Source organism: Paenibacillus terrigena DSM 21567, assembly GCF_000374845.1.
Lineage (GTDB): Bacteria > Bacillota > Bacilli > Paenibacillales > Paenibacillaceae > Paenibacillus_K > Paenibacillus_K terrigena.
In genome coordinates this window covers 1-57,671 of the sequence record NZ_KB895418.1, presented here as the reverse complement: position 1 = coordinate 57,671, position 57,671 = coordinate 1, and the positions used below count along the sequence as shown (strand labels likewise).

General features: G+C 42.4%; 66 protein-coding genes and 2 pseudogenes (1 of these 68 running past the window's edge). 7 read left to right on the top strand and 61 right to left on the bottom strand.

What is annotated here, in order from left to right:
- The 12 genes and pseudogenes from ftsY to C558_RS0118430 all read right to left on the bottom strand — a co-directional run.
- Window positions 1-7 carry the 5' end (the start) of a signal recognition particle-docking protein FtsY gene (gene ftsY / locus C558_RS0118485; RefSeq protein ID WP_018757774.1) on the bottom strand. It extends 1,007 nt beyond the left edge of the window, so 7 of the gene's 1,014 nt are visible here — the first part of the coding sequence; its start codon is at window positions 5-7; its stop codon lies off the left edge, out of view.
- A gap of 51 nt (window positions 8-58) precedes the next feature.
- Window positions 59-3,628 (bottom strand): chromosome segregation protein SMC, encoded by a 3,570-nt coding sequence (smc, locus tag C558_RS0118480; RefSeq protein WP_018757773.1) that lies wholly within the window; start codon window positions 3,626-3,628, stop codon window positions 59-61.
- A gap of 131 nt (window positions 3,629-3,759) precedes the next feature.
- Window positions 3,760-4,458, bottom strand: a complete 699-nt coding sequence (gene rnc / locus C558_RS0118475; RefSeq protein ID WP_018757772.1) for a ribonuclease III — start codon at window positions 4,456-4,458, stop codon at window positions 3,760-3,762.
- A gap of 12 nt (window positions 4,459-4,470) precedes the next feature.
- Window positions 4,471-5,709 carry a beta-ketoacyl-ACP synthase II gene (gene fabF, locus C558_RS0118470; protein WP_018757771.1) on the bottom strand — a complete coding sequence of 413 codons (1,239 nt, stop codon included), beginning with the start codon at window positions 5,707-5,709 and terminating at the stop codon, window positions 4,471-4,473.
- A gap of 134 nt (window positions 5,710-5,843) precedes the next feature.
- A complete protein-coding gene (locus C558_RS0118465; RefSeq protein WP_018757770.1) occupies window positions 5,844-6,077 on the bottom strand; it encodes an acyl carrier protein in 234 nt (77 codons plus the stop codon).
- A 106-nt stretch (window positions 6,078-6,183) separates the two neighbouring features.
- Window positions 6,184-6,933 carry a 3-oxoacyl-[acyl-carrier-protein] reductase gene (gene fabG / locus C558_RS0118460; RefSeq protein WP_018757769.1) on the bottom strand — a complete coding sequence of 250 codons (750 nt, stop codon included), beginning with the start codon at window positions 6,931-6,933 and terminating at the stop codon, window positions 6,184-6,186.
- 63 nt (window positions 6,934-6,996) lie between these two features.
- Window positions 6,997-7,926, bottom strand: a complete 930-nt coding sequence (gene fabD / locus C558_RS0118455; protein WP_018757768.1) for an ACP S-malonyltransferase — start codon at window positions 7,924-7,926, stop codon at window positions 6,997-6,999.
- 46 nt (window positions 7,927-7,972) lie between these two features.
- Window positions 7,973-8,959: a beta-ketoacyl-ACP synthase III gene (locus tag C558_RS0118450; RefSeq protein WP_018757767.1), complete on the bottom strand. Its 987-nt coding sequence runs from the start codon at window positions 8,957-8,959 to the stop codon at window positions 7,973-7,975.
- An 11-nt stretch (window positions 8,960-8,970) separates the two neighbouring features.
- Entirely contained in the window at window positions 8,971-9,957 is a 987-nt protein-coding gene (gene plsX, locus C558_RS0118445) for a phosphate acyltransferase PlsX (RefSeq protein ID WP_018757766.1), read from the bottom strand.
- A pseudogene (gene fapR / locus C558_RS0118440) lies at window positions 9,941-10,514 on the bottom strand (transcription factor FapR). The gene plsX and the pseudogene fapR overlap by 17 nt, the downstream one beginning before the upstream one ends.
- Before the next feature lie 183 nt (window positions 10,515-10,697).
- On the bottom strand, window positions 10,698-10,871 hold the full coding sequence (gene rpmF / locus C558_RS33255; RefSeq protein WP_026263995.1) for a 50S ribosomal protein L32: 174 nt from the start codon (window positions 10,869-10,871) through the stop codon (window positions 10,698-10,700).
- 65 nt (window positions 10,872-10,936) lie between these two features.
- Window positions 10,937-11,449 carry a YceD family protein gene (locus C558_RS0118430; RefSeq protein ID WP_018757763.1) on the bottom strand — a complete coding sequence of 171 codons (513 nt, stop codon included), beginning with the start codon at window positions 11,447-11,449 and terminating at the stop codon, window positions 10,937-10,939.
- A 179-nt stretch (window positions 11,450-11,628) separates the two neighbouring features.
- On the opposite strand from C558_RS0118430, the gene C558_RS0118425 reads away from it, so the two are divergent.
- On the top strand, window positions 11,629-12,924 hold the full coding sequence (locus C558_RS0118425) for a nucleotidyltransferase (protein WP_018757762.1): 1,296 nt from the start codon (window positions 11,629-11,631) through the stop codon (window positions 12,922-12,924).
- Between the two features lie 30 nt (window positions 12,925-12,954).
- On the opposite strand, the gene C558_RS0118420 is transcribed toward C558_RS0118425, so the two are convergent.
- Entirely contained in the window at window positions 12,955-13,998 is a 1,044-nt protein-coding gene (locus C558_RS0118420) for a YlbL family protein (RefSeq protein WP_018757761.1), read from the bottom strand.
- A gap of 124 nt (window positions 13,999-14,122) precedes the next feature.
- Between C558_RS0118420 and C558_RS0118415 the strand changes: the two genes are divergently transcribed.
- On the top strand, window positions 14,123-15,427 hold the full coding sequence (locus C558_RS0118415; RefSeq protein WP_018757760.1) for a nucleoside recognition domain-containing protein: 1,305 nt from the start codon (window positions 14,123-14,125) through the stop codon (window positions 15,425-15,427).
- Between the two features lie 15 nt (window positions 15,428-15,442).
- Here the strand turns inward: C558_RS0118415 and coaD are convergent, their stop codons facing one another.
- The 16 genes from coaD to C558_RS0118320 form a co-directional block, all read right to left on the bottom strand.
- Window positions 15,443-15,949 (bottom strand): pantetheine-phosphate adenylyltransferase, encoded by a 507-nt coding sequence (gene coaD / locus C558_RS0118410; protein WP_018757759.1) that lies wholly within the window; start codon window positions 15,947-15,949, stop codon window positions 15,443-15,445.
- Complete coding sequence (gene rsmD / locus C558_RS0118405; protein WP_026263994.1) at window positions 15,946-16,512, bottom strand: 16S rRNA (guanine(966)-N(2))-methyltransferase RsmD; 567 nt, start codon at window positions 16,510-16,512, stop codon at window positions 15,946-15,948. The genes coaD and rsmD overlap by 4 nt, the downstream gene beginning before the upstream one ends.
- 363 nt (window positions 16,513-16,875) lie before the next feature.
- Window positions 16,876-17,109, bottom strand: coding sequence for a hypothetical protein (locus C558_RS0118400; RefSeq protein ID WP_018757756.1), 234 nt, complete (start codon window positions 17,107-17,109; stop codon window positions 16,876-16,878).
- Window positions 17,110-17,204: 95 nt separating this feature from the next.
- Window positions 17,205-18,155 (bottom strand): 3'-5' exoribonuclease YhaM family protein, encoded by a 951-nt coding sequence (locus C558_RS0118395; protein WP_018757755.1) that lies wholly within the window; start codon window positions 18,153-18,155, stop codon window positions 17,205-17,207.
- Window positions 18,156-18,334: 179 nt separating this feature from the next.
- Window positions 18,335-18,763, bottom strand: a complete 429-nt coding sequence (locus tag C558_RS0118390; RefSeq protein WP_245583832.1) for an MmcQ/YjbR family DNA-binding protein — start codon at window positions 18,761-18,763, stop codon at window positions 18,335-18,337.
- Between the two features lie 62 nt (window positions 18,764-18,825).
- Window positions 18,826-19,521, bottom strand: a complete 696-nt coding sequence (locus C558_RS0118385; RefSeq protein WP_018757753.1) for a hypothetical protein — start codon at window positions 19,519-19,521, stop codon at window positions 18,826-18,828.
- Window positions 19,522-19,590: 69 nt separating this feature from the next.
- Window positions 19,591-20,433: an aminoglycoside phosphotransferase family protein gene (locus tag C558_RS0118380; RefSeq protein WP_018757752.1), complete on the bottom strand. Its 843-nt coding sequence runs from the start codon at window positions 20,431-20,433 to the stop codon at window positions 19,591-19,593.
- A gap of 427 nt (window positions 20,434-20,860) precedes the next feature.
- On the bottom strand, window positions 20,861-21,934 hold the full coding sequence (locus C558_RS0118370; RefSeq protein ID WP_018757750.1) for an undecaprenyldiphospho-muramoylpentapeptide beta-N-acetylglucosaminyltransferase: 1,074 nt from the start codon (window positions 21,932-21,934) through the stop codon (window positions 20,861-20,863).
- 160 nt (window positions 21,935-22,094) lie between these two features.
- On the bottom strand, window positions 22,095-22,601 hold the full coding sequence (locus C558_RS0118360) for a hypothetical protein (protein WP_040675410.1): 507 nt from the start codon (window positions 22,599-22,601) through the stop codon (window positions 22,095-22,097).
- Between the two features lie 74 nt (window positions 22,602-22,675).
- Window positions 22,676-23,650 (bottom strand): S66 family peptidase, encoded by a 975-nt coding sequence (locus C558_RS0118355; RefSeq protein ID WP_018757748.1) that lies wholly within the window; start codon window positions 23,648-23,650, stop codon window positions 22,676-22,678.
- A gap of 71 nt (window positions 23,651-23,721) precedes the next feature.
- Window positions 23,722-24,273, bottom strand: coding sequence for a hypothetical protein (locus C558_RS0118350; protein ID WP_018757747.1), 552 nt, complete (start codon window positions 24,271-24,273; stop codon window positions 23,722-23,724).
- Window positions 24,274-24,514: 241 nt separating this feature from the next.
- Complete coding sequence (locus tag C558_RS34480) at window positions 24,515-24,700, bottom strand: hypothetical protein (protein ID WP_211220782.1); 186 nt, start codon at window positions 24,698-24,700, stop codon at window positions 24,515-24,517.
- Window positions 24,701-24,726: 26 nt separating this feature from the next.
- The gene (locus C558_RS0118335) at window positions 24,727-25,170 is read right to left on the bottom strand and encodes a VOC family protein (RefSeq protein WP_018757744.1); all 444 of its coding nucleotides are present in this window, start codon (window positions 25,168-25,170) and stop codon (window positions 24,727-24,729) included.
- A gap of 21 nt (window positions 25,171-25,191) precedes the next feature.
- Entirely contained in the window at window positions 25,192-26,016 is an 825-nt protein-coding gene (gene pheA / locus C558_RS0118330) for a prephenate dehydratase (protein WP_018757743.1), read from the bottom strand.
- Window positions 26,017-26,036: 20 nt separating this feature from the next.
- The gene (locus C558_RS0118325) at window positions 26,037-26,423 is read right to left on the bottom strand and encodes a hypothetical protein (RefSeq protein ID WP_018757742.1); all 387 of its coding nucleotides are present in this window, start codon (window positions 26,421-26,423) and stop codon (window positions 26,037-26,039) included.
- Window positions 26,424-26,632: 209 nt separating this feature from the next.
- The gene (locus C558_RS0118320) at window positions 26,633-27,124 is read right to left on the bottom strand and encodes an ATP-binding protein (protein ID WP_018757741.1); all 492 of its coding nucleotides are present in this window, start codon (window positions 27,122-27,124) and stop codon (window positions 26,633-26,635) included.
- 92 nt (window positions 27,125-27,216) lie between these two features.
- Here C558_RS0118320 and C558_RS33250 point away from each other — a divergent pair.
- A pseudogene (locus tag C558_RS33250) lies at window positions 27,217-27,447 on the top strand (transposase); the annotation flags it as partial.
- Window positions 27,448-27,903: 456 nt separating this feature from the next.
- Here C558_RS33250 and C558_RS0118310 read toward each other — a convergent pair.
- The 19 genes from C558_RS0118310 to C558_RS31355 all read right to left on the bottom strand — a co-directional run bounded on the left by C558_RS0118310 (window position 27,904) and on the right by C558_RS31355 (window position 44,734).
- Complete coding sequence (locus C558_RS0118310; RefSeq protein ID WP_018757739.1) at window positions 27,904-28,746, bottom strand: tyrosine-type recombinase/integrase; 843 nt, start codon at window positions 28,744-28,746, stop codon at window positions 27,904-27,906.
- A gap of 410 nt (window positions 28,747-29,156) precedes the next feature.
- The gene (locus C558_RS0118305; RefSeq protein WP_245583843.1) at window positions 29,157-31,148 is read right to left on the bottom strand and encodes a TniQ family protein; all 1,992 of its coding nucleotides are present in this window, start codon (window positions 31,146-31,148) and stop codon (window positions 29,157-29,159) included.
- 310 nt (window positions 31,149-31,458) lie between these two features.
- Window positions 31,459-31,944: a hypothetical protein gene (locus tag C558_RS0118300; RefSeq protein ID WP_018757737.1), complete on the bottom strand. Its 486-nt coding sequence runs from the start codon at window positions 31,942-31,944 to the stop codon at window positions 31,459-31,461.
- A gap of 169 nt (window positions 31,945-32,113) precedes the next feature.
- On the bottom strand, window positions 32,114-32,545 hold the full coding sequence (locus C558_RS0118295) for a hypothetical protein (protein ID WP_018757736.1): 432 nt from the start codon (window positions 32,543-32,545) through the stop codon (window positions 32,114-32,116).
- A 155-nt stretch (window positions 32,546-32,700) separates the two neighbouring features.
- Window positions 32,701-33,156, bottom strand: coding sequence for a hypothetical protein (locus C558_RS0118290; protein WP_018757735.1), 456 nt, complete (start codon window positions 33,154-33,156; stop codon window positions 32,701-32,703).
- A gap of 351 nt (window positions 33,157-33,507) precedes the next feature.
- Complete coding sequence (locus tag C558_RS0118285; protein WP_018757734.1) at window positions 33,508-35,232, bottom strand: ABC transporter ATP-binding protein; 1,725 nt, start codon at window positions 35,230-35,232, stop codon at window positions 33,508-33,510.
- A 553-nt stretch (window positions 35,233-35,785) separates the two neighbouring features.
- Window positions 35,786-36,571, bottom strand: coding sequence for a recombinase family protein (locus C558_RS0118280; RefSeq protein ID WP_018757733.1), 786 nt, complete (start codon window positions 36,569-36,571; stop codon window positions 35,786-35,788).
- An 805-nt stretch (window positions 36,572-37,376) separates the two neighbouring features.
- On the bottom strand, window positions 37,377-38,066 hold the full coding sequence (locus C558_RS0118270) for a helix-turn-helix domain-containing protein (protein WP_018757731.1): 690 nt from the start codon (window positions 38,064-38,066) through the stop codon (window positions 37,377-37,379).
- Window positions 38,067-38,212: 146 nt separating this feature from the next.
- Window positions 38,213-38,404, bottom strand: a complete 192-nt coding sequence (locus C558_RS0118265; RefSeq protein ID WP_018757730.1) for a hypothetical protein — start codon at window positions 38,402-38,404, stop codon at window positions 38,213-38,215.
- A gap of 2 nt (window positions 38,405-38,406) precedes the next feature.
- The gene (locus C558_RS0118260; protein ID WP_018757729.1) at window positions 38,407-38,670 is read right to left on the bottom strand and encodes a hypothetical protein; all 264 of its coding nucleotides are present in this window, start codon (window positions 38,668-38,670) and stop codon (window positions 38,407-38,409) included.
- 383 nt (window positions 38,671-39,053) lie between these two features.
- Window positions 39,054-39,440: a hypothetical protein gene (locus C558_RS33890; protein WP_156826188.1), complete on the bottom strand. Its 387-nt coding sequence runs from the start codon at window positions 39,438-39,440 to the stop codon at window positions 39,054-39,056.
- Between the two features lie 15 nt (window positions 39,441-39,455).
- Complete coding sequence (locus C558_RS33885; RefSeq protein WP_156826187.1) at window positions 39,456-39,674, bottom strand: hypothetical protein; 219 nt, start codon at window positions 39,672-39,674, stop codon at window positions 39,456-39,458.
- A gap of 36 nt (window positions 39,675-39,710) precedes the next feature.
- A complete protein-coding gene (locus C558_RS31360) occupies window positions 39,711-40,304 on the bottom strand; it encodes an aminoglycoside phosphotransferase/kinase family protein (protein WP_211220781.1) in 594 nt (197 codons plus the stop codon).
- Window positions 40,305-40,497: 193 nt separating this feature from the next.
- Window positions 40,498-40,890 (bottom strand): VOC family protein, encoded by a 393-nt coding sequence (locus C558_RS0118240; RefSeq protein WP_018757725.1) that lies wholly within the window; start codon window positions 40,888-40,890, stop codon window positions 40,498-40,500.
- 162 nt (window positions 40,891-41,052) lie between these two features.
- Window positions 41,053-41,280, bottom strand: a complete 228-nt coding sequence (locus tag C558_RS0118235) for a hypothetical protein (RefSeq protein WP_018757724.1) — start codon at window positions 41,278-41,280, stop codon at window positions 41,053-41,055.
- 97 nt (window positions 41,281-41,377) lie between these two features.
- On the bottom strand, window positions 41,378-42,181 hold the full coding sequence (locus C558_RS0118230) for a copper amine oxidase N-terminal domain-containing protein (RefSeq protein WP_018757723.1): 804 nt from the start codon (window positions 42,179-42,181) through the stop codon (window positions 41,378-41,380).
- A 359-nt stretch (window positions 42,182-42,540) separates the two neighbouring features.
- Window positions 42,541-43,455, bottom strand: coding sequence for a phosphotransferase (locus C558_RS0118225; protein ID WP_018757722.1), 915 nt, complete (start codon window positions 43,453-43,455; stop codon window positions 42,541-42,543).
- Window positions 43,456-43,606: 151 nt separating this feature from the next.
- Window positions 43,607-43,747: a DUF6262 family protein gene (locus C558_RS34755; protein ID WP_245583842.1), complete on the bottom strand. Its 141-nt coding sequence runs from the start codon at window positions 43,745-43,747 to the stop codon at window positions 43,607-43,609.
- A 498-nt stretch (window positions 43,748-44,245) separates the two neighbouring features.
- Window positions 44,246-44,734 carry a hypothetical protein gene (locus tag C558_RS31355; protein ID WP_018757721.1) on the bottom strand — a complete coding sequence of 163 codons (489 nt, stop codon included), beginning with the start codon at window positions 44,732-44,734 and terminating at the stop codon, window positions 44,246-44,248.
- Between the two features lie 414 nt (window positions 44,735-45,148).
- On the opposite strand from C558_RS31355, the gene C558_RS0118215 reads away from it, so the two are divergent.
- Window positions 45,149-45,721 (top strand): hypothetical protein, encoded by a 573-nt coding sequence (locus tag C558_RS0118215; RefSeq protein ID WP_018757720.1) that lies wholly within the window; start codon window positions 45,149-45,151, stop codon window positions 45,719-45,721.
- A 204-nt stretch (window positions 45,722-45,925) separates the two neighbouring features.
- Here the strand turns inward: C558_RS0118215 and C558_RS33245 are convergent, their stop codons facing one another.
- Window positions 45,926-46,651, bottom strand: coding sequence for an Imm51 family immunity protein (locus C558_RS33245; protein ID WP_018757719.1), 726 nt, complete (start codon window positions 46,649-46,651; stop codon window positions 45,926-45,928).
- A gap of 66 nt (window positions 46,652-46,717) precedes the next feature.
- Window positions 46,718-47,044, bottom strand: a complete 327-nt coding sequence (locus C558_RS0118205) for a DUF5713 family protein (protein ID WP_018757718.1) — start codon at window positions 47,042-47,044, stop codon at window positions 46,718-46,720.
- Window positions 47,045-47,132: 88 nt separating this feature from the next.
- Here C558_RS0118205 and C558_RS0118200 point away from each other — a divergent pair, with 88 nt between their 5' ends.
- Window positions 47,133-47,474: a hypothetical protein gene (locus C558_RS0118200; protein WP_156826186.1), complete on the top strand. Its 342-nt coding sequence runs from the start codon at window positions 47,133-47,135 to the stop codon at window positions 47,472-47,474.
- 151 nt (window positions 47,475-47,625) lie between these two features.
- On the opposite strand, the gene C558_RS31345 is transcribed toward C558_RS0118200, so the two are convergent.
- The 3 genes from C558_RS31345 to C558_RS0118185 all read right to left on the bottom strand — a co-directional run bounded on the left by C558_RS31345 (window position 47,626) and on the right by C558_RS0118185 (window position 50,150).
- Window positions 47,626-48,066, bottom strand: a complete 441-nt coding sequence (locus tag C558_RS31345) for a GyrI-like domain-containing protein (protein ID WP_018757716.1) — start codon at window positions 48,064-48,066, stop codon at window positions 47,626-47,628.
- Between the two features lie 230 nt (window positions 48,067-48,296).
- On the bottom strand, window positions 48,297-49,331 hold the full coding sequence (locus tag C558_RS0118190) for a serine hydrolase domain-containing protein (protein WP_018757715.1): 1,035 nt from the start codon (window positions 49,329-49,331) through the stop codon (window positions 48,297-48,299).
- A 117-nt stretch (window positions 49,332-49,448) separates the two neighbouring features.
- A complete protein-coding gene (locus tag C558_RS0118185; RefSeq protein WP_018757714.1) occupies window positions 49,449-50,150 on the bottom strand; it encodes a class I SAM-dependent methyltransferase in 702 nt (233 codons plus the stop codon).
- 428 nt (window positions 50,151-50,578) lie between these two features.
- On the opposite strand from C558_RS0118185, the gene C558_RS0118180 reads away from it, so the two are divergent.
- Window positions 50,579-51,208 carry a cysteine hydrolase family protein gene (locus C558_RS0118180; protein WP_018757713.1) on the top strand — a complete coding sequence of 210 codons (630 nt, stop codon included), beginning with the start codon at window positions 50,579-50,581 and terminating at the stop codon, window positions 51,206-51,208.
- A 291-nt stretch (window positions 51,209-51,499) separates the two neighbouring features.
- Here the strand turns inward: C558_RS0118180 and C558_RS0118175 are convergent, their stop codons facing one another.
- Window positions 51,500-51,973: a hypothetical protein gene (locus C558_RS0118175; RefSeq protein ID WP_211220780.1), complete on the bottom strand. Its 474-nt coding sequence runs from the start codon at window positions 51,971-51,973 to the stop codon at window positions 51,500-51,502.
- A 397-nt stretch (window positions 51,974-52,370) separates the two neighbouring features.
- Between C558_RS0118175 and C558_RS35215 the strand changes: the two genes are divergently transcribed.
- Window positions 52,371-52,550 (top strand): tyrosine-type recombinase/integrase, encoded by a 180-nt coding sequence (locus C558_RS35215; protein WP_083927212.1) that lies wholly within the window; start codon window positions 52,371-52,373, stop codon window positions 52,548-52,550.
- A 242-nt stretch (window positions 52,551-52,792) separates the two neighbouring features.
- On the opposite strand, the gene C558_RS0118165 is transcribed toward C558_RS35215, so the two are convergent.
- From C558_RS0118165 to C558_RS0118135, 7 genes are all read right to left on the bottom strand, one after another.
- Window positions 52,793-52,978 carry a hypothetical protein gene (locus tag C558_RS0118165; protein WP_018757710.1) on the bottom strand — a complete coding sequence of 62 codons (186 nt, stop codon included), beginning with the start codon at window positions 52,976-52,978 and terminating at the stop codon, window positions 52,793-52,795.
- A 97-nt stretch (window positions 52,979-53,075) separates the two neighbouring features.
- Window positions 53,076-53,414, bottom strand: a complete 339-nt coding sequence (locus C558_RS0118160) for a P-loop NTPase family protein (protein WP_018757709.1) — start codon at window positions 53,412-53,414, stop codon at window positions 53,076-53,078.
- Window positions 53,415-53,631: 217 nt separating this feature from the next.
- Entirely contained in the window at window positions 53,632-53,985 is a 354-nt protein-coding gene (locus C558_RS32650) for a hypothetical protein (RefSeq protein ID WP_018757708.1), read from the bottom strand.
- 153 nt (window positions 53,986-54,138) lie between these two features.
- A complete protein-coding gene (locus C558_RS0118150; protein WP_018757707.1) occupies window positions 54,139-54,492 on the bottom strand; it encodes a hypothetical protein in 354 nt (117 codons plus the stop codon).
- A gap of 805 nt (window positions 54,493-55,297) precedes the next feature.
- Window positions 55,298-56,149, bottom strand: a complete 852-nt coding sequence (locus C558_RS0118145; protein WP_156826184.1) for a hypothetical protein — start codon at window positions 56,147-56,149, stop codon at window positions 55,298-55,300.
- 115 nt (window positions 56,150-56,264) lie between these two features.
- On the bottom strand, window positions 56,265-56,843 hold the full coding sequence (locus C558_RS0118140) for a sigma-70 family RNA polymerase sigma factor (RefSeq protein ID WP_018757705.1): 579 nt from the start codon (window positions 56,841-56,843) through the stop codon (window positions 56,265-56,267).
- Window positions 56,844-57,210: 367 nt separating this feature from the next.
- The gene (locus C558_RS0118135) at window positions 57,211-57,618 is read right to left on the bottom strand and encodes a hypothetical protein (protein WP_018757704.1); all 408 of its coding nucleotides are present in this window, start codon (window positions 57,616-57,618) and stop codon (window positions 57,211-57,213) included.
- Window positions 57,619-57,671: the final 53 nt, after the last annotated feature.

The window sequence follows — 57,671 nt, the reverse complement described above, 5'->3', positions numbered from 1 at the left end:
AGCTCATGGTACCCCTCCATACGAATTAACAAGTTGCTAATTAGGCGGTTAGATTCAACTAAGCGATGACCGCATCGTCATCTTCCAATTTAACCGATACAAGCTTCGATACGCCGCCTTCTTCCATTGTAACACCATATAATACATCCGCCTCTTCCATCGTTCCTTTTCGATGGGTTACAACAATAAATTGTGTCTGTTCTGAGAACTCACGTAAATATTGTGCAAAACGCGTTACATTCGCTTCGTCGAGTGCCGCTTCAACCTCATCGAGCACGCAGAATGGAACAGGTTTGACCTGCAAGATCGCGAACAATAAGGCCATTGCCGTTAATGCCCGCTCACCACCTGATAGCAGCTGCAAGTTCTGAAGCTTCTTCCCAGGAGGCTGTGCTATGATATCGATCCCTGTGTCCAAGATGCGGTCTGGATCGATCAAGACAAGATCTGCACGACCGCCGCCGAATAACTTCGAGAACACGATAACGAATTCCTTGCGAATCGCATCGAAGGTTGCTCGGAACCGTCTGCCCATTTCATCATCCATCTCACGGATAACCTCGTAGAGTGTTGTCTTCGCTTCGATCAAGTCATCCTTCTGCTCATTCAAGAACGTAAACCGCTCATTCACACGCTCGAATTCCTCGATCGCACCGAGATTGACGTCTCCCAGCGCCGAAATCTGACGTTTCAGATCGCGTACCTCTTGCTGTGTTCCGAGCACGTCCTCAGGTACCGGATACCGATGTTTCGCCAGCTCGAAGCTAAGTTCATATTCCTCACTTAACTTCTTAAGAATATTATCGAGCTCCACATCCAGACGATTCACTTGAATCTCCGTATGACGCAGTTGCTCTTCTACGTTTCGAAGGGCTGTACGCTGCTCCTTGGTCTCACTCTCTTCAAGCTCTAGCTTCCGAACCCATTCTGCGCGATCTGCGCGTTTGAAGTCAATCTGCTCAGCAGTCTTTTCCTTCTGGATCTTGTAGTGGTTCAAATCTTCAACTTGCTTCACGCGTTCACGATCATAGACTTCATAATCCTTCTGGATCTGCTCGAGAGATTTCTTCGCCCCTGCCAGATCACGAACATACGTCGCTTTCTCTTCACGAACACGTCTTAACTGCTCTTGCAAGGAGAATTTCTCCTGATCCCACTTCCCGGCTTGAACCTTTAGATCTGTTAGCTGGGATTGCAATTCTTCCTTCGCCGATTCGTTCATCTTCCGCATCGACTCTGCTGCTTGAATCTCCTGTTGGATGCGCGCTTCATCGACTTGATAAGCTTCGAGCTTACGAACAGCAACCTCGCGCCCGCTCACAAATTCATTCGATTCCTTCGCATAGCCGTCGCCTTCTTGCGTAATCAGCGAAAGCTGCTCATTCACATGACGTGATTCATGTTCAAGCTGCTTCTGTTCGGCCTGAAGACGCTGCTCTTCCATTCTCTTGCTGTCGCGCTGTTCACGCAGTTTCTCCAGTCTCTGCTGCAAAGCATTGCTCTCTTGTTTCATATCCTTGACGCCCGCCTGCAACTTCGTAAGCTGTGCTTCGGTCTGCTTAATATCTGCTTCTAATTGTTCAATCTGACGATTTCGACTCAAGAGGCTTGTATTCTTCTTGTGCACACTACCCCCGGTCATGGAACCGCCGGCATTCACAACATCCCCTTCTAGGGTAACGACGCGGAATCGATATTGGCATTTCGCCGCAATCTTATTCGCCTGTTCGAGGGTCTCTGAGATCACGACGTTCCCAAGAAGACTCCCGATCATATCGCTATATTTGCGGTCGAACTGTACCAGATCGACCCCAATGCCGACGAAGCCCTCGGCACTACTAAGCAGCTTGCGATCATTGTCCGATAATGTGCGCGGCCGAATGACATTGATCGGCAAGAACGTAGCCCGTCCCAATTGACGGCGTTTCAAAAAGCTAATTGCTTCCCGAGCCAACGCTTCATTCTCCATGACGATGTGCTGCATCGATGCCCCAAGTGCGGTCTCCATGGCAGTCTCCACCTTCTCAGGGACGGTGATTAGCTCTGCAATAGCGCCATGAACCCCATGCAAAGATCCATTTCGGGAAGCCTTCAGCACTTCTCTTACCCCGATCATGAACCCGTCATAATCGTCCTGAAGCTCCTTCATCGTGTCACGGCGCGATACAAGGGCATCCAGCTTCTGCTCCCATCGGCGAGCCGTCGACTGCGCCTCATCCAATAAATGCTGTACCTCACGCAGACGATCGCTCTCTGCAATGAATTGATTACGTAGTGATTCAACGAGCTCAGCCGTCTCAACTAGCTTCTGTTCAATGGCGCGCATAGATTCATCGTACTGTGTCTTCTGCTCTTTCAGCTTCGCTTCCTCATCACCCATACGTTCCATACGACGTCCAAGTGTCTCACTCTGCTGATCGATGTAGCGAATTTCGTTCCGAAGCTGGGCCATCTGATTCATCACATCGAGGAGTTGACCTTTTAGGCTCTCCTCGGTATCAATGCTCGCCCCGCCCGTAACGCCAATGAGACGCGATTCTTCCTCTGTGAGTCTTGCTTTAAGATCTGCCTGCTGTGCTTCGATTTCATCGAGCTTCACTTTACAGGTATTCTCCTCAATCTCCTTCTCCTGCATCCGACGCTCATGCATTTCCAGTGACTGGGTCAGCTGCCCTTCATTGTGTTTCAAGTTTTTGTGGCGCTCTTTCAAGACCTCGCCATAGCCTTCGCATTTCTCGAACTCTTCACTATATGAGAGGAGCGCCTGTTGAAGACCTTCAAGTTCTTCCTCTAGCTTGCGCATTTCAACACGGTGCTTCTCCAGTCCTGCATCATGCTGACTCACGACCGTCGAGAGCTCTAGCTGTTCCTGCTGCAGCTTCGTCATCTTCGCATTCGCTTCCTGCCAAGATTGATGAATCTGTTCAATTTGATAGACATACATCGAAATTTCTTTGGACTTCAATTGACTCCGAAGTTCCTTGTATTGAATCGCCTTCGTCGATTGTTCCCGTAAAGGTTCAATCTGATCCTCAAGTTCGCTCACTAAGTCATGAATACGCAGCAAGTTCTGCTCCGTCTCATCAAGTTTGCGCTGGGCTTCACGTTTGCGCGATTTATACTTCACAATTCCTGACGCTTCCTCAAAAATCCCGCGGCGATCCTCTGACCGCGTACTTAATATCTCCTCAATACGTCCTTGTCCAATAATCGAGTATGCTTCCTTCCCGATCCCTGTATCCATGAACAGCTCCGTAATATCTTTCAATCTACATGCTTGCTTATTGATCAAATATTCGCTCTCGCCGCTGCGATGAACGCGACGGGTAACCGTCACCTCATTAAAATCGAGCGGCAGCGCTTGATCTGTATTGTCGAGCGTCAAAGATACTTCCCCGTAGTTCACGGCCTTCCGCGCATCACTGCCTGCGAAAATAATATCTTCCATCTTCCCACCGCGGAGGCTCTTCGCGCTCTGTTCGCCCAGCACCCACCGGATCCCGTCTGAAATGTTACTCTTACCGCTCCCATTTGGCCCGACGACCGCTGTAATCCCTTGGACGAACTCGAGTTCAGTTTTGTCTGCGAAAGATTTAAACCCTTGCAGTTCAATCCGTTTCAAGAACATCGTTCATCATTCACCTCATTTGAAAAGGTTGTACACTTGTTTGTTCACAAAGAAGAGCAAAAGGAGCGAACGTGGACCCGTAAAAGGCTTACGCCTCGCTGCTCTTTTGCTCTTGCTCCTACCTATGACTTCTACGACTTTGGAATAACAATGCGTTCGAGCGCCTGAGCAGCAGCCTGCTGCTCTGCTTCTTTCTTTGAACGCCCTGTTCCGCGGCCCAAACATTCTTCCCCCATATGCACTTCCGAGACAAACTCACGTTCATGCGCCGGGCCTCGTTCTTCGACGATCCGATACTCGAGCAGCCCCATATTGTGCTGCTGCGTAAACTCTTGAAGACGCGTCTTAAAATCATTTATCTGCATCTTGCCCTCTTGCGACAATTGGGAGAACACATATTTCGTCAGAAAGGATCGTACGACTTCCAGACCTTGATCGAGATATAACGCGCCAATAAATGACTCGAATACATCTGCGAGCAGTGCTGGACGCATCCGTCCACCTGTTAGCTCTTCCCCTTTGCCTAGCAGGACATATTGCCCGAACTGCAAGGCTTCCGCAAATTTCACGAGTGAAGGCTCACAGACGATCGCTGCACGCAGCTTCGTAAGCTCCCCTTCGGGTCTGTTCGGATGGGCCTCAAATAAAAACTCCGATACGGTTAATTCCAACACGGCATCCCCTAGAAACTCGAGGCGTTCATTATCCTGATGCTGACCGAAGCGATGTTCATTGACATATGATGCATGTGTAAATGCCTGCTTCAGCAGCTGCCGATTTTTGAAATGAATATTTAAACTTTGTTGTAAATGCCTTAAGTCCGTACTCAAAAGGATGGCTCCTTACGCTTCGTATTTCTTCAGCACAATGGTCGCGTTATGACCGCCAAAGCCGAAGGAATTCGACATCACCACATGTAAATCCGCTTTACGCGGTACATTCGGTACATAATCGAGATCACATTCAGGATCTTGATTGTCCAAATTGATGGTTGGTGCAATAACGCCATGTTCTAAAGATAGACCGCAGATAACTGCTTCTACGCCGCCTGCAGCGCCGAGCAAGTGACCTGTCATTGACTTGGTTGAACTTACGGCAACTTTGTAAGCATGATCGCCAAACGCGAGCTTAACTGCTGTCGTCTCTGATTTATCACCGACCGGAGTCGATGTGCCATGCGCATTAATATAATCAACGACTTCTGGCGTAATGCCAGCATCTTGGATCGCTTTGGTCATACAACGAGCAGCACCCGTCGGATCCGGCTCTGTCATGTGATGCGCATCACCGCTCATACCATAGCCGATTACCTCCGCATAGATATGTGCGCCGCGCTTCTGTGCGTGCTCAAGGGATTCGAGCACAAGTACACCTGCTCCTTCACCCATAACGAATCCGTCACGATCTGTATCGAATGGACGGCTTGCTTTCTCTGGCTCTTCATTACGTGTTGACATTGCACGCATTGCGCAGAACCCCGCCATACCTGTTGGACGAATCGTCGCTTCTGCACCACCACAGACCATCACATCAGCGTCACCACGTTGAATGGTACGGAATGAATCACCGATTGAATGTGTCCCTGTCGCGCAAGCCGTTACTGTCGTGCTATTCGGACCTTTTGCGCCAAGAATCATGGAGACTTGTCCTGACCCCATATTCGCGATCATCATCGGAATGAAGAAGGGGCTAACCCGTTTAGGTCCTTTCTCAAGCAGCTTATTGTGCTCATCTTCCCAAGTTCCTAGGCCACCGATTCCGGAGCCGACCATCACGCCCACACGCTCTGGGTCTGTATCTTCTTGGATATTTAATTTCGCATCAGCAACAGCTTTCAAGCTGGCTGCAACAGCGAATTGTACGAAGCGATCCATGCGGCGAGCTTCTTTCTTGTCCATGAACTCATCCGGATTGAAGTCTTTAATGGATGCTGCAATTCGTGTCGGGTATTCACTTACATCAAAAGCCTCGATGTTGGATACGCCGGATTTCCCTTCCATCAGGTTATTCCAGAATGTATTCAAATCCGAACCTAAGGATGTAACAACACCCATTCCTGTAATAACAACTCTTTGCTTCAAACACAATCACCTCTATATATAGACTGCAACATTTGCATTTATAATAATGACAATAATTCTATAGAACCTATTGTTATGCCTGTTAGATTGAATAATGTGGAGAAGTCCCGTTGAACCAACGGGACTCAATCGATTTAGGTATGAGATTGTATGTACTTCACAACTTCACCAACAGTAGTGATTTTCTCTGCATCTTCATCAGAGATTTCCAAATCGAACTCATCTTCCAATTCCATCACTAATTCAACGACATCGAGAGAATCAGCGCCAAGGTCATCTTTAAAAGATGCTTCAAGTGTCACTTCTGCCTCGTCAACGCCTAAACGATCGATAACGATTCGTTTTACGCGATCCAATACTTCGGACATCCGGTTCACCTCCTCATTTGGTATTATACGAGAATCTTAACGAAATTACCATACAATAGACCAGTAAAATTCCCATGTGGTGCAAAATGCCAGCTGTACCATTTAACTACATGTACATGCCGCCGTCAACATGGAGGGTCTGGCCTGTCATATAAGCTGCATCATCGGACGCTAAGAAACGAACCGCCTTCGCGATCTCTTCCGGTTGTCCAAGACGTGTGAGAGGGATCTGCCCCAGCATTTGCGTGCGCAGTTCTTCGGACAGCTTGTCTGTCATATCTGTCTCGATGAAACCTGGCGCAACACAGTTGACCGTAATGCCACGGGATGCGAGTTCGCGTGCAGAAGCTTTGGTAAGCCCAATGACGCCTGCTTTGGCAGCCACATAGTTCGCTTGACCTGGGTTCCCTAGCACACCAACAACGGAAGAAATGTTAATAATGCGGCCGGAACGCTGCTTCATCATTGGACGTGTCACAGCCTTCACGCAATTGAATACGCCTTTCAAGTTGGTCTCAATGACCGCGTCGAATTCGTCTTCTTTCATCCGCATAATTAAATTGTCTCGCGTAATACCGGCATTATTCACCAATATATCGACATGGCCAAACACCTCAAGCGCTTGTTTCACCAACGCTTCAGCCTCATCGCTCTTCCCGACGTTGGCTTGTACAGCAATCGCTTTGCGGCCAAGCGCCGTGATCGCTTCAACAACCTCTTCAGCAGCGCCCTGACTCCCGGCATAGTTCACGACGACGTCAGCCCCGGCTTGCGCCAATTCCATCGCAATCGCGCGGCCAATCCCACGGGATGCACCTGTTACAACGGCCACTTTTCCATCTAATGCATTCGTCAACGTACGAACACCTCCTATACATCATTCACAACTCTTGCTTTCCTTAGTCGAATATGCCATCACTTAAGCCAGAAGATCTCCTTCAAGAACCTCTAGATTGTTGACAGACACAATACGAACACTCTTGTCGATCTTCTTGATCAGGCCTGCAAGAACCGAGCCAGAACCAATCTCAATAAATGTGTCCACACCCTGATCGATCAAATAGCGCACGCTATCTTCCCATAGCACAGGAGAATAGACCTGCTCTACAAGTAACTTGCGGATCTCTTCCGCTTGAATCACAGACTGTGCAGTCACGTTCGCAATAACAGGCACGGTTGCATCCTTCATCGCAACGCTTGCGAGAGTATCGCCTAGCTTCGCAGCTGCTGGCTTCATCAGCGAGGAATGGAACGGACCACTTACCTCGAGCGGAAGTACACGCTTCGCTCCAGCTTCTTTGCCGCGAGCAACGATACCATCTACGCCTTCTTTGCTACCAGATACGACGATCTGCCCTGGGCAGTTCACATTCGCAAGCTCAACAACACCCGTGTCGGCGGACACCGAAACACAAAGTGCAGCTAACGCATCACGTTCGAGCCCAAGAACAGCAGCCATCGCGCCTTGACCATTCGGCACAGCTTCTTCCATGTATTGTCCACGTGCACGCACAATGGCCACAGCATCATCAAAAGATAATACGCCCGCAACAACAAGCGCGCTATACTCCCCTAAGCTATGCCCAGCTACGAAATCCGGTGTAATGCCCTTCGATTTCAACGCTTCATAATAAGCCACACTCGTTGTGAGCAGTGCCGGCTGTGTATTTACAGTTTTCTTAAGCTCTGTATCGGGTCCTTCAAAAATAAGCTCCGTCAATGGGAAGCCCAGGACTTCGTCTGCGCGATCATACACGCTGCGTGCTGCTTCAACGGAATCATATGCGTCTTTTCCCATGCCAACCGCTTGTGCGCCTTGACCTGGAAATACAAATGCAATTTTAGACAAAGTAATGCTCCTTCCATAGATCAATCAAGAAAAAAAGTATGAATGATTACCAAACGATAACAGATGCGCCCCAAGTTAACCCGCCACCAAAACCAACAAGAACGATGCAATCGCCCTCTTGAATACGGCCTTCTTCATCTGCCTCCGCAAGGGCAAGAGGAATCGATGCTGCAGACGTATTCGCATACTTCGGCAGATTGATCATACATTTCTCTTCCGGCAGGTTCAGACGGTTCACGGATGCTTGAATAATACGGATATTGGCTTGATGCGGGATCAAGAGATCAATATCCTCTTTGGTAAGCTTCGCTTTCGCGAGCGCTTCTTCCGCTGCATTCCCCATTGTACGAACCGCGAATTTGAACACTTCACTTCCAGCCATGTGGATGTAATGGCTCTTTCCTTCGATCGATTCCATCGATGCTGGCATGCGCGATCCGCCACCGCTAAGTTTAAGCAGTTCGCCGCCTGAACCATCCGCACCAAGTTCGAATGATTTGAAGCCACGTCCTTCAGGAACAACACCAAGAACAACTGCACCTGCCCCGTCTCCGAACAGAATGCATGTATTACGGTCTGTATAGTCTGTAATCCGAGATAGACATTCCGCACCGATTACAAGCGCCTTCTTGTACATGCCTGTTGCAATGAAATTGTTCGCTGTCGCTAGACCATAAATAAAACCGGAGCAAGCTGCCGACAAGTCAAAAGCTGCCGCCTTCTTCGCACCGAGCTTATCTTGAAGAATGCAAGCAGTTGACGGGAACATCGTATCCGGCGTAATCGTCGAGACAATAATGAGATCAATTTCGTCTGCTGTTACACCAGCCTTCTCCATCGCTGCGAGTGCCGCGTGGTAAGCAAGATCCGAGGTTGCTTGATCATCCGCCGCAATACGGCGTTCTTTCATTCCTGTGCGTGTAACGATCCATTCGTCATTCGTTTCTACCATTTTCTCTAAATCTGCATTCGTGAGAATACGTTCCGGTACATACTTGCCTGTTCCCAAAATCCCAACTGGATGTAAATTCATTTCTACAACACTCACTTCCTGCTGATTTCCATTGAAATCGTCTGAATTAATTGACTCTGAATCGCGATTCTTGCCTGACGAACGGCATTCTTCACCGCATTCGCATCCGAAGATCCGTGCGCCTTAATCACTAATCCGTTCAGACCGAGCAGCGGCGCCCCGCCGTGTTCTTTGTAATCCATCGTTTTCTTAAGGCCTTTAAGTCCTGGCATCATAATCGCTGCCGCGAGCTTCGTCCATAGGTTCTTCGTGAATTCTTTCTTCAGTACAGACATGAGTGAACCTGCCGTTCCTTCCATCGTCTTCAGCAAAATATTCCCTACAAATCCGTCGCAGACAAGCACATCGCAATTGCGTTCCAAAACATCGCGAGACTCGACATTGCCAACAAATTGAATCGGTGCCTCTTCGAGAAGTGGATAAGTCGCCTTGGTAAGCTCATTCCCCTTCATGGCTTCCGTTCCAACGTTCAAGAGACCTACACGCGGCTTCGTCATTCCATGAACCTTCGTCCGATAAATGCTCGCCATCACCGCATATTGTACCAAATGTTCCGGCTTCGCATCCATGTTCGCACCTAAATCCAGTGCTAACACGCCGACTTCATCCATCGTTGGCAGCATCGGCGCAAGTGCTGGACGTTCGATTCCATCCATACGCCCAACAACCAGTAATCCGGTCGTCATGAGCGCACCCGTGTTCCCTGCGGAAATCATGGCATCGGCCTGTCCTTCTTTCACAAGACGTCCAGCGACAACCATAGATGAGTCCTTCTTGCGGCGAACCGCCTTTACAGGCTCATCCTCAGGTCCAATCACTTCTGTACAATGATGTATATGTAGATTACTCGGTCTTTCCTTAAGGAGCGGTTCAATAATCGCTGCGTCTCCAACGAGTATGACATCGATATCATTCCACGTCTGAGCTGCCGCCACTGCGCCTTCTACATTCGAAGCAGGAGCATGATCCCCACCCATCGCATCAATGGCGATCTTCATTCCTCGTTCCCTCCTTCGATGTTCGACTCATTCTTGGTTCGATATATGATAAAGTTTCCTTGAAACACCATTTCTTCACCTACGTAGGAGAACACTTCAACCTTAGCTTTGCCCTTCTGACCGGAAATCGAGCGAACATAAGCCTTAGCGATACATTTCTCTTCCAGATGCACGGAGCGGATAAATCGGATATCTGCGGATGCAGTCAACGCGATCTCTTCGTTAATGACGGCTACCGCCAGAGAGTTGGCTTGCGCGAATATATGATGTCCACGTGCAATCTTCGTCCGCGAGAAGACATGTTCTGGGCGAATCTCAAAGATCGAGATACCGCTGCGGTCGAGCTGCAGGTCGACAATATCCCCAATGACTTCATGCAGGGGCAAGGAGCGAACTTGGTCGTAGGAGCGTTCTGCCATCATCTTGAGGCGTTCCCGAAGCTCCGGGATGGCTAGTTCCATCCGATCCAAGCGAATCGTCTGTATGCTAACTTTCAGCTGGCGGGTCAGCTCTTGATCCGTCACGAACGGATTCTCTTCAATGATCTTTACTAGCATCTGCTGCCGCTGTCTTTTCGGTAATCGTTCGATAGGTACCAACCGCCTTTCATACTGATTCCATTCTTATTAGAACCAGGTACTAGGTAATAGTATAGTGAATCGGCGCTGAAAAAGAAAGCTTTTGCGCAAAAAAAATAGCACTTCATCGTGAGATGAAGTACTATTAGCCCGAAACTTATGTTATTGCTTGATGATTTCTCTTGCTTTGTAAGTTCCGCAAACTTTGCAAACGTGGTGAGCAAGTTTCAACTCTCCGCATTGTTCACATTTTACCATTCCAGGTACCGCCAATTTAAAGTGAGTACGACGTTTGTCACGACGTGTTTTGGACGTTCTTCTTTGAGGTACTGCCATGTGTTCCCACCTCCTTACCAAAATTACACTGCTGGTTCTTCCGCTAACTTATGCGCGCTCTGCGATTAATCCTTCTTGAAGAAATCTTGGAGCGCAGCAAGCCTCGGATCAATCTTCTCATTCGAACAACCACAGGGCTTATCATTACGATTATTCCCACAGGTTGGACACAATCCTTGGCAATCTTCATCACATAACGGAGCATACGGAAGATTCATGTACATTTCTGCTTCCATATACGGTGTGAGATCTACCCTCTCCTCAGAGACGAATTCGAAATCTTCATCCGCTTCGGCTTCCTCAGGAGAATCCGCTAGCTTGAACCGCTCATGAAACGGAATGACGTAGCTCTTCGCGAACGGAGTCAGACAACGTGAACAGTGAAGCTTCAGTTCTGCGTTTAACTCCCCTCGTACATCAATCACGCCGCCCATCTCAGGCCTTACCGTAAGTTCAACCTTCACCGGGCTGATATATGTAATATCAGGTCGCCCTTCGATGATGCGATTCATATCGATGGATTGATCAAAGGTTATTGTCGTATCTTTTGACATGAGCTCACGAATATTAAAGTTCATATACATCACTCCAAACAGACAAAAATTATTATATCGATTTTACTAGGGATTTGTCAACATGTTATAGTTAGATAAAAGCTTGTCCAAAAGAATCTATCGCCTGCTAGAAGCGTGAATTTCTGCTATCTCATCAGGTTTCTTCATGAAAATATATCACGGATTCGAAAGGATGAAAACAGGTGAAAACTGTCGGCATCATCGTAGAATATAATCCGATGCATAACGGCCATCTCTATCATTTGGAGCAATCCAAATGGAAAGCTGAGGCTGACGCGGTCATCGCCGTCATGAGCGGACATTATTTGCAGCGAGGCGAACCGGCCATTGTCGACAAATGGGCGCGGGCCGAAATGGCCCTCGCCATGGGCGTCGATGTCGTCATCGAGCTGCCGGCGGCGTATGCGGTGCAGCCCGCCGAGTGGTTCGCCTACGGCGCAGTCGGCCTGCTGGAAGCGACAGGCGTCTGCGATGCTCTATGCTTCGGCAGCGAGCATGGCGAGCTGGCGCTGCTCATGCAGCTCGCGCAGCTGCTGCATCGCGAGCCCGCGGGGCTCGGCGACGCGCTGCGAGCCGAGCTGCGCCAAGGCGCGAGCTACCCGGCCGCGTTCGCGGCAGCGGCCGGGAAGAGCGCCGCCGCTGCGCTCGCGGGCGGCGGCACGGGCGCCATCGCAGACGACTGCGATGCGGAGGCGCTCGCCGCGATCTTGAAGCAGCCCAACAATTCGTTAGGGCTGCACTATCTCATGGCTCTGCTGCGCCTGCAGAGCCCCATCAAGCCCTTGACGGTAGCCCGCCGCGCAGCGGGCTACCATGAACCGCGCATCACAGATGCGCATATCGCGAGCGCGACGGCCCTGCGCCGCCTGCTCGCGGAAGGCGGCGGCGACCTCGCGCCGCTCGCGCCCTACGTGCCGCCAAGTACGCTGCATATTCTGCAGCGCGAGTGGCTTGCCGGGCGCGGCCCGGTCACATGGGAGGCATTCGCCGCCCCCTTGTTCCACACCTTGCTGCAGCAGGACGCTGCGCTACTTGCCGCGCATCACGAGGTGACCGAAGGGCTCGAGCAGCGCATCCTGCAAGCGCTGCCCGCCCTGCAAGCGCTCACCGTCGAAGCGCTGCTCGATCAGCTCAAGACTAGACGCTATACGCGCGCGAAGCTGCAGCGGACCCTAACGCACTTGCTCTTGCATCATAGCAAGACCCAGCTTGCGCCGGACCAACTGCGTGACGGATTATCCTACATCCGTGTCCTCGGCTTCTCAACGCAAGGGCAAGCCTTACTCAAACAAATGAAGAAGAGCGCCAAGCTGCCCATCATTACAAATGTACCGGATACGGAGAAGATGGAGCACCCCTTCTTGGCATTGGATATTCGAGCGACGAGCATTTATGCCACGGCTTTCCGAGACCAAGTGAACGCTGCGCGTATGCTCTTCCGTGATTATTACGAACCACCCATCCGCTATCCCAGATAAGCGTGGGTGGTTCGATTTTTCCTAACGCATTTATTTCGTTTTATCAGGCAACGCCTTCAAATAATTCAGCGCATCATCGACCGTATCGACTTTGACGAGCTTCATATTAGTCTTGATCGTATCGTATTTTTTCTTGGCCTCATCATAATTTTTAGCAGGTGCGAAGAAAATATCCGCGTGTTCGCGATCAGCAGCAACAATTTTATGCGGAATCCCTCCAATTGGACCTACAGTACCATCGGGACTCACTGTACCTGTCCCCGCTATCCGGTAACCTTTACTCAAATCACCGGGTGTCAATTGGTTCACAAGCTCCAAGGTGAACATCAGCCCGGCAGATGGACCGCCAATATTCTCAACTTTGAATTGAATCTCCTTGTCGCTGCCCCGCGGCACGACTTTCTGTTCTATCCCGAAATTCACACCCATCCCAGGACGAGAATTTCCCTTCGCGTCCTTCAATTCAATCAATTCAACCGTTACATCCGTTTCTTTGTTGTTCCGAAGGACTTTCCCCTTAAGGACATCGCCAACTTTTTTAGATTGAAGGAGGGTAATGAGCTCATCATACTGCTTGAACTTCTTTCCATCAAGGCTTAATAGCTGGTCTCCTGTCTGGAAATCATTTTTTGTCTCGAGCTGCGGATTATTATAGATAATAACTAATTTATCCATGATGACATCAAACGGTATTTTGGCATGCAGATAAGCTGCCGCCATGGCATTGGTCTGAGAATTGCTCATATTGAATAATTGTTCTGTTGTATATTCTTGCTGCGTTCTGCCGCCCAGATTTTCCTTGGACAGCTGCTCATTCTTATCGAAGACGCTCGCCAGCATTAACGCGACATTCGCTTTTTTGCGGAGAACGGTCGTGAGCATGAACGTCCCCTTCTCTTCCGGGTCGCCATTCTTCACCGTCACCAGTGGTTTAATCTCATCTGCACTTCCTGGTTCATAAATCACGTAAGGTGTCGGCATGAAGACCAGTACATACACCGCTACAATCAGTGCAAAAAAATACGTGACAAACTTTACACTACTGCTTCTCGTTGCTCGTCGATTCGAATCCATTTACTATCGTCCTTTCTATTCCCATCACTCTTCCTAGTCCTTCGAACGCTTTCTCCTAGTCTAAATGCTCGTCTCTTCGCGTAGACATGTACTATTCTTGTTTATGCGTGGAGAGGTGGAACTTATGTTGTATGGTCAAAATATTCGTACAAGTCCCTGGATGACGCTGCTCTTCAGTTTTGGGGCAATTCTCCTGGTATTCTGCATCGTGCTCTACCCTGATCAAGCTTTCAAAGCATCGCTCCAAGGACTCTCCGTGTGGTGGAAGCTCATCTTTCCTGCACTGCTTCCTTTTCTGGTTATATCCGAAATCATGATGGCCTACGGCTTCGCCCATGGACTTGGAGTTCTGCTCGACCCCGTGATGCGAAGAATTTTCGGGATTCCCGGTGTCGGTGGATGGGCACTAGCGCTTGGTTGGACAGCTGGTTTTCCTGCAGGCGCAGAAGCGACAGCCAAGCTGCGCAAGATGCAAGTTCTACAGAAGCATGAGGCTAATCGGCTCCTAGCCCTATCGCATGTAAGCAATCCAATCCTCATCATCGTCGTCGTTGGCGTAGGATTTCTCCAGCAGCCTCATGCGGGTATAGCTCTCGCTATATTTCACTGGGCCTCCGCAATCTTAACCGGATTTATTCTCTATGGCATTTCGCCAAAAAGCAAACATCCGGCTGAAAAATCAGAGACTTCTTCTGAGGTATCCGATGTATTTACAGCCCCATTTACGACGCAAGAACATATAGGTGACTCGAACGCATCCGACTTAGCATCCCCAAATAGCCAAGCGCCTAAGCGGCGTTGGCAGCAGATTCTCGAAGCCATGGAGCAAGCACATCAGGCCGATGGACGTACTTTCGGAAGACTGCTCGGCGATGCGGTGACTTCTGCGGTGCAGACCCTCATGATGGTCGGCGGATACATGATGATTTTCTCCATCATCGCACAAATCGTACAGCTCCTGTTCCCGATGAACATCGCTCCCTATTGGGTCCAAGGGTTTTTGGAGCTGCATCTCGGCGCCTATGGGATAAGTACAGCAGACTTGACCTCCAACTTAATGCAAATGGCCATTCTTAGCGGCATTCTCGCCTGGAGCGGTATCAGCGCACATTTGCAAGTCCGCAGTAAGACGCAATCCACGGATATGAGCTACATCTACTTTATCTTATCGCGATTACTACATTGCATCGTAGCTGTACTTATCACTTTGGCATGTTGGAATCCACTGCAACTGCTCTTAGGACGAATTGCCCCGAGTTTCCTTCCCGTCTGGGGTGCGCAAGACAAGGGTCATCCGCTTGATTGGTTCAAGCTGATGAATGATTTTAACGCATGGTATGTACTTCCTATTCTATTCGTCAGCATTCTCGGTATCATTATGTTACTCTCAGGATTGATGACATTCATTCGACATCGAACTTCACCCTAAAAGATCATCGACAGCTTACATATCGCGATACTTCAATCGAAGCGCTTGTTCTACTTCCGGGCTGACCAGATCATTCACTGAACCCTGGAAACGAGCAATCTCTTTGACAATGCTGGAGCTGAGATACGAATACTTCGGGTTGGTCATCATAAAGATCGTCTCAATCGATGAATCCAGCTTATTGTTCGTAGACGCCATTTGTAGTTCATATTCAAAATCCGTTACGGAACGAATACCACGTACGATGACATCCGCTTGACGCGATTTCACGAAGTTCACCGTCAAATCCCGGAAACTATCCACTTCAACATTCGGCAAATGGTGTGTCGCTTCTCGAATCATATCCATTCGTTCTTGTACCGTAAATAACGGATTTTTGCTTAGATTATTCAGCACACCTACAATTAACGTATCGAACTGCTTCGCTGCTCGTTCAATAATATCCATATGCCCTTGGGTAATGGGATCGAAGCTGCCTGGATAAACAGCGACTCTCGGTGCTCTTGGGCTTTGTTCACTCATGCTTGTTCCTCCTTCTTATACCGATAGATCGTGACGGTCGTCTCACCGTAATTCGCTAATCGAAGCTGCCTAAAATCGCCAACTTGTTCGGGATAAGTATGGCTGGCGTCATGTTCTACCATCACGGTTGCATCCTCCTGCACCAGACCCCGCTGTGCCAAATCAAGCATCATCTCGTCGACGTTCGTCACTTTATAAGGCGGGTCGAGGAAAATCAGATCAAATCCTTTCGCCCGCTTCTCGAGCGCTTTGATTGCCCGCATCGCATCATTGCGATAGACTTCCGCTTGACTCTCCAGCTTCACGGTCTTCAGATTCTGCTTAATCACCTCGATGCTCTTCGGATCCATATCCACGAAAATGGCACGTTCCGCACCTCGGCTAAGCGCTTCAATGCCAAGTCCGCCTGTTCCCGCGAACAGATCGAGAACATACTCGCCATCAAAATACGGACCGATCATACTGAATATCGCTTCTTTTACTTTATCTGTCGTCGGCCTTGTCCCCATACCAGGTACTGCTTTTAATGAACGGCCTCTTGCCGATCCTGAAATCACTCTCATTGTAAGTCTCACCCATTCTAAATTTCCTCCACTGACTTTTTTCATCGTACCACATTTTCCGCTATGTTGAAAAATAAACCTAAAGCGGTGTCGGAATGCCACGAATTTTCTTTTTTCGAAAAGCGATGTATAAATCTGCTCAGACGGGCAATCCTTAAGTTATCGACATCATCGAATGTCGTAGACAACCGCGGAGAAGACTTACGTTTCCCCATAAGCTCTTCGTCCGGTTTCTCCTCTCCCATGATGGGACTCTCGAAAGAGGGTCCCAGAAAAAAGCCTTTGTGAGCATAGGTTCACAAAGGCTTTTTTCTATTCCATAATAAAAAACTCCCCTTTAATGAAGGAGAGCTTCCCACCGACTCAAATCAGTGCAATCGCAAGTAATGTAAATAAGCTTAGCGTTAGAATCTCATCCCCGAAGCCAAAGCCACCAAAGCCAAATCCTGATGTACACGCATCTTTTCTCCGCTCGGTTCTTAGGTGGACATGGTTTCGATCCACTTTCTCAATCGTACCTTCATGCCAGATCCCATCCGATGTTAATAAACGTACACGTCTGTTCACGCACCGAAGACAACCATAATAAGCCTCCATCCTCAACCACTCCTTTCTATTTCCTATAGTGGCATCATATGAAGATAGGATAGGAGCCGTAACGGCGAGTTGATAGGGTGGATTGGCCTTCTTTCCTACCAATTCATGCGATAAATCGGCTTGTTCTCAATGACCCGAATCGGTTTGGTCCAAGGTTCTGTCTCTGGTGTCGTAGCGAGTACATCTTCTACCGCTTGGAGCTTCGCATCCAGCTGATCGATATAATGAAGGGCAACCGCTTCAGGCAGCTGCGGCTGTACCGGGCTTCCCCATTCTCCTAGATTATGATGCGCTAAGACCAAATGTTGGAGTGCGATAACAATCTCATCGGTTAATGGGATGTGCAAGTGAATTGCCGCTTCGGTAATCCACCCGTAGGCAATGGCGAGATGCCCTAGCAATTTCCCAGATACGCTATAATCCGAGACAATCCCGAACTCAGCGATCATCTCTTCGGGCTTAGCAATATCGTGAAGAATAATTCCCGCTTTGACGAGATCTGGGCGTAAGTAGGGTCTTTGCTTACATATAAATTCGCCTAACTCCAGCATTCGATTCATATGATAGACAAGTCCTCCGAAATAGGCATGATGATTCGATTTGGCAGCCGGATAGTGCGGAAGCTTATCTTCGGTCTTCGCCACGCAGAATTCAACGATACGGCGGACCGTATCATGCTCAATACTTGCCGTCACGCGCTTGATCGTCTCTACTAGTTGTTCTGCAGGAACTGGTGCTGCCCGAATAAAATCGGTCAACTGGACGCCATCTTCTTCATTCACAAGTCTTATTTTCTCGATCTTAAATTGTAATCGGTCATTATAGCTCTGTACGATACCCTTCACTTTTACCAGCTGCCTAGGGAAGAACGTTTCTTTATCCGTCTGCGTCGCATCCCAAAATTTCGCTGGAATATCGCCGCTCTGGTCGGAGAGAACCATATCGAAATAATCCTTCGCTGGGGTGGTGCGCGTCTGCTTCACTTCGGCTTCTTTTAATAGAAAATAATTAATAATTTCATCGCCAACGACCATATTTTTAATCATTTTGATGCAAAACTCCTCTTTTTTTATCTTATTTTAAGGTTCATCTCATCTTCTATTCATCTTTCACTTCTATACTAAGAACATAGCAAGAGAGCAACACCATAAGGAACGCCCCCCAACAACATTTATATAGATTGCTACGAGAAAGAAGCTCAGGTTATCCTGGGCTTCTTTCTTGCCTATAGATCCCCTGCAGGATCCTGCACCAGTGCAGCCAACTTCTTCGGTGCCGTCCGCAAATAAGCTTCCCGAATCAAATCTTCGATTTCATCCCAATCCGTGGGAGGCTCTATCTGCTGCGTCACCCATCCATGCTGACCAATATAGGGCGTTTTGAAAAACAAGCTATCCACTTGACTGAGTAAAATCTCTTGTGTCGATTGACTTGTCCGAATCGAAAGCGAAACACCTTCCTTATCTTCCCCCATGATGATGAAAGGCTTGTCCTTTACACGAAGGGAGGTGTGCCCGAACCCATCGATTTGCTCCTCTACCAATGGAAAAACGCTGCAAATGCTCCTGACGTGCTGGAGCGTTTGGACCGCATGTTCCGATGTAAGCTGCTGATTATCATGTCCCATAAACGGTGCACCTCCGACTACTTTCATGTTCGTATCCAGCCTGAGGCCCCCTTGCGGGAGCCAGTGGACACACGAATCCTTATGTTCTTCTATCGTCCGAACTTCATGGGGAACTGCTTGATGATCCCTTGCGTGAAATGATCTGCCATATCAAGTATTTGTTGCTCCATTTTATCATACGTGGCAACACTTTGTTCATACTGTTGATTCAATTGCGTAACGGCTTCTTCCTTCACATAGTCCAGATGCTGATGAAACATTCTTCTAAACGTCTCTTCATGCCAGAACGGATTGATCGAGCTCAGAAACGCGGCAATTTCATCTCCATTTTTATACCATTTGGCCTCTATCTCTGCTGCTTTGGTGGCTTCACCTGCTTTGGCCGCCTTAACCAAATCGGCTGCAAGGACAAGGTGCTCGGTCAAGAGCTGCTTATACCGGTTCGCAGCCGCTTCACCATAATACGGCTCGAGTGCAGCCGCCATATCCCCTGGATTACGAAGCAGACGATTCACCGTAACTGTCTCATCGGGAGAGCCTGCAACAATACTAATGATAGCCATACGAGTCCAAGCGCCATGCTGCTCCCACAGCATTCGCCAGAGATTGTTCAAATCGACTTCGGCCTGGCTCCAACAGTCTGCCGGTTTGGTTACTTTTTTGTTCGACCAACGCATGTCCTCCGGTGTTGTCATATTCGGATGATAGTACACCGGTACGACAGGATACAGGTAAGGATATTGAACGGGCTGAACATAATAAGGTTGGTACGGGACTCGATACATCTGGATTCCCCCTACATATAGACATTTACCCAGCCATAATATGTAGAAGTCGATGAAATTGTGATTTATTCATCTTCGTTTCTTCCAATATTCCCACGCATCCATATATTGCTCGATATCTTGTGGATGGTGTAAGATGCAAGTCGCGATTCGGTAATACAGCCCGATTAATACCTCACGAGGCAGATCTCGACCTATGGTAAACTTCGGTTCCATCCGAACTACTGCTTGCTGAATGGTTTCTGTATCCAATTGATCCGGTGAGGAACAGTAGGCATAGATCAGATCATACAAAGGTTCACCTATTGTAGGAATGGGATCAATCACACCCGTCAACTGACCCTGCTGGAACAGAAAATTATGTACCCCACAGTCACCGTGCAGCAAATATTGTAATGCTTGATCTTGGGTCGAGTAAATAAGCTGCTGAGCGAGCTTATGGTCAGCGCTGGATAAACGTGTATCAATTGTCACTTGTGCCCATTGATATCGAAGCATTAAGAATTCCTTCCATGATGCCGAAGGCTCATCCGCATAACCAAAATCGCTCGAGTCTACCATGGGTATTGATCGATTGATCACCTCACTGACTAATGACTGAAGAGTTTCAGCTTTCCGATCTCTCGGATATTCCGTCTCACCGGGTTGATAGGTATAGACAAAATATCGATAATCTGCATCAATATAGACCACCCGGGCGAATAGCGGATTGCCTTCGTGGGCTCTTAGATAAGAAGACTCAAACCGGACTGTCTTCGGGTCATTGATTTTGACCACAAGCGTAGGTTCACCGTCTGAGATTAGCGCATAGACCGTACTCACCGTCCCTCCGCTAAGCGCTTTCCAAGTATTGATATGAGGGGCAATAACCCCTTGTTCTCGTAGTTCGAGCATGATTTCTTCTATCTGCATGTTCTGTAGCCTCTTTTTCAAGAAAATATATTCTCAGGGACGACCCACACCCTTCCTGCAATACCTTCATATACTAGAGTATCATCAGTTTATGAAAGGGGCACCCATATGAATATGTCGAGTAATTATCAAAAAAGCTTACAATATATGAATAGATACGTTCAAGTCACAACAAAACAAGGGATGACATATCAAGGTAAAATTGTGAAAGTTAGCGGTAATAAAGTCTACCTCCAAATGGATCAACGCGATCGTGACAAAAAGGTACACATCTCCTTCTTCCCTTTCATTATACCTCTCGTACTCTTTGACTTGCTTGCAATAGTACTTATCACTCAGAGACGAAGATTCTTCTAGTAGTCCACTTAACACAAAGTCCTCCTCACTGCGATCAACTGAGGAGGACTTGTTATTTAGTAAACGGACCTTATTTCGAGAATTGCCCGATCAGCTCCAACACGCGATTCACTGCTTCATTTCTCTTGTATGCTCGCATATTTCCTGCAATCTCTTCCCTTCGATCATACAGTGACATCACTTTGGTTAAGAAAGAAGCGTCTGTCAGATCTTCTTCCATAAGCAGCTCACCATAACCCGCACGCTTGAACGACTCTGCATTTAGAATCTGATCCCCCCTACTCGAAGCCCGCGGGAGTGGAATGAGCAGCATCGGCTTACCTAGTGCTAGAAATTCGAAGATGGAGTTAGAGCCCGCTCTGGTAATGACAATATCCGTCATGGCGAGCATGTCAGCAAGGTCTTCATGAATATATTCGAACTGCAAGTATCTCGGATGCTCCGCTGCGGCGTCCACTTGACCTTTTCCACAGATATGCACGATTTGAAATGTCTTCGTTAGTTCACGGATATTCTTACGCACGGCTTCATTAATTTTACGCGCACCTAGACTTCCACCCATAATCAGCAGGACAGGCAATTTCTTGTCAAAAAGAACTCGTGTCCGGCCTCGCTCCGCATTTCCCTGTAGAATCTCATCGCGGATGACCGCCCCAACATGAATTGCTTTGGTACTCTGTATATGATCTAGGGTCTCTTGAAACGTTAGACAAATCTTATTCGCAAATGGAAGCGCAATTTTGTTCGCAAGACCCGGTGTCATATCCGACTCATGAATAATAACAGGAACTTTATTGAGCCAAGCGCCAAGTACTACCGGAACGGAGACGAATCCGCCCTTGGAGAAGACGATATCTGGCCTCATGTTGCGAATAAGACGGTAAGCCTCATAGACCCCCTGAATGACTCGGAAAGGATCTTTGAAATTTTCAAGTGCCATATAGCGGCGTAGCTTGCCTGTCGAAATGCCATGGTACTTCACATTCGGAAGGTTATGAATCAGTTGTGATTCAATGCCTTGCTTAGAAGCCATATATTGAATATCCCAGCCCTGTGCTTGCAGCTTCGGAATCAAGGCCAAGTTCACGGTCACATGTCCGGCAGATCCGCCGCCTGTGAATAGTATCCGCTTATGTTGTGTCATCTCGCGATCACCCCAGATGTCATTAATATAACCGCTTCGTATAACTCTCTTGCAGCGACTGATCGACTTCATCAGCTGTAACCAAAGTCTGCGCATTCGCCTAGAGACGTGTCGCTAACAACTTCGAAGGAAGATAGCTGTTCAGTAAATCTGTCCATTGCTATTCTGCCTCCTTATCATTGTATTCTCGTTCAATACCTTGCTTCAGCGCGGATTCATGGATGCCATTCTGGACAAATTGGAACTGTACGCCTGTCATCCGCTGTGCACGATCAACAATTTGGCCCAGATGATATCCTGTATGCTCAACGAGATGATATATAGAATACATATCGTTTATATCCACTGTGTTGATTGCTTTTTCGAAGGCTGTAAATACCTCCGTTAGGTGATGGATCAGCTGATCTTGAGTCATATTCAGATCAGGAAATGAATTCTCGATCCCTTTGGTGAACACTGCATCTGGTTGTAATAACCTTGTTGTATTTCTCATGACATGCTCCGTGATATGCAGAACGATACCGCCAATGCTGTTCATTAGCTGCAATTCTTTTTGCCAGATCATATCCTGATTTAGTGCCCGCAGACTGATCTCGAGCTTCGGTAAATAATGATGGACCATGCGGTGCTTCGAGATCGTTTTGAATTCGCTCCATGCGTCGTACAATATGGGAATCGCCTCGTTTCGATCAGGATCATCGGTCATCGTTCACTTAATAATATCGGTTCAGAAGAGTCTGCTCACTCTGAAATGATCAACTCTACCTTTCCATGACTCGCATGAATGCGCGCACGCCCTCCAATCGGGAACGTGATCTGCGGCGTGGTATGCCCGAAGTTCACGTCGGCGATAACCGGAAGATGCGCCAATGCTTTTTTAGATGTTATGATCTGGCGCAATAAATCTTGCGTCATTCTGGAGGCCTGCTGGAATCTTCCGATAACAATGGCCTGTACCCCTTCGAATCCCGGCTGATGAATGAGAGATTGCAGATCCCGATCGAAGGTCTGGGGTGAAGATTCCAGATCGTCTTCAATGAATAGAATTGAATTTGCTAAGCTCGGCATATAGGCTGTGCCTTGCAGTAGATTCAATGTGCATAGATTTCCACCGATTATCGTTCCTTCGGCCTCTCCCGCTTGAATCACATCTGGACCTTCATTCGGTATAAAATGCCGTTTCTCTTGATCAAGATACCATGCGTCGTCGCTCCAAGTATCTGAATGAAGGATCGAGATCGTCTCGTCTTCCAACATCATTTTCCGAAAATAATCTGTCGTGTACTCCAATCCATGCAGCATCCCGAACGTCGAGAAATGTGGTCCGGAATAGGTGATTAATCCTGTCTTCGCATAAATCGCATTGCCTAACGCCGTAATATCTGAATATCCGCACAGCCGTTTCGGATTCGATTGGATAATCGAGAAATCGATGTCACTGAGCAGCTGGTTAGTATTATAGCCACCAATCGTTGTTAGAATGCCCGCTACCTTCGGGTCGAGGAAAGCTTGATGCAAATCTTCAATTCTTGCCTTGATAGATGATGATACAAAATCATCGACTTCCATATAATGTTGTCCGAATGTAACGGTAAAACCTAATGCTTCAAGTCTCTGCTTCGCCAGCTCCCGTTGATCCTCTGCGATCATCGCCATACTTCGAGAAGGAGAAATAACCCGAATCTCGTCTCCTGGTTGTAATTCACGTGCTCTCATAGGCTCCTCCTGTCTTGTCGCTTTGTACTGATAATGAATATATGATTATGTATGATGAATAACCTTCGCTATTAAGTAAAGGCTACCACAACAAAAGGGACAATACTAATCACAAATACAATACCTAACGCCTTCCATTTGTTCGTTCGCTCCGTTTGTAAATAGGATAGAACCATCTCTCCACGACACAAATAATACATCAGGCAGCCATTCCATAGCATTCGAACGCCATACTTCAGATAATAGCTTCCGGTCTCTTGCCCCGATACATTAAATTGATCCGCTAGATTGGAGATGGAGAGAATGACGGTCATGTTCCGTGTTACTGCATAAGCGAAATACAACAGCGCCAGCCACCACCCCCATGATTTACCGATCCACAGCCCCACGGCTGCAGCACAACCGAGAAGACCTAAGAACGCAATGGCTCCTTGAAGAAAGTGACTCGATACACCAAACATCGTCGAAGCATCGTTTAATGTATTCCACGCCATGATCTGCATAACGAGGGTTGTAATTCCCCCAATCATGAGAATGACCGCTAATAGACTTACGCCAAGTGGACGATCATAAGATTGTTCCATCACGTTATGTACTGATTTGTCCGTACTGAAGTTCGACATGTATATCCCCCAATAATACTTATCTTATATTTCTACTAAGCCGCAATAAAATAGTATAATAGCCTGCTGCACATGGAGCAGGTACTTTTTAAATGCATATCCCCTCAAGACATGCTCCTCACTTATTCTTGTTTGGATCTGATGACTCTTAACTCCTGCCAGATCGCCCGTAAATACCCAATCACGAATAAAAATCCTACGGCTAAAATGATCGTAATGATTTCCATCGACTCACTCCTTTTTAGTGCGTTCCTTTTACCCGAGAACCTATTAATCGAAAATCCCCATACACAATCTCCTTAACATGGTCTTCATCAATTATTACCTCTACGGGTGCGGATATAGCCGGTTCATTCGTTGGAAACCAATGTCTCCCCTCTTTTACAAGTACAAGCACACCTTCTTCGTCTCCATAGAAACTCATCATGTCGGATTTTTTCCTATACACGTTCTTCACCTTCTGATGACGGAGATCAAATCATTCATATCGGCAACGGTCACCCCAATCTCTTGAACTTGAATCCACGTCTGATCGGGGGAAAATAGCTCCGTGCTTGGTAAAATCTCAAGAATATTGCCTTGCGGGTCTTTGAAATAGGCCTGACTGCGCTGCCAAAGTCCTGAGAAGAATAATGTTTCACCATCATTATCAGCTAGAAGTGGCGTGAATGTTGGGATCCGCTGGACAAGCTCTTCATAATTCATTTTATTCACAGAAAAAGCATAATGATAAAAAGTATCCTCTTTAGCGCCTTCGAAAGTAAGCAGCGTATTGCCAACTCGTACAGTAAATGAAGTGTTAGTCTGTTCCGACAACTCCATCTGTAATAAAGTAATGTAAAACTCTCTCATCTCATGGAGCTTATTCGTCTTCAATTTGAGGTGTTTGATCCTCATTTTCAGACCTCCTGTAGGTTCTCACGATTGCCTCGAGTCATACCTCCCTAGCACTCTTATCTCATGACCAAGTGTGGTTAATATCGTGATCGCTTTATTCAGCGTCTCGAAACTGCAATCGCTATCCGATTCCAATATAAACCGATATGTACCCAGCTTCCTTGCTGTAGGCCGTGATTCAATCCAAGATAGATTTATAGAAAGTGCACTTAATATGTTCAACATACCCGAAAGGACGCCGGGATACTCTTCGTTTGGTGTAATGACGAACATCGTCTTCTTGCGCTGCAGCCCCGTTATCTCCTCTCTGCTTACAACGATAAACCGTGTCTCGTTATCGGGATAATCCTCAATATTCGATTCTAAAATTTGGAGACCATGCAAATCAGCCAGCAGCACTGGTCCAATCGCCGCAACATCCTTCCGACCACTTCGCTTCACCTGCAAAGCCGCTGAGGCGGAGCTATCGTAATTGATGCATTTCGCTCCTAAATTTCGAATATATTGACGACTTTGGGTGAAAATCGGCGGTATGGACCACACTTCTTGAATAGAGGATCGTTCAGTATATTCATTCGCGAGAAGATGCAAAGAAACAGGTAACAAGTATTCTCCTTCAATATGCACCTCCTTGTAAGAGAGCAGGCTATCGATTGTCATGTTGATCGTGCCTTCCATCATATTTTCCAAGGGTGCAATACCTTTATCGACCCGATGTTCTCCAACGGCTTCAATTACTTCTGGGATGGAGTCACATCGAACAAACTGGGCATTCTCTCCGCCAAAATACCGGTTAGCCGCCTCTTCCGAAAAGGTACCTTGCGGTCCGAGATAAGCAACTTTCATCGATTATTCCTTCCTTTCCCTCAATTCTCAACCACTAACCAAGTTTTCGCTTCCTCTGGATCTGCATAGAAAGATATTTGCAGTTGAATGCCAGATCGCTTCATTTGTCGCTTCAGCTTCCACCGATTGAACCCGGATAAACCTACAAATGAGATTTTCACGATACGATCCTCCAAATTCTTCAGATGCATCACAAGTTCTGTCAGAACCTCGGCCGTAAAGGAAGTATGGTACAGATCTACCCATATTTTCAGCTTACGATTCATCTCTAGAATGAACGCTTCTTCCTGTTTCATCAACTCGAATAAGGCTGCCTCATCCGTATATTTGCTCCCATACTTCAGACAATGAATCTCACCGCCCTTATAGGGATAAGGATAAATAGAACCTCCGGGTGATTTCATCATGGAAGATCCCTTGTTGTGTGAATTGTAACTTGTTTTGTCGTTTTTGAAGAACTACTTTTGATGTTTTCGTATTTAAGTTTTGGCGCTTTCTGTATTATGATTTGTCGTTTCTTATTGATATTGTAAGATGATCTGTCGCAAAATCATCGTTTCTGCACAAAAAAACACGATACCAGATTGGCTCGTGTTTAATTTCAACAACTATGATCTTAAGATGCTTTCAGATTATATACAATGCTTCTTCTATAAATTGTATCGTAATCTTCAAGAAAACCTTGAAAAGGAACTGTACCTAAGTACAAAACTTTGATATTAGTCTCATTCACAAGCCATGACATAAGAAAGAAATGATTCATTAATAACTTACGTGAATTTAATAGATTTTGTGAATCATCAATTACTAGATACCTACAATTTGATAATTTCTTTAAGAGGATTGTTTTCAAATCTGCTTTAGGCATATTTTTGTAAAATGCCATTTCCTCTCTCAATAATGATAGTATAAACTCCCTTTCATTATCGATATAAGGAGCTTGTATTAATAGAACTGAAGTTTCCCCATTTTGTAAATTTTTAAATTCTCTTATCGTTTCCCTCGCAAATGAAGTTTTCCCAATTCCAGTGCAACCATCAACAAACATGAAGCTAGCAGATGAAAGATTAAGAAAATTCTCGAAATTCGTTTTGAGATCAGTAAACATGTAAATTATTCCCCCATTAAATTAGTAAGAACTGTAATGTTATCCATTATCGCCAAATCTTAAGGGTCTTAAACTAATTAATCGAGAATTTTTTCCCAAAGTCAATCTGGAGAAGCATCTACTCAACGAACCTTATTGAATCTTTCAACAAGCAGATTATGAAATACACCAAGCGTAAAGAACGATTCCCACACGAAGAAGCCCTAGAGAAATTCCTAGTGGGTCAGTTTGAGGACTATAACCAGCGCTTCGCTACACGTTGCCACATTGGCTTTGATCTAGCACGTGCTGAACTGCAGGCTATGTTCATAACCAAGGACTAAAGCAGCTGCATCAACAAGACAAGGAAGTCTCCATTTACACAAAATTCTTGACGCTACCGGATACATTCTGGAGGTTCTTTAGTAATTAATAAAACGTTGTCAACCGATATAGAACTTTTCGCCGCAGCATTATCACAAGTATATATTGTCGTAAGCAAAGATGAAATGCTCGACAATGCTGGAATTATTCACGAATATTGGAGGATTTCGCGAGAGTTGGAGATTCATGGTTCGCTCGAAATACGTATCAATTCAATGTAATAATTAAATAACATATAAAACTAGCCAAGTCTATCGCATGAATTGTGCTAAGCTAGGTTTTTTAAATGAAGATATCTGAAATATTTTTCAGAATCGCTCACTTCCAGTTACAAACAATCCACCATAATCATAGTATCAATGAACTAATAGTCCCCCACTTTGCCTTTCTTGAGTAAAGGCGGTACTTTGATTAGGCTAAAAATAACGACGATATAATTCTCTCCTACGCTCACCGCGCAGTTGGGCGTAGATCTGAGTTGTAGATGCTTTCTCATGTCCTAGCATCCCCTGAATAAATTCTAACGGTGCACCGTTATCTAACAATTGGCAGGCATAAGTATGGCGGAATCGGTGTGGATATACATTCGCAGTAATATCACATCGTTTAGCTAACTTTTTCAAAGACCAACGTATCGTTGGAATCGTCAATCGACGGATAGGATTCGTTTCGGTGACAAACAATGCTTTACAAGTATCATTTCTGCTCTCCAGGTACCTCATAAGCCAAACCTTACACTCCGTAGTAAAATAAACCTCTCTTTGTTTGGATCCTTTACCATTCACAATAGCAGAGCATTTTTCCCAGTTGATGTCTTCAAGGTTTATTTTCTGTACTTCTCCAACACGGCATCCTGTGCAATATAGAAACTCTAATAAAGCATGCTCTCTATGAGAGTGACAGGAAATCTTTAGATGAATTACGTCCTCCTCAATCAGAAATTTCGGAATGCGTTTGTCCATCTTTGGTTCTTTCAACTTAATAGAAGGATTCTGGGTGAGATGTCCTTCTTCAAATGCAAAACGAAAAAGGGAACGTACAAATCGAATTCGATGGCCTAAACTACTAGGTTTTAATCTCTCTGATACCCTAGCCAAATATTCTTTAAGTAAGATTAGAGATACTTCCTCTAGTTCAAGATCACCGAGTTCAAGAACTAACATCTTTAATTGTAGAGCGTATGCTTTCATTGTGTGTGAACTAAATCCAAGAATACGTTTATCAGCTTCATACAGCATCCACAGATCCTTTAAATTCATAATATAAAACCCTCCCAAGTTTTGTTACCTCTAGTTTTGCTAGAAATAGGAGAGTTTAATCTTATATTCCAATATTAAGCTATCGTTTACCGTAGCGTTGTAGAAAAAGTGATCATCTGACTGCGCAGCAAGCCGGCGATTCTTATTGATTATGTTTTGTCGTTTCGTATGGATGTTGTAATTTTATTTATCGCAAAAACATCAATTCTGCACAAAAAAATACGCTACCAAATTGGCTCGTATATATTCAACAATTGTAATCCTAAGACGACTTTAAAAATTGTATACCACGCTTTTTTGTATGTTGGCTCATCTGCCAGAATAATCGCCGGATCTCTGCATCATCTGAGCTTTAAGGCTGAGATCTTTCCGCTTTCGTTTTGCTCAAAGATACTCTTTATAAAGTGATATTACACAATTTTACTATTCAACAATAAATGGTAGTATTTTGACAACTCTGTATCACCTATTAATTTTATTGCTGCTATACCCGTTTCTTTCAAGATTCTTGTTTTTGATATAGACATTTTTTTTTCAATCAGTTGCTCTAAAGCTTTTTTAATACTTTCTTTATCGCAAATTAATTGCATCTGCTCTCGCTGGTTTTTCGATTTAATAACTTGATCGTTTATCCACGCCCTTATCTCAGGACAATTACTTGATAACCACTTTTCTCGTTTTCCCATAGCTCGATAAACATCTTTACGAGTGAATGCTATACACTGCACTAACCGTTTATTTACATATTCTTTTGCTATTTCCCAATAATTGTTGTTTCTCCTCCGATTAAATTGTTCCTTTTGTGCTGCCATACTCGCTTTAAAATATTTGCTCAAACCATAATAATGAACTATAGAAACTGGTATTTTGTTCATTTCAGAAAAATTATTTAAAGAGCACACGATACCTTCCCGTTCACATTTTAATATATATTTATTTACCAAACTTTCCATATCTCCATATATTCTTGGCTTATGGGCTCTTTTGGGCTCGTTATAAATAAATCGCTGTATTTCTTCTCGATAGTAAAAGCAGAAAAACTGTTGTACAGTCCAACCATATAACTCTTGGGCTTTTTGACTCATAAGCCAAGGAAAAGTTCCTACAATATCACCTAGATTTCGAAACATATTTAAGAGGTCATTTGGCGGACTTACTTCTAGACCTTTGATATGAATATAATCAGATGGAATAAGGCCTTGGCAGTAAAGATAACCAAAAATCTCCGAAATTTTTCTTCCAGACACCCCCTTTAATAAGTTGGTAATACTCCTGCGAGTCAGTCCTTTTTTTATCAAAGGGAGTACAACATCATTTACTAAATGGATTCTACTTTCTGTTTCGCTCCAAATCCCTGAATCCTTTTTAATACCGTAAATATTAAAGCATTTATTACAGTAATGGCGATTTCTATATCCTTGTGACAAATAAGTATTAAGAGGCATCATATGTATATTAGTCCCTCTGCCTTCACACCAAAAAGCAACGCAACTCCCAGGACTTTCTTTATCCCCCTGAATAGAAATAAAATATTCTTCATTAATTTCAACATCATATAAATACTCAACTTGAGTCTTTGACTTAATTAGAAACCGAATTAAGCTCCCCAGTATAGATCCCTTATTTTCTCTACCTAAAACTTTATTTTTTAATTCAGCTATCTCCCTATTTGTATGGTACTTTACTTGTCCAAATTGGTACTTATTTTGCTCCCCTTGAGCTAAATAAATAATTTTCAAAGCAATTGTTTGTTCCAAAGTTAAATCAAATAAACATTCAGTTAAAGGTTTTGACCATGCCAGTAGTTTAGTCCAAACATTGATTAATTCTATTTGTGATTCTTTCATATTTTCTACGTTAGCTAAAATATTTTCCTTTTGACTTAACTCCCTTTCGCATGAAACACAAGCACAATCGTTCAATATGTCCCTAATATAGGGTTGTATTTTTCCACAGTGATTACAATCATTTACCAACTCCACCCCATGAACATTGCATACTTCAATATCACTGATCTGCCAAATTAGTTTAAACCTCTTTTCTTTTTCTAGGCATATTCTGCAGAAACGGCGATAAGTACCTATAAAAACTCGACCAATTAAGTACGTAGATTCATTTATATTTTGATTTGGTTCATTGAAAAAACATTTAAGTACGGGGTGGAAGCTATGTTTCAAAATATCTTCACAAGGCATACGGATAAGCTTACTCAGTAAAAAAACATCTATTTTTTTGTCAGGATTGATATCGATCTGATAATATCTTCTAGGACTTATCTCATCTTCTTCTCGAGTTATTTGTTTCAATACGCTTAAAAAATCGGTTTTATTTGCTTTAGCAATTCGAAATAAATAACTGGTTAAGGTCTCACTATCTTTTATTTTCGGCCTTTTTGGATACATATCCAAAACAATCCCCCCTACCATCTGCTACTATTGTGCTTCTATAACATCAACTTATTATACCCATCATTTAATATTTCCATAATTTTTATAAACAATTGTATGGCAAAAATAAAGTATTAGACCGAAAGTCTTGAGAGCACGCGGCACAGAAAACTGCTGACCCCGAAAAATAAGTATTAGACTGACCCCCGAAATCGAAACAGCGACAGCCAAAGACTAGAAAATAAAGTCTTAGACTGTCGCTGTTTTATTTAACTATCGTGTCCCGTTAGCTTAATTCCTCGTCATGTCTAACTTGCTCGATTGCTTAACTTCGTTTACTGTATATTTCTTCACCTACGGCATTAACAATCGACATATGTGATACAGTTCTTAGACCATAATTGGATATTAATAAGCCCGCTTTGTCAATTCCCCTTGACTCAGTTGTTCCATCTGAATACTTTACATTTATAAACTTGGCTCCTTTAATCATTAAATCATCTTGTATGATAACTGCAATGTACGGTACTCCATTGCCCACAGTTACTAAGCCCTCACCATTTGATCCCCAAGAAATCTTATGATCGTATAACTTTTCATTCTGATCAGAGTACAATGTTATCAATGAATTTTTCAGTAATACTAAAGCGCTGTCCTTTATCCATATGCTATCGAGATCCTCTAATTTATTATCTGAAACATACCTTACTATCTGTTCGTTGGTAGGTGCTGAGTAAATCAAGGTTCGCCCATTCGAACATCCTGTGAAAATAAATAAAACTAGTAGATATGAAATTAGCTTCAATTTCATAATATTTCTCCTTTCTGGGTGAATTGGCTAAGTTCAATTAAAACTTAATACGTTTCCAAACACTGGAAAGTTACGGTGAACTGCCCGTTAGCGTAACAAAAGCTGCCGGTCTTTTGCCGGCAGCCTCTTCTGGTGATTTTTGAGCTATCGTGTCCCGTTAGTTGAGTAATTACTTTTTTTCAAATTGAGTTAAGTGTATAGTCTCACTTTTGTTATTCCATTTAATAATGCTCATAATTTTATCATCTTGATTACCTACAATATCGTGTATCAGATCACCATCAAATTCAATCGAAAAGTGAGCATTATCTATTTTATCGTAGTGAAGTTTTTCCAAAATATTCCCATTTCTCGTGCCATATGAAAATACAATTTCTTTGGTTGCTAATAATTCAGACATACTGCCTTTGTAGAAAAAGTTTAATTCCACTTTTTCTTTTGCTGATTGAGAAGAATTTGTTTTGTATTGAGCGTTCCAATTTTCGCCTTCCGCATAATAAATAATTTCTGCATTTTTCGGTTCGTTACCAGAACATCCAGAAATAAAGGTAATAAAAGTAGCTAATAACAAAAGACCTAAACCTAACCTTCCTAGGTTCACAATTTCCCCTCCCTTTCGGTACCTAGTTATATACGCCCTGAGACAGCATTTGTTACGCTATCCTGCCCGTTAGTTGAGAAAGGCAGCTGATCTAAGTGATCGCTGCCTTTACCGTTGCATATTGCACTATCGTGTCCCGTTAGTGTAACGATTCTTCATTTTTGATCGTGTACTTGAACCGTTATACTGCCAAAAAGTTTTTCACCGATATAAGCATCTAATCTCCAAAGACCAGGTGAAGGTAATGACATTTGTGAAGGAGTTTGTCCGTCAGCTCCATTATTAGGTCCACCTAATTCTAAGGCTTCAATTACAGTGATTTTCTCTCCTGTTTCTTTGCTAATACCCATTACTTTTAATGAACCTTGTAGTTCTTCAGGTTTTCCCCAAAAGTGCCACATATATTTTTGTATTTTATTCGGATAAAAACGGACTACTTCACCATCATCATAAATAAACCCCAATTTTCCTTCTTGTCCTATCATCGTATAGGCACCTGATTTAAACAGATGGCTGACTTTCCAATCTTTGTTCTCGGGAATAGGTTTTTCTGCTGAGCATCCTGCCAGTAATAACAATACTGCCATCAATACAATTTTAGGATAAATCATTTTAACTAAACTCCTTTCTAATGTTTTACATAATCGTACCATTTATGGTTTCGAAGAGGAGATTTATTTTAATATTTGTTAAACTAATCTGCCCGTTAGTTTAATAAATACGAGCAATTGACATTATGAACTTCCATATTTACGTTTAGGTTCGTTTTCAACTTAACTACGCGACAATATAGGTAACGTTGTATCAAATAACGATAATATTGGAACATGGAACATTTGTTTCATTGGACACGTATCTTTATATTTGTCGTCATACACTATATAATCGCAGATAAAATAATATGTCGCCCTTCCGGTGCTTAAATAACAAATGCCACCATGTGACATGGCGGCATTTGTTATTTAACACGGTCTTGAAGGTTCAGTTTCATTCTGGATATCTTTGTTCCATAATTCTTGGAAATATCCACTGTTCCTGATTAAATATTCGAAGTCACCTTCATCGACAATTTCCCCATCCTTTACAAGTAATATCTTATCAACATCTTTGATAAAATGAAGCCTATGTGCGATTATTATTAATGTTTTGTCACTAAACATCTGTAAAATACCATTCATAATGATCTTCTCTGTAATGTTGTCAAGTGCCGAGACCGGTTCGTCAAGTATAACAACATTCCTTTGCTGCGCTATTATTCTACCGAATGCTAGCCGTTGCCTCTCGCCACCCGATAATTTCATTCCTCTTTCTCCAACCATGGTATCCAGTTGTTCTGGAAAACTCAGCACTTTTTCCTTCATACGAACTTTTTCCAATATGTCGTAAATACGTTCGTCTAGCAAATCATTATCAAAGACGATATTTCCTCGTATTGTGGTATCAAAAATTGGCGCTTCTTGAGATATATACGATATATGATCGTACAAACTGTTCAGCTTAATCTCATCAATGTCGATTCCATCAAATAAAATTTTTCCGGATTTCTTCTTTAAAAGCCCCAACATTAATTTGATAATCGTAGACTTACCACTGCCGCTTAATCCGACAATTGCAACAGAACTCCCTTGCTTGACGGAGAAAGAAACATTACTCAACAACTTGGAACTACCGTAATCAAAAGTTACATTTTTAAACTCGATATTTCCTTCTAAAGTCTTTACTTCTCTACCCTTATCCAGGTTTAAGTCCTCCGGTGCGTTCAAAAACTCTTCAAGACGGGTATATGTTACTCTATTCAACTTATAATCTACGTAAAGGACATTGAATATTGCAACAGGCGTGTATACTTGATCAATGAACATGATCAATGCGATGATAACGCCGACCGAGGATTCACCGGACAAAATACTTTTAACACCATAAACTAAAACGACAACTTTAATTATATTGACTAGCAGAGCGAATATGGCGAAAAATGATTCGTGAATCATTCTAATCTGTGTACTCTTCTTGACGATGTCGCCTGCAGTATTATGCAACCGCTCAATTTCTTTCTGGTATCTCTTGTTAAGCCTAAATATAACTAATTCCATAAACCCGCGAATAGAATACTTGGACATTTTTTCTTGACTTTCAAGTAAAGATGATTTAATTCGGTACAACATTCGGAGTAGCAAATTATTCAAAAAGAAGATTACAACATAGCCAGCCGCAATGATCAACATGATTTTCGTGTTATAAAGGCTTATAAAAAATAAGCTGAAGATGATAGTCGGAAACAATTCGTGAAATGTTTTCAAGTAAAATGAATGGATGATATTCATTCCGGCTGATGCGCCATTTTCTATAACTTTGATCATTTCTCCCGTGCCGATGTTTTGGTAGGTGGAATAATCAATTTTAGACACTTTAGATAGTGCCATGACCTTTAACTTTTCCAATATGCTGTTTGATAAATAGGTATGAGGGTATTCTATGAGGTAATTGAGTATTGTCGCCCCCACTAACAGAGCACTATATAAAAAGATATGTGGTGAGACATCGTAGAAATTGTCTGCTAAAACTACCTTATCTAACAGTTCTTGAAATATTTTAATGCCCAAAGTGTTAAAAAATTGAACCAGAAAGCCCATAAGTACATATAGCAATATGGTCCACTTGAAATATACAATGCATTTTTTTATCATTATAAATTGCCTCCAAAGAGATGATAGGAAAAGCCAAGGGACCGTCAGTTATTGTAAATAGGAAGAATCAATGAGCGATCCATTGATCCCCTACCAAACCCTGTGTCCCTTGGCTTTTATATTAAGAGCAATGCCAATCGAGACCGTTCAAAGTTATAGTTTTCGTTTGATCAAAAAGGGCAGAGAACCCCCTTGATGGCTGGCACGCGTTTTTCCCAGCCCGAAAACTAAATACTTCGAACGATATGGATTGTCATCCTTTTCACCTCATGTTGGAAATTATTCCTATTATAATTCTGATGTAAATTAAACTCAAGTTTTTATTTAGTCCGAAACTTCGCCGCGGTGAATCATGTAACGTGTAAAAGACAAGTTAAAGTAATCTGCCGTTCGCGGAACAAAGGGCTGCCTATTGGCAGCCTTTATGTATTGAACTATCGTGTCCCGTTAGCGTAATCATCATTCCCTTGGTGCTTTGTTATTAATTTCTATCCTTCACTTTAATAAAGATATCACCATTTTGGTGAATAACTTTTGTGACCGGGCGGCGGGACTAGGAAATAATCGGCTGGTGTACGCCTTTAGCTTCTATTTGACCATAGCGATACATACCCCGATAGAAATCCTCACGGTCTAGGATTCGCTTGACCTGCACCTTTGAGAAGTGCTTGCCCTGAACAGTTCTATAGCCCGCCTGATTCAGTTCTTCGGCTATTTGTGACAGTGGCCAAGACGGATGTTCGGTCTTGATCTCAAACAATCTACGCACGGCTTCAGCCTGTACAGGGTCGATGGAGAGCGTCTTTTGTCCTTTTGCTGCTGAATAGCCGAACGCCACTCTACCGCCCGCATAGCCGCCCTCCTGCGCCTTCTTGCGCCGTCCTCGGCTTAGCTTCAAGGCAATCTCAAGCCGCTGGTATTGGTCTAGCAGTTCCATCATGCCGTTCACTAGAAAGTCCGATGGGTCATGGGCATAGATGCTGTATTGTGGCTGTTCAATCGCTTTGACATCGACTTTATGCCGCTTTAGCTCCCGCTGAATCAGCACTTTCACGATGTCCGCCCTCCATAGGCGGCTTGTGTTCAGAACAACGACATGCTTCACCTCCCGCCATTTCAGGTCAGACAGCATTTCCTGCAACCCCTCGCGTTCTATGGTTAGTTCATCCTCGTCTACCTTTGCCCCTGAAATGCCTTCATCTTTATAGATATCCAGCAATTCAAGGTTGTGGCAGGCACAGTAGCGTTCGATCTCATCCGACTGGTAGGCAAGGGAATAGCCATCCTTCACTTGTCCCTGCGTAGAGACGCGGACATAGCCGAGTACACGGTCTTTCATTCGATCACTCCGTTTCAGTAATTCCAGTTTTCGTAACGCTCTCCCCGCGCATCAGCATACGCTCGTATTTAGCGCAGGAAGCCTGCTAGAAATCCGAGAATATATACCGTCCAGCGCCTCATAGTGCGTTGTGGCGGGGAGTGCATGACATGCACCTGCTATATGCAGTTGTCAAAGAGCCACTTGCTGATTTCGTGGCACAATCTAGCGCACGTTGAACGGTGTTTGTAAAGGGGATTTTCGCGGGAGAAAGTTATAAAAAATAATGTTCGAGCGACGAAATGCCATTACTCCCCCAAGTACCTAGGAAAGCAAAGGCTTGCCCATTCGGGCGTAGGGGCGGCATTTTCCCGATGGGACATTTCGCTGGGATGTTGATGCGTAAGAGGGAACTTAAAACACATAAGGAGATGAGCATAAGCGCGGTTATAGGACGGGATAGCTTTCAATAGACCTATTATCAAGTTGATTAATAAAAGCCCGTAGGCGGTCGATCTGTGCGCCTGATTATCCACTATGCGCCGAGCGGCGACGGGAGGGGGCTATGGGGGAGGGAATAAGAGAAAAAGCTATCCCTGCGATTACGGGATAGCCCTTCCGAAGGAACCGTGCTTCCGAGTTTACGAGGAAGCATTACCAGAGATATTCTTACTCTCTGTAATTCAAGATTGTATTTAATAATTTATTTAATTGTCTGAACATCTGACAGAGGGGAGAGTCTTAACGTTCATTAGGATGAGAATTTCTTTCCCACCCCTATTGTTAATAGCACAGCTCCAAGCTGAAGATAACCGAAAAATCGAAATTATGAAATTTTACTAGTCTCTGCTTCGTAATAATCGTTCAATAGCTTAAACAGTTCCTTCATTGTTTCGCTGTATAATTCCTTAAAGTCCCCTTCTTGTTTTAGCTTTCTTTCAAGCCTCATGCAGTCAGAAGGGGAATCAATTAACCTAATTACAGCTTTTCTAGCAAGATTCACCGAAAAAGGCATATCATAAGTGAACATATTTTCCAATTTTCTTGCCCTGTTATCTTCGGGAAGGTGCTTACTAATGAACTTTTTATACCAGTAATGAATGGCTTCACTTAGAAGAATATAATGATTTTTGGACAAGTCCCGAAGCATGAACATATCAACAGAAGTCGTGTGTTTTCTACTAATAATCCCCTTCTCTACTAACCCCAATATCATTATTCCTACTGTTTTTTCTGAAAGACCCGTATAAAGACTAAGCGTCTTTAGGGAATCTCGGCAAAAAGCATCCTTATCGAACCACGAATATAATTCCCATAACACCGCCTTTTCGCTAACTGTAAGAAAGAAGCATCTTCTCAATACTTGTGGCGCGGGTACGTAATAGGTATTATTCGCTTCAAAACATTGGACATAGCTATTTTTTGGCTGATAGATATCAAGCTCTGCAAATGCCCCCGCATTATCAATATAATGAAACTGTTTTCTGTTAGTTTCCATCCACTCGTAAACTGCCATAATAAATCATCCTCAATTCTATCTGTATTTGAGGCTTTTTCACCTCACTTTCTCTATACGATCCGAATGGCAACAGATTAAATTAGTAAAAAAGAAAACCCGCACAATGGCGGGTTCCAAAAAAAAGCTTGTACTGAAAGAGGGTGCTAGACCCATTGATTAAATCCTAGCGCTTCTAGCTGTTCTTGACTGACGGTAGTAAGTCCTGCGTAGGCTTTATTCGATAATCCTGTATAGCTCAAGAATTTGTCAACAGGAACATTCAGGTTATGTTTCTTCCAGCGAACACTATAACCGCTCGTTTCAGTCAGTTGAAACGTGATTTGCTCACTATACATGATTACTGGCCCCCTTCCAACACAGCGGCAGGAGAAGAAGCTAGTTCTTGTTCTGCTTTCCATTTGCGCCACTGCCGATACTGCCGCTGTGCTTCCTGTTCATCATAACCATGCTGTACCATGACACCCGTGATGGCGCGGGGGATGGAATCAGTGTAGCCATACAAGCAACTACGAAATCTTTCCCAAGAGATATCATATAGAACAACAAACGCCCGATGTGTTAACCCTAACTTCTGAATGCATTCCTTAACTGGATGGTTCATTCATAAATGCCCCTCTCTAAGTTGTGTACCCTCTTAGGTTAGACACTCTACAGACCAGAATCACACCAGATAGACAAATGCTGAGGATGGTTATTGAATTTGTCACATCGTAATAAATCCTTTAGTTATTTTATGGTCGATCCAACATGTTAAATTCTTAATGATTTAACAGTTCGATGCCGCATCCTAGCGCATTATCGTAATGTCTCACTGATTGGATTCATATTCTCATTGGTATGAATAACTTAAATTGCTTGGCGTCGTTCTTTCCCAACCGCAAAATAAGTGGTGCACGGTGCATGATGGTGTTATTGAGCGGAGTTTCTAAATGAAAAGAAACCACATGGAGTTGTTACACTCGCATGTGGTAGTCTTACATCTAATTAATGCTTTTTTTGAAGCAGTTTCATGATTACAATAGATGCGATCAGAACTATTCCAAACGAGCATAATAAAATCGCTAACAAAACAGCTCTTCTTTTTTCAGGATTATCTTTCGTTGATTTGTATCCCGCAATAAGTAGTAGCGGGATACCTAAAAGACCGAGTAAAGGCAACCATTTGGGGATGTTCATTTGATTGTTCAATATTGAATCGATTTTTATCAGACCTGCAGATATCGGAGAGCAGGAAATCATAATAAATGATATAAAGATTGCTGAATTAACTATTTTTCTATTTCTTATAAAAGAATACAATATAATAGCGGGAGCTCCAAACGCAAATAAAATATATACAGGCCACGGAAGACTTGAGAAGAATGTATTCATATATTTCCCCCTTGATTAATAACCAAAAACTGTCGTTTTAACCCATTTAACTCCTTCGCTCACACCCATACCTATCCCCACCCCAACGACAACAACTCCTGCAGCTGGTAATTCGAAAGGTATAAGAGCGATAGCACCCACTGTGGCTCCTCCAGCTAATATTGTACCGCCGACTGACATTCCAGCCGCTGCAATCCGATCGGAACCTTTGTACTTATTAAAATCATCATACACATCTACAGCGGTCTTTCATAGTTATTCTATTTCCATTTAAATCATAGTGTTTGAAGCAAGTATTTTTGATGCATTATTCGCTTTAGCATTCCAGTCGTAAAGTTGCTCAATTGTTTCAGCCACCAAGTTAATCCACATTGAATCATTCAATTGACCTTGTTGTAAGTAGAAACTCCAATCTGTTACTTTTAAACTGTTTGACCCATTTTCATCGGTTCCTATCACTGAAAAATCCGTCATATGAATATCTGCTATAATTTTACCCATTTTTTCGCAGTGAAATATTGATATTTCATTTGGTTTCAGACTTCTTCCCTCTACCCAATCAAATATGAGATAACATTGATGGTCTATTTGTTGTACGGAAGTGCCGTTAAATTGCTTTGCTGGAAGAGCAGGAACATTTTTCGATGCAATATTTGCAATTATTTCTGATTTAATAATGTTCTGCATTGCCGTGGGTCTATTCATTATTTGAGGGTTTAATGCTTTGACTGCATATTTCCCCTGACTGGTTTCAAGAACGTACATCCTATGTAATAACCCGCCCGTCAACTCCTCTGGTGCACCAATCATTTCTCCTAGTTGTAAAATCGCACACAGGTTTTCAAAATTTAAATTGTATTTCATGTCGCTCATTTTATTTTTCCTCTCTTTATCAACTGCTGACCATAATACCAAACCAACTCACAATTAATTATTCTAAGTGAGCATTACGCAATCCTGCCCGTTAGCGTAATAAAGGGCTGCCACTCGGCAGCCCTTTTGGTATTGAACTATCGTGTCCCGTCTGTCGTTTTCGGCAGCCTGAGATAAGTTCTCTTCAGCTATTTTTATTTCCCGAACCGAAACCTATTACGTATCCATCCAAGTCTCGAACAGAGAAGTCCTTCCAAGACCCCCAGTCGTGTTCGGTTATCTTTGGTTCGGAGTCAATAATTGCACCATTTGATTTTAGTTCAAGATATAAAGCATCAAGTTCGTCATGGTTTTTTACATAAGCATATGTATTCCAAATTCCTTTATTAGGTCTAACATCTACAATGTCTTTTGCTTGCATTAATTTAAAACCTAAACCGAAATTATCTCGTATCGCCCAGTGTTCGTTGACTTCACATCCCAAGGCATCTTCATAATATTTCATTGACTTTACTAAATCTGAAACTAACAATACAGTAAGGGAATTTTCAATTTTCGCTATAACTTTTTCCGCCACTACTTAACCACTCCCAATTTGGAATTTATACCCAATTGAAAAGGCAGCCGATCTCAAGAAGTCAGCTACCTTCAAATGTCTTTTATTGAACTATCGTATCCCGTTAGTTCAACAGCTTTTTACATACTACAGGGAACAATCCTCGATTTTATTTGAACAAGACTAACTAAATATCAGGACTCCAAGTATAATAGTCAGCACCACAATAGCTGTCAATGAGGATACTTTCGCAAAGCGAATTGCCGCATTTGATATTTCAGGCTCTTCTTTATACATCCATCGTTTCCCCCATAATAAACTATCCTCAGGACAAAAATATGTCCATATTAATACTCCATACATAGGAATCATCAAAATAAAAAACACAATAATTCCAGCTATCTTTTCCACTACATCACGCTCCCTCTACCATGCCGACAGCCGCGTCGGACCCTTGTTCCAGGTCTTTGATAAACAACGGATCATATGGAATCGACTTTTTCATCACTTACGGAATATTATTGCTGATAACCGTCCGAAAACCATTCTTTGTTGCGGTATCAATGAACTGATACATAGATTTATTAGCTGCATTGTTAAACAAATACCATTGATTTTCTGTCGCATCATAAATGAGAAACTCAGGGGCGGCTTCTGGTGAAGAGTAGATATCAAATCGTTTGATGCTATTCCCTTCTTGATCCAAAAAATCATATTGTCCCGTCCCATACGCCACCGACCAAGTAGGATCAGAAGGAGCTTCGACTTTGCTTCCTTTGTTATCAACAAAATTATTATAAATGGCTTCGATATTGGCATTTCCTTTGATTTGATTGACTATGCTGCCCATCGTCATTTGGTATTCTTGCTGCAATGCTGTCACTTTTACACCATCAATAACGAGCGGCTCGGTGTCGACCATTAAGGTATAGTTGCTGTAATCAACCTTACAGCCAAATGTTTCTGCAATAAAGCGAAGTGGAACGATGATGCGATTATTTTTGATGTATGGTTTAACATCGAGCTGCACGGTTTTACCGTTTTTCACCGCTGTACTGCTATTCAGCTTTAAGAGTACTTTCATACTGTTTTTCGAGAGCGTGACTTCCGAACCCGACCAATGGACTTTAGCACCCAAATTTTCACTGATTACACGGAGTGGCAACATAGTTCGATTATTCTTCATTTCGGGTTTCACATCGGAGGCAATCGTAACGCCTTCAACTTTGATTTGTATGTCTGCTGCATATGTAGGTGAAGCAGTAATGATTACAATCATTGCAAAGAAAATGACTGAGAAAATTTTTTTCATTATTTTCTTACTCCTTTGTTTGAACAAATTTTCGACCTACAATAAATTGTCCGCCTCATCAATCCATTCTCATATTGTAAAATTATCACTTACTTACCTTTATCAGGTTAGACGCATATGGATGTTATGAAGTTGCGCTATCCTGCCCGTTAGCGAAATGCGGCTACCGATCTATACCGGCAGCCGCATTTTAGATATTAAGCTATAGTATCCCGTTAGCGTAACGACTTACTCTGTTGAATTTCTTGTTCCTCAACATAAAGCGGCATCAGAGAAGACGAATCGTACCTTATCGCGGCTTATAAACGACAAAATGGTGCTGATAGCCATCAGCCCCCTAGCCGTAACGAAATATGAGCCTAATCCGACAGTGCCCGCATGATGTTGGATTTCGCCTCTGTCGCAATCGCTTCATTCCCGTCATCGACCGCCTGCATCAAGATCAGTACAGGGATGTATACGGCTATCAGCCGCGCCAGCAGCTTCGTTTCCTCGTCCGCCACTCCGTACGTTTCGAAAAACACGCCGCGAGCGTACGGTGGTAAAAAACTGTAAGCAACGCTCAAATCGCAAGCCGGATGGCCGACGCTCAGATCGCCCCAATCAATGATGCCGGAAACGATCCCGTTCTCATTCACCAGCATATTTTTGAAATGAAGATCGCCATGTAGCAGCGCATTCACCGCCTCGACACGGTCCGTTTGCAGCCCGCTAATAAACGCTTCGATCGCACCGGACTCTTCTGGCGACAAGTGTTCAACCACCTTTTTTAGAAAACCCTCCAATTTCACTTTGCGCGATGCGATGTCCGTCAAGCTTCGATGATCTTGCTGAACTCCGCACTTCAGCGCCACCTGCACCGGAAACTCATGCAATCTCCGCAAAAATTTCGCCAGCGTCTCTGCCGATAAAGCACGGCGTTCTTCCGTCAAACCGATGGGGAAATCTCCTGGCACGAAGGTATAGCCAAGAAATGGTACCGGGTATTCGTCACTTGCTTCGCCATAAAACAACGGTTTCGGATAGGGGACGGTCATATATGCCTCCAGCTTCGGTAGCAGCTTCCCTTCCATACGAATCGAGCCAACTGCAATCGTTCTTCTTGGAAACCGGAACACGTACTCGTCACCGATGAGAAAAACCGTATTGTCCCAGCCCCAGCCCAATCGCTTCACTTGCTTCGATGACAGCTGCGGGAATTGGCTGCCGATCAGCGTCCGCGCCTGCTCTTCGTTAACCTCCCACTCCGCATCCCATACATTCGTTCCTCCCATGAATTGTCTGCCTCCTCCATCGGTTACAACGGCGAAACGTTCGGTTTAGCCGGTCTTTCCTTCATGTCACGAACTCTCCAGTTGTTTGTTTTCAGTTTGAAGTTCTTATATCCGCTTGTTTTTAGCAGCGATGAGAACGTCCTTGCTTGTTTCAGTCATTCCTCGTTTGTTTAGCAGAGGACATGCCTTCTTGCTGTTTGCGCAGCGTTTCTATTCGTTCGCGAATATCCGAATGGTTATAAAGGTAGGCTTTAGAGACGCCCAACTCTGTGGAAACGCTATTGAAGTTTATCTTGCCTTGTTGCTCAATAAGTCTTTGGATTGCCTTATCAACCTTTTCTGCGGCGGATAGCTTCTATTGCTTTGGTGTGCATGTTCGATTCTAATTGCCGTTCCTTACATTATTTAAACGTTTACATTCCTTGGAAGTTGCGCATAACTGCCCGTTAGGTTAACAAAAATAAGCAGGCTTCGGCAGCCTGCTCAATAATATGTGCTATTGAACTAACGTGTCCCGTTAGCGTAATATTGGAGCGGATTTCAACCTGGCAATGGTTAAGTCCAAGCCTTCCTCTACCAGCCATTGCTGCTCTATGTTTCCGTACCGAAATTTTCGCTTTACTACTATTTGTGATACGGCTCTCCGCACTGTCTTTAACGGCAAGTTTTTAGGCCCCCCTCAAGGATGGCCAGTCCAAATCACGGATCGAATCGATCCATGGATCGAGAAAATGGCAGGAGCCAGGTGAGTACTCTATATTAGGAAATTTCGTGCTTGGTATTTGTTTCATCAATTAGTTGGCTCGTTTTTGGGTTTTATGGAAGTCATTTTAATTTGGGTGAGGTTTTCTAAGTTGATTTCAATTTGTAATTCGGTATGCTCATTAATAGCGATTAGGATTTTATCTTTAATTTCTAAGCTTTTTATAGGGTTTGAATTTTCAAAAAATATTCCCCATACCAAACGGTCTTCAGCATCCGTACAAGTAATAAATCCTTCATTTCCCATTTGACCATCACCGCCACAGATTTTCCCGTCTTGATAATCAATACTGACCCATTCATCAACGATCGTCCAACATTCAACATTATACTTTGATATGCTTTCAATGGTTGTGTCACACAAGGGAGAGCAATAAAATTTACTTTCATTTGTGTTGGGGTTATATGCGCTGTAACAACTTAAGATTGTTACAGTGCCATTTGGAAAGATGATGCTATTAACGCCGGGCAGTTCATGCTTTTCAAGATTCCAATGTTCCGAAACAACAATATTCATAATAAATCCCCCTTTATATCTTAAGTTACTAATATATACAGCTACTTGTTGAGGACTAATAAGCTATTTAATCTAGTAATCGTTTCCTTAGAAACTTTTTCACTGTATAGGTCTTCATTTTGCTTCCAGTGTAGCAATGCCTTTTCATAGAGATGGCGAACTGAGGATAAGCAAGATTGTATTGAACTCCAATGCCAACTGTAGATAGTAAGCGTTGGGTTTACATACTTACAATTTGAGTAACTTCGGAACCCCGATTGTACTGCTCATAGAAATATTCCTTGATCTCACACGAGGTGTCATTACCAAAAACCTCAGCACTCCATGTTCCCATACGCTCTTCACCTCTATAAAGGTATATGTCGGTGTATAATGATGATGAAATAAAATTATATTTCAGGTGGTGAATGAGGTGTGGCAATTTACTTTTGGATATCAATTCCAATAGATGATTTTTTTCATTACAGTAATGATCTTATGAAAAAATATAACGTTTCTGCGTATGTAGAAATGATAGGCGATAAACCGGGCGAAAGAAAAGTAGATGTGTATGATGAGAATGATCCAGAAACATTTATAAAACATTTCTATGATCCGAATTATTACAGCTTTTATTTCTCGTGTTATCCATTTCTAAATGTAGACAGTGTTAAAGAGTTCGGAACATTTTATACACCTGAAATAGCGCCCTTTACCGTTGAAGGAAACGGCGGAGTTGAGACTGAAAAAACGCGTGAACAAATTCACCTCAGACAAATCCAAAAGCAGCCAGATAAGAATATACAAAGGTTCTATTCCGCTTTGCAAAGAAAGTTGATAAATATACCAGGCATCCAGAATAGCTATGTTATGGACAAACATGAATACAAAAATCGTTATTGTTTACCTACATCAAAGATTATTATCCCACATAACCCGCATAGTCGTAATATGAAAGGCTCATGGGAGGAGTATTATCTTAACTCTATTGGACACCGTACCGATTAAGCATTTTCAAAATAAATCAATTCCCTTATTGTGAGATAATTAAATGATACGAAGTCGCATAACGAGAATCGGATCAAGTTTGTCTCATTGGGAAATGACACAAACTTGATCCGATAATAAAATAACTCGCTACAATTAAGGATTAATATCGGGTAATGTCATTTCGATGCAACAAAGAATACTGTTGTACCTTGATATTTCCAATCAATCTAATACAGCTCGTGAAAATAGGTCTCTTATTAATGAGTCATCTTCACATGCTTCCTTAAAGGTGATTGCAAAACTAAATATTGCTTCCTTATTGTCTGTATAAGCAGCGAACATATCAGCTTCCGGGTCAAATCGTATGATATCAACTAAGTGAGGCATTTTTTCTTCAAGAAACACGGCTGCTAATGAACCCCAATCATAGCCATTGCCCTCAAATCCATCTTCAGCTCTTGTTTGAAAAATTTCATGCTTATATTTACCAACATTAATAATGAAAGATATGCTTCCACTATCATGCGCAACTAACCTAAAAGGTTCTATTTTTTCTACAACTTCTAACCACGTCTCATCTTGTTCAACGTTCATAATACCAGCGCGATTGAGACTCATTTCTAAAAACATACTGGCTTGTGAATCTTCAGGGTCTAGTGCAAAAGATTGTTTAAAAGCAATGCTCGCTTCCTTATACTGTTTAAGGTAGTAATAAGCATATCCTATTCGAAAATGCCAAAGAGGGTCGAGCTCGCCTTGCTCTTGCACAGATAAAAAACATTTGATAGCTTCATTATAATTATCTTGATTATTCAATGCTCTTCCCAAATGGCAAACCAAGTCATAGTCCCTTTCTGCTTCGGGTATTTCCTTAATTTTTATAATGATTTTCTCATACTGGTTCTTGTTATGCCAAAGAGTGAGCTGTTTCAATAGATCCTTATCCATCTTTGTATTCTCTCCTCTAACTTTAATCAAATAATGATTTCAATAGCATTATATTTCCCTAACAAACTACCAATCACGTTCACGAATGGCTACTTCTGTATCTATTTCGATACCAAAAAAGGCTAAAATATCTTCAACAGTTTGTGCAATTGATTCTCTGCCAACTGTTTCAATTTCGCTTTCATTTTCGTCAAACTCTTCTGCAAGATCATTGATTGCATTGATGGCGGAATTAAGCTTTGATTGAATTTCCTCGATATCTTGATTACCTTGTTCCAAAAATTCAACAACTTTAACTAGTTCAGCTTTGACTTTATCCACAAGAAAATTAGGGAAGTATCCATCAATATACATATCTTTTAAATATTCAAAATCAGAACTTAGTTTTTTCATGAAATGATCCTCCAATAACATGGCTAGAATAGGATAACTTTACCGCTTTTACTTTTTCTGTGTCAATCATAAGGGAAAGCACGTTCTATTGGCCCATCTGGATGAAATAGTAGAGGGATTGTTTGAAGCAAGAATGAATTTTATCGGAGAAGTACCCTATGAAGGAGAAAAAAGAATGCGTAAAAAGGTAACACAGCTTATGGCTTGTGTTCTGGTTGTTCTGTTGATAATGACACTGCTACCTGAACTGTCTGGAGGAAAGGCTTATGCCCTACATCATCAGCACAGTGGCTGCACAGGTGTAGATGGAAATTCGGGAGACGGGGGAGCAGCAAAGGTTTCGGCTGCGTCCAATTGTTCCATCTCCGGCGAAAATTTTTCGCCGTCACTTATGGTACGGTTCACCGCAATTAATCTTCAACTAAACTGACCGTTAGGTGAACAAAGACTACCGATCATACCGACAGTCTTTGAAAGTGTTTATTGAACTATAGTGTCCCGTTAGTTCAATCCCGAGGGACAAATGCCACGATGCGGGAATGCGATGTTAGCTGATGCACCACACTTCTTTGATTAAACCCTCACAAATCTTTAATTTGAATGTATGAATCAAATTCACTTTCAGGATCTTCGTCCTTAAATCTTCCATCATAGACTTCAAAACATACAATGTCATGTTGTTCATAATTATTTGAGGCTAGCCAGCTGATAAGAATTTGAAATGTTTCACCAATCTTACTTATTGGCCCTTTATGGGTCATTCCAATATACTGGCCAGCTGGTATAACATAAGAAAACATACCTTCTGGAATTTCTATCAATTGTTCAACTTCTACCCCATGTAAATACCCGTGTTCATTTCTCTTAATTACTCCAAGAGTTTCAAGAGTATTCTTACGACTACGAATTTCTTGAATTCTGGAAAATAAAGCAGGCCAAACATCTCCAGGGTTTATAGGATTACCTATGTTTCCAACTCCAATTACTTTCTTCTCTTGAAATTCATAAACCTCAGGTTTCATGTAATACCTCCGTCTTTTTTGGTTTTATAAGTTTCGTGGTGTTTCAGCTAACGTTTGTGTATTCGCGAACCCTCACTGGCTTAAGTGAGCGAAAGCGAGCGGGTCCGACGGACTTAGCCAGTGCAGGGTTGTCTGCTGCTGACTCAGCTACTCCGAAAATACTTCTGCAGACCAAGCGGCGATAGCCGAGCAGCGTGAATACTTTGTTAGGCGATGCCATTTGCCTTTGATTATTCTATATTATAAATTAATTCATCAATTTTACCTGGTATTTCTGCTGTTCCATTTGATTTATTACTCATGACATGTGCTCTAATACTACTCTTGACATATATTGAAGAGACCATCATTGCACCTGGTTCACCACCCATAACATAATACTTAAATATTTCGTCACCAATAATAGTCATCCAAACGCCGTAACCATAATTTTGAAAATTATCTGTTTCGACTTGTGGCGACAACATTCTTAAGGTTGTTTCCTCATTTAATAATTTATGACCTATAAGTCCTGACCAGAAGTTATTTAAATCATAATTTGTAGTATATGCCCCTCCATCCGCTCCACCGATGATAGGCACTGAATATATATTCGTTCTCCATTCTTTACTTTTTTGATCCTCAATGTATCCTATTGCTGTTCGATTAGGTAACTGATCCATTCGGAAGTATCCAGAATCTCTCATATCACACACATCTAAAATATTTCTTTGGATATATGTTATAAAATTCATACCACTTATTTGCTCAACAATTAGGCCAAGCAGAATAAATCCAGCATTACAGTATGAGAATCGTTCACCAGGTTGAAACTTCATTTCTTTTTCTTGAAACAAGGGCAAAAAGTCTTTAGAAGCAAGCACCCGATACATCGGATAATTCTCCCATAATTTTTCATAATCCGTCATGAATTCTTCATCAAAATAGTCAGGTATACCCGAAGTGTGGGTGAGTAAATGATGGATTGTAATATCACTACTGAATGTTGAAAATGAAATATCTATGCACTCTTTAATTAATGTGTCAAAAGTAATAAGTCCTCGTTCCACAAGTTGGCATATCGCTACTGCTGTAAATATTTTAGAACCTGAAGCCACCGTGAATCTAGTGTCCATTGTATTTTTAATTAGCTCTCTTCGATCTGCATAATCGTAGCTAGATTTAAAAAGATCATTTCCTTCTCTCTTTATTAATATTGAACCTGAGAATTTTGAGATTTCTGTTTCAATATCTAGTAATTTTTCTAATTCTTTTGAAATTATCATTTGAAGTTTCCTTTCAATTTTTAAAGGTGGTTTCGCCTAACGTCTTATTCACGAACTTCGTAAACAATTCCATATGTAGGGTATTCGCGAAACTTTTGAACTATCCTGCCCGTTAGTTCAATCATGTCTGTCAATTTTCCTGCCGTACAAGACAACAAAATTATAATACTTATATATATAGTCTACATCCGAAAAACCAATCTCTTTCAACCATCCTATCTGACTTTCTAAATTTGCCATTTTATCAAGTTTAGTTCGTTCATACGCAGAAGCAATCTCTTCTCTTGATAGTTCACTGGACTCTACTTTTCTTTTCCAATCGTTTTTATATAATGAATCGAGAAACATTGTGTTACCAAGAATTTGGTCGGCATTTATGAACACCCCACCTTCCTGCAAACTCTGAAAAGTGTTTTTGTATAGCACCTTTTTTTCTTCATCTAGAAGATGATGTATAGAAAGGGCAGACACAATAAAATCGAACTTATTTTCATAAACAAAATTTGTATAATCATCGACAATGTATTTTACATTATCCATACCATCAAATCTCGATTTAGCTACTTCTATCATCTTTTCAGAAATATCAATCAAAGTGAGGTTTGCTTTCGGATATTTTTTTAGCATCAAAGATGACAATAATCCCGTACCAGCACCTAAATCTAAAATATTTGGAGTCTCGTTTCCTGTCTCAGCAATTGAAACTGCTATACCATAAAAATCATCAAAACAGGGAATAAGATTCCTACGTTGCTTGTCATACGCATTCGCGACTTGATTAAACTTTAGAACAACATCATTATTTTTGCTGTCACCCACTGCACACACCTCCAATTAATTCCATTACAATACAAATAATATATCAATTCAGTTCATTAAAATAATATATAATATCTATACTTCTAATAGGATTTTCCTATAACTATTTGGTATCGCATGACTAAACTAACCTGCCCGTTACTTCAATGAGCAATAAAGAGCCGCGTTAGAGCAGCTCCTGCGCACATGTTACCCGTTAGCATACCTTCTTGAAACAATTCGTCAAAGTTGCACACTAATTTCTATAACAAAGGGAACCAAACAAACTACAAATACATATAGATGCCTATAGAGTTTTTAATGACTATGTACTTGTTCGGTGCAGCTGTCGTGTCAATGCTGAACTTTTTTAGAAAACAACTTCTCTATCTTCCCTGAACAGGATGCAAACATTTCCGCAAGCTTATGCTGCGAGGGAGGTAAGTAATTTGCCGTTTAAACCACATCCCAATAATACTGCTATTGTAATCACAGACCCACAAAATGACTTTATGAGTCCTGGGGGAAGAGGCTATCATCTGACTAAAGGAACTATTGAACGAAACAATACTATACAAAACCTTGAACTATTAATGAGAACTGCCATGAATAAGGGATACCAACTTTTCATATCGCCCCATTATTTATACCCTCATGATTATGGCTGGCAATTTACAGGAAATGAACAAAATATGCTATTAGGTCTTAGAATGTATCAAGTGGCAAATGCGTACACACCACCGTCATTTGGAGCTGATTTTGTTCATTCTTTCAAACCTTATATTTTTGATAGAAGAACCGTCATTGCAACTCCTCACAAGGTTGCCAGCCCACAAACAAATGACTTGGAATATCAGTTACGACAACATAGAAAAGAGAAGATAATTATTGCAGGGGTGCTTTCCAACGTTTGTGTAGAGTCACATATGAGGCATCTAATCGAAACTGGTTTTGAAACAGCTGTTGTATACGATGCCACCGCAACAATTAGTGAAGAGGATTTTCAAGCTGCCGTTACCAATTATAAAGCATTTGCCAGTGCTACTTGGACGACACAGGAGGCTATTTCAAACTTATAAATCAGTATCCCCAATGGTAATTTCCTATACAACTTGTTCGAACTGTCACCAAGTAGTTGCTTGGTCAGAATAAGGGCTTGGAATAACGGATGAATTTAGATAGCACAACCCCCCTCTAATCTATTCGGAGGGGTTATTCTTGCTTTGCACAAACATAAAGGAGCCATTTCCATTCTTCAACTAAACTGCCCGTTAGTTTAATAAAATGAGCAGACTGCGGCAGTCTGCTCATCAATGTATAGTATTCAACTATCGTGTCCCGTTAGCTTAATAATTGAGAGAGTCCTTTATTTATCCGTATTCCCGTCTTTCCTGTCCTACTATAATTCTCCAATCCTGGTTTTCATACTTAATTGGAAATATAAATTCATCCGCTTCGCCATCAACTTCACATGTTATTGTGACACTATACTCCTTATCATTTATTTGTCTTAAATCTTTTATTGATGTTTTCTCAATTTTTTGACTTATACTTTTATATTCCGTCTTTTGTTTGTTCTTATCTGGAAATCTTAGGTCATCTGCATACTTAACCATCTTATCAATATCATTTCTTTCAATCGCCTCTAGGTACATGGTAATTCTTTCTTGAACTTTCTCTTCCGTATCTAATGTATTTGACTGAGAACATCCCATTAAATTTATTATTAATATGATAATCAATAGAAGTTTGAGCTTCATTGCTTTACAATCCTCCTTTAAAAATTGATATTTATAAATAATTAGCTGATATTTTTGCTGTGCAGGGTTGTCTGCTGAAATCACTCCTCCGAAAAACCTCGGCAGACCAAGGAGCGAACGCGACGCGGCTTAGATACGGTGTTAGACGAAGCATGCCTGCCAGCTATTTTTATTGAGCTATCGTTTCCCGTTAGTTTAGCGTATGAAAGTGTAATCAAACGTTCGAAGATTGATTTTTTTCTTCTTCAATACGCCGTAATTTATCTCTTTCCAATGCTTCCGCGATTAAATCACGTTTTGGTATCTTGCTGTTAATATGCAATAGAAGCCCTAAATTTAACAGGAGTAAAATGATAATAAAGAATAACATTACGCACCATCCCCTTTATGTAACTAAACTGCCCGTTAGCTTAATTAAAGGCATTGGTATCGAAATTCAATAGCTAACTGAACTATCCTATGACTCAAACTAAGTAGGCCAATTCGCCCGCATGATCTTAGAAGAACAGCAGGATATTTAATGCAAACAGGCGGTATGAACATCGTCGATATTCAGCACCAATTGCGGCATAAAAATTTAGGAACTACATTGAGATACGTTCCGCCTTTAGCCGATATAGCTAAAATCCTCGAGGATGCAAATAACCACGAAATGGGTTGAGTGGGATTCATGAAAACATAGATAGACTATTCCCTAGTTTCACCAGCTACGTCTTTCTTTCCCGATGTTATAGCATTCCCCATACTCCTACCCACGCCAATCCTTAATAAAAAGAAGTTTTTCAGTGGTCAATTGTAATTCCGAACAGTTCTTTAGAAATCTTGAGTCTCGGTTTTGACTGTCTAACGTCCGATTTACGAAATGATACATTCCAATAATCTACCGATTCAGTCCGGGCGTAATCATCCGTGTTTATTTCCTACAGTATCATTTTTTTTTATCAATAGTATTATAAAAGTTGCTACGGGGCCTGTTATTAAAGATATAAAAAACCAATATGAGCCCACTCTGTTTTTAGATTGTGCTAATCCAGCATTTACTAGAGCAAGAGTAAACCAAATAAAAAAATAAAATTGTTCTTGTTCCATATTATCTCCTTAGTCTTAATCATATAATAGTTTTTCAGTGGTAAACCCTAAATAAGTAGAATAAATATTAAAAGTGTTCTGATCTATTGCATAGAAACTATAACCTGCTTCGTTTCTTCTGTACAAGCTCACTCATATTTAGGTTGGGAAAATCCTGATCTAATCTGTGATAATTTATCAAATAATAATCGTCTAATCTCCGTTCGTTTCTTTCAACAATTATGCGGGTGTTTGCATCAATTGAATTAAGAAATGCATTATACTCATCATATGTAAAACATGCCTCACATTGATGGTCAGTAGGGTGTTCCAACTCATCCTCATAATACCATTTTGCGGGCACATTATTCTTTCTCAATTCGCTAGCTAATTTTTGCCCAGTTATTGATTTCCCTGAACCAAGAAGACCTTCTATCATAATCAATTTATGTATCATAATATACTCCTTAAGTTGCTATTGCCTTACCATAAATTAATAAGTTATTAATCACCAGTATTCTTTTTTTAGCATTTGTGGTAATTTTAACCTTTTTAAACATTGTAGTAAAGAATTTTTGTTCCTCTAATATACCTTTGACTATATTAAACTGCCCGTTACTTCAATGAAAACGGCAGCTGATCGTTTGACCAGCTGCCTCTGTATCATGATTCAACTATCGTGTCCCGTTTGTTGAAAGCTGTATCTCTTCTTTAATACCTTTCCACTCGACAGTAGCATTGATTATTTCGTCTTTCTGCGGAACAGCACCATTACTCACAGATTTATGAATGATTTCTTTGTGCCCTGACAATTCTGTTTCTCCACTTCCTCCACCTGATGATTTAGAAAATTTATATTTGACTTTACCTACTTCAGAAGAGTTGTCCCCTTTGTATGATAATGTTAATGTGTAATTTTGAATCTCACCATTGAGGTTCGTAACGGCATAGCTTGCTGACCAGTTCTTACTTTCACCAGTAAATAAAATAGAGGAGCTATCTAAACAACCAGATAAAAAAATAACCATGAATAAACATATTAGAACTCCTTTTATTGGAACCCCTCCCTCGAGTATTAATGAAGTTCATATATTATTAAACGAAAAGGAAACTAATTTGTTACGTTATCCTGCCCGTTAGTTGAGAAAAGCCAGTGCGGTAGACCTTTCGGTATTGAACTATCACGTCAATCTTTCGGAGATAGTTTTACTTATTTCTTCAGGGTTTTTAACATCAATGATTAACTTTGATATTTTAAATTTACCAACAAGAAAATTATTCAAGTCAAAATGAAGGGTATCAACCTCATTATTAAAAAAGTAGAGATGATAACCTCCATTGAATCTAAATAATCCATTTCTTGTTCCTCCAAAAGAAAAACCATAAAGCTTGAAAGCATTTGGTATGGGTCTACCTGTTGTTATCCCCTTAATCGAAGAGTATGGAATTTGCAACCCGTTATCTAATTTTAAAAAGGGCGGATTTCCAAGATCGATATTTAAATGGGTTTCCATTAATTGAATTGTACGTTCCATTCGTTTAGTCCACCATTTCATAACGCTTTAGTATTTTTAAAATAAATTAACATATTATACCATAGATAATCTTATTTATAGAATTTATTGAGCTAATTTACCCAAGAACTGAACATGCAAGCAAATATTTCGCCGGTTGCATGATGGAATATTACATTATCCTGCCCGTTAGTGCAACATGGCTGCCGTACGTGCCGGCAGCCATGTTTTAGTTATTTATTAAGCTATAGTGTCCTTCCAACAAACATCTTTAAGCCCTAAAAGTTGTCTTAATCTTCAGGACACTCGACTTCATCTTTATTTCTTTACAATTGAAATCCATACCTCACAGCGATAATCTTCGGACATCGTATCTCCCGGTGGATATAGCTATGTTGATGGGAACCATTCCTGGTAGATACGGCCCCAAACCTCTTGGATTGCTCCAGGCAATTGGACCGATGGAGTTAAAAACGGCCTACGTGGCTGCTGGAATCTGGATAAATTCAAACTCGTTGTCTACCGCTACTGCATCGGTTTCTACCGCGATTGCGTATTTAAAGACCTCTCTCCTCTGCTGAGTGTCATAGCAAAGTCCCAGGATGTCTTGAGTTTTCTGTACTATGATGCCGATAAGTCATCGTATGACGACTTTAGCAGTTCAGGAACGCACAGATAGTAACACAAGCATAAACGCCTGCGGCGTCCTTGCATGGACGACAAGCGTTTAAGGGGGAAATACAAGGACAGTTTATTTGTGAAACTTATAAACTCTTGTATTTGGACAAACAGCACCGGCTCCTAAAGGAAACGGCGCTGTTTTGTTCTATTGGATACTTTCGGCGGCTTGAATAAGCTGGTCTTTGGTGACGTCGGGGGAATCTGAACTTACTCCTACTAGATAGCTCTGATCCCCGTTGGTCTGTATCCACGTCATCTCTTTATAATGGTTCGATTCACTATAGATACTGTATTCATGACTTATATAGTGAGCCTTGACACTGCCAACAGTTACTTCCTCATAGGTTGTTGACTCCGGAAGTGTCGCTTTAATCAAAATGTTCTCAGGGGGTGACGGTATTAGTCTAACAAACAATCGTTCCCTGCCCTCATTTTGATAGATAAATGAATAGGAATCCACCAATGGTTTATGATCCGGAACCTTACGCCATACGATGCTGTTCCCGGTCTCTTGGCTTTCCTGCCTTAATTGATCCAGCATGTTCAATCCTTCTTCGTCCAAGTCTCCTCCTAACGGGCTGCCCAATTGGCCCGCCTCAAAGTGAAATGGGCCGGGGAGCACTTCGGGGATCGGGACGGAAATATGCTGCTCCTGCAGCCGCTTTAACCATTGATTCCAATCCGTTAACTTCTCCGGTTGTTTCACTCCAAGCAGCGGACCCATACTGAAATTCACCTCTCTTTCTAAATCGGCAAAATAAATGACCGCAGCTTCCCCTGTTACCAATGTCGACTTTACTTCAGCCATCTTGCTTCGAATTTGTTCCGGCGTAATATGCTGCAGCTGAAAATTGTCCGCACTCGTCCGGTATTCAACTTGCCAAGGACCTTGATTTTCTTGGAATAGCAGTTTTCCTCCTACATAAGCAAACCCGGAGAGCAATCCCACAATGAGCAATGCTATAGCAATCCTTGGCAGTTTCTTTTTTCGTACCATATTGACCATCCCCCTATTCATCTCCTTGCGGTAGATGTCCAGAACATGTCTGTCGAGGGAATGGGTAGTCTTTATACGCCTAGCTTCCTGTAGATACTCATGTCTTAGCTTCTCTTCAATGGACATAGGTAGACTCCCCTCTTTCCTCTATGGTGTGCGATACGTGCTTCCGTAATTTTGCTAGCGCCAGACGATGTCTGGACTTTACCGTACCCAAGGGAATATTTAATAGTTGAGCAATCGCTTCTAAGGTGTAATCTTGATAATACCGAAGGACAATCACTTCTCTGAGCTTATGAGATAAATGATTCACAACTGGCAGCAGCTCCAGTCCGTCATGAACAACGTCGAGAGGATCTGCTTTATACGGAGATACGGCAAGTTGGTCCGATATCTTAACTCTCTCCATGAGGCGAAGGCTTCTCCTGATTCGACGCTTCCAATTGCGTACTTGACGGACTATGAGGCCATTGAACCATGGCATGAAGGGCTGCTCTCGATTGTAATTAGACATACAGCGAATCAATTCCAAATATACTTCACTCACCATGTCATCGGTATCTTGTTTATTCGCAGCCAGAAAGTAAACCATCCTGTACGTATGTGCGCGTGTAGCTTCGAATACAACCTGCAGCGCTTCCTCATCGCCTTGACTCATCCGGATGAGCCAAGGTCGCAAATCTTGTTCATTCATTGGGGGCCGGCCTCCATTCACGAATTACACTAGATATTGGTTCCCACCCGCACAAAAGGTTCACTAGGCGTGAAAAATATTCCACTACTTTCTTTAAACTGTAAATTTGCCTCCCTGAACATCGGCAGTAAATGTGCTCTCACCGTTCTTGTAGCTATAATTCTCTATATTGTTGAGCTTGGACATTGTATCATTAATTTCCATGTTTTGTATTACTAATCTGCCCGTTAGTTGAGAAAAGGCTGCCATGTGGCAGCCTTGATGAAATTGAACTATAGTGTCCCGTTAGTTTAATCCCGAGGGACGGCGAATGCCCGGCACGAAGCGTGAACACAGTGTTATAGGATGTCGGCATCTTCTTGGAATACTAACGTATTCTTCTAATTACTCTTTCAACAATTAAAAATAACAATGACCCTACAATTCCAATTTCATAAAACATGATCATCTCTTTTTCAAAAAGTCTACTATAGCGTTCTCTTCTAGATATTGCATAGAAAATAATTGTTGATACTACTCCACTGAAAACATATAAGAAGGCCAATAATAGTGTTCTCTTGAACTTACTTATCATTTTTATCCTTGAGAAATACATATCAATTAAGATTGATACTGGAACTCCGATCACTGAATAGATAATCACAAAAATTACTGAACAAAATAGACTAATGGACCAAAAATCCTCATATCCAAAAAAGATAAGAGCGCAGCCAATGGCCATAATAATACTTGAAATTAAAGATGTTAATAGTTTCACTATCACTCTTTTCTTCATTGATGAACCTCACTATATTTTTTATAAAATAATATGCCGATTTCCTATAACGT

What these genes read in the sequence shown, in the direction of transcription:
- smc (WP_018757773.1), bottom strand. Translation starts at nt 3,628, where the DNA reads ATGTTCTTGAAACGGATTGAACTGCAAGGGTTTAAATCTTTCGCAGAC.
- C558_RS0118465 (WP_018757770.1), bottom strand. Translation starts at nt 6,077, where the DNA reads ATGTCCGAAGTATTGGATCGCGTAAAACGAATCGTTATCGATCGTTTA.
- C558_RS0118450 (WP_018757767.1), bottom strand. Translation starts at nt 8,959, where the DNA reads ATGAATTTACATCCAGTTGGGATTTTGGGAACAGGCAAGTATGTACCG.
- plsX (WP_018757766.1), bottom strand. Translation starts at nt 9,957, where the DNA reads ATGAAGATCGCCATTGATGCGATGGGTGGGGATCATGCTCCTGCTTCG.
- rpmF (WP_026263995.1), bottom strand. Translation starts at nt 10,871, where the DNA reads ATGGCAGTACCTCAAAGAAGAACGTCCAAAACACGTCGTGACAAACGT.
- C558_RS0118430 (WP_018757763.1), bottom strand. Translation starts at nt 11,449, where the DNA reads ATGAACTTTAATATTCGTGAGCTCATGTCAAAAGATACGACAATAACC.
- C558_RS0118420 (WP_018757761.1), bottom strand. Translation starts at nt 13,998, where the DNA reads ATGGATTCGAATCGACGAGCAACGAGAAGCAGTAGTGTAAAGTTTGTC.
- C558_RS0118415 (WP_018757760.1), top strand. Translation starts at nt 14,123, where the DNA reads ATGTTGTATGGTCAAAATATTCGTACAAGTCCCTGGATGACGCTGCTC.
- coaD (WP_018757759.1), bottom strand. Translation starts at nt 15,949, where the DNA reads ATGAGTGAACAAAGCCCAAGAGCACCGAGAGTCGCTGTTTATCCAGGC.
- rsmD (WP_026263994.1), bottom strand. Translation starts at nt 16,512, where the DNA reads ATGAGAGTGATTTCAGGATCGGCAAGAGGCCGTTCATTAAAAGCAGTA.
- C558_RS0118400 (WP_018757756.1), bottom strand. Translation starts at nt 17,109, where the DNA reads ATGGAGGCTTATTATGGTTGTCTTCGGTGCGTGAACAGACGTGTACGT.
- C558_RS0118395 (WP_018757755.1), bottom strand. Translation starts at nt 18,155, where the DNA reads ATGATTAAAAATATGGTCGTTGGCGATGAAATTATTAATTATTTTCTA.
- C558_RS0118390 (WP_245583832.1), bottom strand. Translation starts at nt 18,763, where the DNA reads ATGAAAGTAGTCGGAGGTGCACCGTTTATGGGACATGATAATCAGCAG.
- C558_RS0118385 (WP_018757753.1), bottom strand. Translation starts at nt 19,521, where the DNA reads ATGTATCGAGTCCCGTACCAACCTTATTATGTTCAGCCCGTTCAATAT.
- C558_RS0118380 (WP_018757752.1), bottom strand. Translation starts at nt 20,433, where the DNA reads ATGCAGATAGAAGAAATCATGCTCGAACTACGAGAACAAGGGGTTATT.
- C558_RS0118370 (WP_018757750.1), bottom strand. Translation starts at nt 21,934, where the DNA reads ATGACACAACATAAGCGGATACTATTCACAGGCGGCGGATCTGCCGGA.
- C558_RS0118355 (WP_018757748.1), bottom strand. Translation starts at nt 23,650, where the DNA reads ATGAGAGCACGTGAATTACAACCAGGAGACGAGATTCGGGTTATTTCT.
- C558_RS0118350 (WP_018757747.1), bottom strand. Translation starts at nt 24,273, where the DNA reads ATGTCGAACTTCAGTACGGACAAATCAGTACATAACGTGATGGAACAA.
- C558_RS34480 (WP_211220782.1), bottom strand. Translation starts at nt 24,700, where the DNA reads ATGATGAGTTTCTATGGAGACGAAGAAGGTGTGCTTGTACTTGTAAAA.
- C558_RS0118335 (WP_018757744.1), bottom strand. Translation starts at nt 25,170, where the DNA reads ATGAGGATCAAACACCTCAAATTGAAGACGAATAAGCTCCATGAGATG.
- pheA (WP_018757743.1), bottom strand. Translation starts at nt 26,016, where the DNA reads ATGAAAGTTGCTTATCTCGGACCGCAAGGTACCTTTTCGGAAGAGGCG.
- C558_RS0118325 (WP_018757742.1), bottom strand. Translation starts at nt 26,423, where the DNA reads ATGATGAAATCACCCGGAGGTTCTATTTATCCTTATCCCTATAAGGGC.
- C558_RS0118320 (WP_018757741.1), bottom strand. Translation starts at nt 27,124, where the DNA reads ATGTTTACTGATCTCAAAACGAATTTCGAGAATTTTCTTAATCTTTCA.
- C558_RS0118310 (WP_018757739.1), bottom strand. Translation starts at nt 28,746, where the DNA reads ATGAATTTAAAGGATCTGTGGATGCTGTATGAAGCTGATAAACGTATT.
- C558_RS0118305 (WP_245583843.1), bottom strand. Translation starts at nt 31,148, where the DNA reads ATGTATCCAAAAAGGCCGAAAATAAAAGATAGTGAGACCTTAACCAGT.
- C558_RS0118300 (WP_018757737.1), bottom strand. Translation starts at nt 31,944, where the DNA reads ATGAAATTGAAGCTAATTTCATATCTACTAGTTTTATTTATTTTCACA.
- C558_RS0118290 (WP_018757735.1), bottom strand. Translation starts at nt 33,156, where the DNA reads ATGATTTATCCTAAAATTGTATTGATGGCAGTATTGTTATTACTGGCA.
- C558_RS0118285 (WP_018757734.1), bottom strand. Translation starts at nt 35,232, where the DNA reads ATGATAAAAAAATGCATTGTATATTTCAAGTGGACCATATTGCTATAT.
- C558_RS0118280 (WP_018757733.1), bottom strand. Translation starts at nt 36,571, where the DNA reads ATGAAAGACCGTGTACTCGGCTATGTCCGCGTCTCTACGCAGGGACAA.
- C558_RS0118270 (WP_018757731.1), bottom strand. Translation starts at nt 38,066, where the DNA reads ATGGCAGTTTACGAGTGGATGGAAACTAACAGAAAACAGTTTCATTAT.
- C558_RS0118265 (WP_018757730.1), bottom strand. Translation starts at nt 38,404, where the DNA reads ATGTATAGTGAGCAAATCACGTTTCAACTGACTGAAACGAGCGGTTAT.
- C558_RS0118260 (WP_018757729.1), bottom strand. Translation starts at nt 38,670, where the DNA reads ATGAACCATCCAGTTAAGGAATGCATTCAGAAGTTAGGGTTAACACAT.
- C558_RS33890 (WP_156826188.1), bottom strand. Translation starts at nt 39,440, where the DNA reads ATGAATACATTCTTCTCAAGTCTTCCGTGGCCTGTATATATTTTATTT.
- C558_RS31360 (WP_211220781.1), bottom strand. Translation starts at nt 40,304, where the DNA reads ATGAAATACAATTTAAATTTTGAAAACCTGTGTGCGATTTTACAACTA.
- C558_RS0118230 (WP_018757723.1), bottom strand. Translation starts at nt 42,181, where the DNA reads ATGAAAAAAATTTTCTCAGTCATTTTCTTTGCAATGATTGTAATCATT.
- C558_RS0118225 (WP_018757722.1), bottom strand. Translation starts at nt 43,455, where the DNA reads ATGGGAGGAACGAATGTATGGGATGCGGAGTGGGAGGTTAACGAAGAG.
- C558_RS31355 (WP_018757721.1), bottom strand. Translation starts at nt 44,734, where the DNA reads ATGAATATTGTTGTTTCGGAACATTGGAATCTTGAAAAGCATGAACTG.
- C558_RS33245 (WP_018757719.1), bottom strand. Translation starts at nt 46,651, where the DNA reads ATGGATAAGGATCTATTGAAACAGCTCACTCTTTGGCATAACAAGAAC.
- C558_RS0118205 (WP_018757718.1), bottom strand. Translation starts at nt 47,044, where the DNA reads ATGAAAAAACTAAGTTCTGATTTTGAATATTTAAAAGATATGTATATT.
- C558_RS31345 (WP_018757716.1), bottom strand. Translation starts at nt 48,066, where the DNA reads ATGAAACCTGAGGTTTATGAATTTCAAGAGAAGAAAGTAATTGGAGTT.
- C558_RS0118190 (WP_018757715.1), bottom strand. Translation starts at nt 49,331, where the DNA reads ATGATAATTTCAAAAGAATTAGAAAAATTACTAGATATTGAAACAGAA.
- C558_RS0118165 (WP_018757710.1), bottom strand. Translation starts at nt 52,978, where the DNA reads ATGGAACAAGAACAATTTTATTTTTTTATTTGGTTTACTCTTGCTCTA.
- C558_RS0118160 (WP_018757709.1), bottom strand. Translation starts at nt 53,414, where the DNA reads ATGATACATAAATTGATTATGATAGAAGGTCTTCTTGGTTCAGGGAAA.
- C558_RS32650 (WP_018757708.1), bottom strand. Translation starts at nt 53,985, where the DNA reads ATGGTTATTTTTTTATCTGGTTGTTTAGATAGCTCCTCTATTTTATTT.
- C558_RS0118150 (WP_018757707.1), bottom strand. Translation starts at nt 54,492, where the DNA reads ATGGAACGTACAATTCAATTAATGGAAACCCATTTAAATATCGATCTT.
- C558_RS0118145 (WP_156826184.1), bottom strand. Translation starts at nt 56,149, where the DNA reads ATGGTACGAAAAAAGAAACTGCCAAGGATTGCTATAGCATTGCTCATT.
- C558_RS0118140 (WP_018757705.1), bottom strand. Translation starts at nt 56,843, where the DNA reads ATGAATGAACAAGATTTGCGACCTTGGCTCATCCGGATGAGTCAAGGC.
- C558_RS0118135 (WP_018757704.1), bottom strand. Translation starts at nt 57,618, where the DNA reads ATGAAGAAAAGAGTGATAGTGAAACTATTAACATCTTTAATTTCAAGT.